A 57671-nucleotide genomic window follows, 5' to 3' on the forward strand; every position below is an offset into this window, starting at 1 on the left:
TGCTCGCGGTTTCCGGAGCTGTGCTGATCTTCCCGCTCTATTGGGTCGTCTGGTACGTACACGACACCTGGCCGTCGACTGGGCGCCCCACCAACGCCCCGCGCCCTGAACCATCCTGAGGGTCATGCCGATTCGAGTCGGCGGATCGGGGTGCACCCTTCAGCAGGGTCAGTCCACGGCCGCGAGATACTCGCTGTAGAACAATCCGAGGCCCGCTGCCGACACAATCGCGGCAAGCAACCAGAACCGGATGATGACGACCGTCTCAGGCCACCCACCGAGCTCGAAATGGTGGTGCATCGGAGCCATCCGGAACACACGTTTCCGCGAGGCCTTGAACACGGCGACCTGGATCAGCACCGATGCCGCCTCGGCGACGAACAACGCACCGAGCGCGACGGCGAGCAGTTCGGTTCTGGTGGTAATGGAAAGCCCGGCCAGTAGTCCGCCCAGCGCGAGCGAACCGGTATCGCCCATAAAGATCTTTGCCGGGGCCGCGTTCCACCAGAGAAATCCCACGCATGCGGCCGCGCCGGCGGCGCAGACCACAGCGAGATCGAGTGGATCGCGTACGGCGTAACAGCCCGCGCCAGGTGCGGTGTCGCACGCGTTGCGGTATTGCCAGAAGGTGATGATGACGTAGCTGCCGAGCGCAAGCCCCATCGAACCGGCTGCGAGGCCATCCAACCCGTCGCTCAGATTGACCGCATTCGACCAGGAAACCACCACTACGCACGTGAACAGCACGAATACGACTGCACCCATCGCGATCGTGGTGTCCCGGCTGAAGGACAGATCGGTGCTGCCGGGCGTCAGTCCACTGCTGCTGCGAAAGCCCAGCGCGAGCACCGCGAAGATCACCGCAGCGGAGATCTGGCCGATGTACTTTCCCGTCGCCTTCAGACCCAAGTTCCGCTGCTTCCGGATCTTGATGTAGTCGTCGAGGAAACCGACGGCGGCCAACGCGGTTGTGAGGGCCAATACTAGGAGCCCCGAAGCGGACGGGCCGTCGGTGCCATATCCGATGCCAATCAGATGCGATCCCAGGTAGCCCGCCCACAGTCCACACAGAATGGCGACACCGCCCATCGTCGGGGTGCCACGCTTGGACTGATGGCTCGCCGGCCCCTCGACTCTGATCTCCTGGCCGAATCCCTGTCGCGAGAACGCCTTGATCAGCAGCGGCGTCAGCAGAATGGACACTGCCAGTGCAATTCCGGCAGCGAAAAGGATCTGCCTCATCTTCCCCCCCAGGTTTGGTGTTCCGCGCGCGCACTCCGAAATCGTTGAGCACGTGCACGTTCAGGTCGACACCTCGTAGGGTCCCCACCCCCACACCATCTTGTCAGCTATCGAGCGGACGGGTCACAGGCGGTCGGCGAAGGTGTCGGCGAAGTGTTGGAGTGCCGCCATTCCGGCGCCGACGATCAGGAAGGTGGACAGAAATGCCCCGAAGGCGGGGCGTGCCCGCGGCCGTAACCACATAGTCACCGCAGCGACCACTGCCACTGCGGCGAGCGGAAGGAGCAGGCACAGCCAGTACATTCCACCCGCAGACGGATGGGGTTCGACATCGCACACATCCAGAAGTGCCCTGACTGCGAGCAAGTAGAGCAGCAGTGGCACGAGCGTGCCCGTCAGGATGCCGATCAGCATCGGTGTCCACACACTCGTGGACCGCGCGGGAGTCATGCCGCGAAGCGTATTCGCACTCACACACGAATCGTCACATCCGGCCGAAATCCGTGTTCGGCACGCACTCCCAGGCGTGGGCACTCGGATCCGCACGACCGTCAGCGCCACGCCACGACGATGATGGAATCCTCGTTCGTGCTCCGCGGACGTTGGGAGGAAATCATGAATGACTACCGCATTGCCGAGGTCGCTTTCACGGACGTCGACATCGTGCTGACGCTCGAGAACGGTGACGTGCTGGCGACACCGATCACCCGGCACATCCGGATCGAGAAGGCGACGCCCGACGAGCGTGCCCGTTGGGAGCTCGCCGACGACGGGTACGGGTTGAACTGGCCGGAACTGTGGCAGCCGCATCCGCAGGGCATGGTGAGCGTCTGGGATATCGTCCAGGACCGCCTGTACGACGAGGCGCTGAACCGGGTGCAGCAGGCGGGGTGGGATGTGGATGCCGTGCCGCCACGCGATCGCGAGCTGGTGGCGTTGTGGCGGTTGGAGGCGGACGTCAACAACGGCGGGTTCCTGCAGTTCTTCGGGAACTGGGGCGAGCGCAACCACCACACTGCGGTCGCGGCGCTCGATGTGATCGGAGCGCATCGGACTGCCGAGATCGTGCGTGCGATGCACGCCGTGATCGAACCGTACGGGCAGACCGACGAGGTCGTCTCGCTCGCCGACCCGCTGGGCCTGCTCTCCGAGGCCGAACGGGAACGACTCGAGGAGCTCGACGAAGCGTTCTGGGACTATCCGAACCCGCTCCCCCGGCTCGTCGTCGAACACTACGGCGACAGCTCCGCGGAGCCGCGGCCCCCAGGTCGGACATGACGCACAATGGTGAACCGTGACGACTGTGGAAGAAGTAGCGCCCAACGTGTTCCGCGCCGTCGGGACGGACGTGAACGTGGTGATCCTGCGGGACAGTGACGCCCTGACGCTGATCGACGGCGGCTATCCCGGTGACGTCGGCGCGGTCGAAGGCGCAATCCGCTCGCTCGGTCGACGACCCGAGGATGTGCAGGGCATGTTGCTCACCCACGCGCACATCGACCACATGGGCGCAATCGTCGCCTTCCATGACCGCTACGAGATTCCTGTGTTCACGGACCCGACCGAAGTCGCCCACGCGCGGCGGGACTACCTCGAACAGGCGACCGGCAGGGACTTCCTCCCGATGCTGCACAGGCACGGCGTGCTGCCGTGGTTACTGCGCATCGCACGCGCCGGGGCCACCCGATCGCTCTCGGTCGGCGACGCCCGGGCCTTCGGATCGAACGGTCCTCTCGATCTGCCCGGCGCACCGGTCCCGGTGCCGACCCACGGCCACACGTCGGGGCACGCGGCGTTTCACCTGCCGCAGCACGGCGTGGTCGTCACCGGCGACGCGCTGGTCACCGCGCACCCGCTGTCGGAAGTTCGAGGCCCGCAACTACTCCCACCGGTCTTCGACCACGGCGGCCAGGACACCGTCGCGGCGCTCGACCACCTCGCCGTACTCGACGCCGAGACGATCATCCCGGGACACGGCCCCGCGGTGTTCATGCCGATCGCCGCGGCCGTCGAGCAGGCGCGTGATCGGTCCCGGTGAGCCCGCCCGCTGTCACCTCACGCGGGCTGTGAGTCGTCGGTGACACACACCGAACTCAGCACATGGCGGTAGGTCGACAGCCCATACGTGTTCGGCGCGTTGATCAGCGGGAACGGCGACGGGATCCAGTCGAACGGGTTGACCGCCGCGCCGGCTCCGCCCGATCCCGCCACCCACGCGGCGGACAGCGCGTCGGTGCCTGCGGTGTAACCGATCTCCATGACCTGCGTGGTCAACGCGTACCCGAAGTACGCGGCCGTGAGCGCGTCACCGACCCGCACCGCGGCGAGAGGCTGGACCTCGGCCAGGTCCTCGCCGGCGAAAGCGTCGTGGACCAGAGCGACGAGCGCCTCCGTCGTCGCACCTCCGACGGTGGGGACCATGCCGAGGGCCGTCGAAAGCAGCGTCTCGATCGTGGAGAAGTCGTCCGGGTTCGCGGGGATCAGCCCCGAGGGCACCATCGTGTTCTCCAGGATCCAGGCCAGCCGCGCCTGCTGGTCCTCGACCTGCCGCACGTTGTCGGGATCGGGGCTTGTCGCGCGCAGGTAAGCGCCGGTCCGCGCCAACACCTCGGCGAGGGTCAGTTCGGTGGCGGGCGGGCAGTCCGCGCCGGCGATCGAGACACCCGCGGCGATCTCCTCGACGAACGCGGGCGCCTCGAATCCGAGGTCGATCTCCCGGTCCGGCCGGCCTGCCGCGTCGATCGCGGCGCTGTCCGCCCACACCAGGCAGCTGCGTTCGAGCTGGCTCTGCGCGGCGTCGTAGATGGCCGCGAACCCCTTCGCCCCCAACTTGAGCGGGAGGCTGATGAGCATCCCCGCGCTGACAGGGCCGAGGCTCACCATCGACGGAATCATCCCGGCGATGATGTTCGCCGGGACCAGCGCCGTCGTGTAGATGAGGAAGTACGCGGTCTCGACGGCCTGCCCGAGGGTGAGATTCTCGGCGCGGATGACGGCCGACTCCTCACCGTTCTTGACGTTCATCAACTGGGTGACGAGATACCGGGTGATCGGGTCGCCGTACTTGTTGATGCCCGCGTCCGGATCCGAGGACTGCGTCGCCGCCGGGTTCGACACCGCGAGAGTACTGATGCCCGTGATGCTCAGGCGCCGGTGCCCCTCCGCGCGGATCTCGTCGTAGTTGTCGAGGAAGGGTTGCGGCAGAATCGGTTTCGACGCCTGCAGCACGGCATCGAAGATGGCCCCCAGGGTCGCGTGGTTCGACCCCACGCAGGTCGTGGCGCCGGCCGCAGCGGAGGTGTCCGGCGCGGCATAGGCGGTCGCCGTTCCGCCGACCAGCGCCGCGGCCAGTGCCACGGCAACCGTGCTCGAGTAGATCCCGCTTCGGCGTCGTGTCCGCCCCATGCCGTGTCCCCAACCCGTCCTCGTGATGATCGCGTCACGAGCGCGACGCCCGTGGGTGCCGTATCGCCGGTCCGGAACGTGCTGTGGCCCGGGCACCGCATCACATCCAAGCCAAATCTGGACGGTCGTTCAACCCCGGGACCACAATCACCGAGAGTGTTAACACAGGGTTCACTTCCGTCGAGATCGTCGGCATGCACCGCCTGTCCGGAGCGGTTCACGGCCGTCCGCGACCGCGAACTTCGGCTCTGCGCGAACGCCGGTATCACTCGCGCCGGGGCGGGCGTTCGATATTCGTATGAGTGAGGATTCCGAACCACTGGACGCGTTCTCCGCGGCCGTGATCCATGTCGCTCAGCGGGTGCTCCCGAGTGTCGTCAGCCTGCGGGTCCAGACCCGGCGGGGCAGCGGGGGCGGCAGCGGATCGGTGCTGACGCCGGACGGTTACATCCTGACCAGCGCCCACGTGGTGGACGGCGCGAGGCACGCGGAAGTCACCTTTTCCGACGGTGGCGAGGTGATGGCCGATGTCACGGGCCGGGATACTCTCTCCGACCTGGCGGTCCTGCGGGCGAGGGGTGCGGTGCCGCCGGCCGTGACCCGCGGAGATGCCGCCCACCTCCAGGTGGGGCAGCTGGTGGTCGCCGTCGGCAGTCCGCTCGGCCTCGCCGGCAGCGTCACCGCCGGCGTCGTCTCGGCGCTGGGGCGGTCGCTGCCCACACGGTCCGGCCGCGTCATCGACGAGGTCATCCAGACCGACGCCGCCCTGAACCCGGGCAACAGTGGCGGCGCTCTCGCCGACAGCGTCGGCCGACTGGTCGGCGTGAACACGGCCGTTGCCGGTGTCGGCGTCGGTCTTGCAGTTCCGATCAACGCGACGACCGAGCGGATCATCGCCTCCCTCATGCGCACCGGACGCGTCCGGCGGGGCTGGCTCGGAATCGCCGGAATGCAGATACCCCTGCCGCCGGAGCTCGCCACCAAGCTGGGCCGCAAGCGTGGCGTCCAGGTCGCCCAGGTCGTGCCCGGAAGTGCCGCCTCCGCGGCTGGACTACGCAAAGGGGACATACTCGTGGCGATCGACGGGCGTCCCGTGGCGACAGCCACCGACATCCAAGCGCGCATGGTCGAGGGGACCATCGGCCGGCGCGTCGAGGTCACCGTGTGGCGCAACGGCGCGCTGGTCGACGCCGTCGCCGTCCCGCGAGAACTCGCCGACGAGCCGTGAAAGCGTCCCTTTCACATCTCACGACGCCTGACGCATCGTCATGCCGCCGAGCGCGATGACATACTCCTGTGCGGTCTCGTCGAAGTGAACGGAGTAGACGGTCGGGTAGTACCCGGTGCGCTGATAGGACGGCGGCTGTTTGATCTCCTCACGCAGGGTCGGGCGCGTATGCAGCCACTCGCGGGTCATCATCGGTTCGATGAACGTGAACTTCCCGTCCCACGATCCGTTGAGGAGCACCTCAGTGAAGTCGAAGGCACCGGGAATCGCATTGTCCGCGTTATCGATCCAGTGCAGACCCATGAACGGCACCACGTTCGCCTCTGCCGGACCGGGCGGTGGCGCATAGCCTCGAGGAACGTACTTCGCCTCCGGAAGCTTGGCCGCCCTCTGCGCGAAGCCCGGTGCCGCGGGGTCGATGTCGTGCTGCACCGCATCCGTGTAGAAGTGCATGTCGAAGTGCGGGTCGCCGAACAGCACCAGTGGTTCGTGCCCGTGCGGGTTCCAGTCGAGCATGACGTGATCGAATCCCGTGTCGGACGCGCCCGCGGGCAGCGCGAGCATCGACATCTGCGTCGTCGCGTCCGGACCGTCGGGCAGTCCGTCGAGCGCGGTCGCCGAGATCCGGATGCCGACCTCGGTAGGCTGACCGGCGTCATCACGCACGACGTAGGTTCGGGACGTTCCGTTCCCCAACGTGCTCGCCTCGCCCAGCTGGGTTCCCGCCTCGACGTCGGCGGTCGCTCCGGTGGTCCCGTGGGAGTGTGCCGGTGCACTGCTGCAGCCGACCACGGTGAGGGCGGTGCACGCGGCTACCACGCCGGCGGCGGTCCGAATTGTGTTCACTGTGAGTCCTTTCGATAGGTATGTTGTCCGCGTCGCGACGGGCCCGATCTCACATCAGGGTGCGCACGACCTGTCCGACGTGCAGGACCCCGCGCGGGTCGTGCTCGTTCGCCAACGCACTCAGCCAGTGACGCGTGTCCTCGTCGTAGCAACGGGCGATTCGCTCGGGGTCGGCGGTGGCGGCGAAATTCGGTAGGGTGCCTCCGGTGGCCCATGGCGCCACGGCCTGTTCGACGGCGTGAGCGTGCTCGACGACCGCCTCGGCGAGGGGCGGAGCCCCCACGCCCACTACCGTCAGCGCGAACGCGGCGTCCCGATGACAGAAGGCGCTGCGATGCCGCGGCTCGCGCGCCAGCGCACCACCGAGCAGCCGAAGTTCGATCATCGTCTGCGGCGATCCGGATCCCGGTCCGGCGACTGCGAGCAGGGCCTCGACGGCCTCGTGTGACAGCGCATGGGTGAGGGCGCTGAACTCGTGAGTCGGCATCGGGTCGACTGGATCGGAGTGGATTGCCGGCAACGCCGCGTACGGCATCGGGCCGACGACGTCGATCAGCGGCGTCGCTACCGCGCGCAGCCGCGCGATCACGTCCTCTGCCTCGGGACCGTCTGCGACACTGGCGAATCGGACGGAGACAGTGAGCTTGCCTGCGAGCGGAGGCGGGATCTGCGGCAGTGGAGGAAGCCGCAGGAACGCGATCGACGTCGAGCTGTGCTCGGGCAGGTCGCGGCACCAGTCGAGCCAGGCGTGCGCAACCACCGCAGCGTCGGCACCGTCGAAATAGAGAGCACCACCGAAGATCTGGGAGATCGGCAGCAGATCGATCTCGACCGCCGTGACGATCCCCAGCGTCGCCTTGCCGCCGCGTAGGCCCCAGAACAGCTCGGCGTGCTCGTCCGGTGTGACACGCAACTGTTCACCGTCGCCGGTGACGATGTCGAACGCCCGCACGTGGTCGGAGGACAGACCGTGGGTCCGTACCAGCGGTCCGATGCCCGCACCGGTGAGGAAGCCCGCAACTCCGACGGTGGCGGAGGACCCGGTCAGCGGCGCCAGGCCGTGGGGCGTCGCCGCGTCGAGAACGTCCTGCCAGATCGCCCCGGCGCCGACGCGGGCGGTGCGGGCGCCGGGATCGACGATGCACTCGTCCAGCTGCCCGGTGTGCACCAGCAGCACGTCACCGGACACGGCCACCGCGCCGTGCCCGGTGCGCTGTACGGCGATCCGGAGACCGTGCTGCCCGGCGAACCGAACCGTGGCCGCGACGTCATCGGCGCTCCCCGCCACGACGACCGCGCGCGGGGTGACCGGGATCGCCCGGTTCCACGGCATCGCCAGCTCGTATCCAGGTTCGCCGGGAAGAGCAACCGATCCACCTAGCGTTGTCCGTAGCGACGCGATCGTCTCGTCGCTCACCGGGGTCTGGAGGTCCATCGAAACTTCCTTTCGTCGTCCACTGTCGGGGCGTGAAAAGAAGGGTGACCGGATCGTCTTGGCTGGTTCTTGTGCGTTGCGCGAGCGCGGATCCAAGGTTTTGCCAAGTCCCCGCGACCGAGCGCACCGCGATGACGGCCGGTCAGGCGAGCAGCGACCGCGCCTGTGCCGCCACCGCGTGCATTCCGCAGCGGTGTGCCTCGTCCGCGATGGTGGACAGTTCGCGAGTGCGCCCCGGTGCGTCAGGACCGAGTTGCGCACGAAGCAGCCTGCACCGCAGCAGCGTCGGCACGCCTGATGTGCGGTGCGCGATCTGCTCCGCCTGCTCCAGCAGGGCCGACGCCTGATCGGTCTGCCCCAGCATCGCGTGCAGGCGCGCCGACGCCTCGGCCACCGCGCCGATGACCCCCACCTGCCCGACGGTCGCGATCCGGTCCGCAAAGGGCGCAAGGTGCCCGAGGAACAGTTCGGCGTACTCGACCAGCGACAGGTCGGCGACGACATGGGCGAGCAGTGTCTGATGTCCGAGCGTGGTCCACACGTCCGGGCCGGGATCCTCGGCCCAGCGCGCAAGTCCATCGACCGCGGCCTGACGGTCTCCCCTGGCGGCAGCGATCGCGATGCTCCAGGCTCTCGGCTCGACGAAGCCGGGCGTCGTGTCGACCAGCTCACCCTGCGCCCATTTCAGGCTGTTCAGGGCAAGATCGTCGCTGCCCGCGGTGTACAACTCGGTCTGCAGGTGAATCTGCCGGGCCGTGTCGTATTGCTGTGCGGTCCGCTCGAAGTCGCCGCGCCACTCCGCGAGCGTGCCCTCCATCCACCTGAGCTGGACCCGAACCACGGGTAGGCGCAAGAGGTCGCAGCCGATGATTCCCTGCCGCACGTGTGCGGCAGCGGCCTCGGTGTTCGCGAGATTCATCTGCGCCATGCTCGCGACCGTGTGCGCGATGACGTCGTCGACCCGGGACTGCTGGTGTGGCAGTTCGAGGAGTTCGGTCAACAGGTCGACCGATTCCCGGCCGTGCCGCGCCACCCCGGAGAAGAGGAGTATCCGACCCAGCAGGGCATCGGCGATCACGTCCGGGTCGCCCTGGGCGCGAGCCAGTTCGAGGGCGCGGCGGCTCATGCCGTCGGGCACCGTGGAATCGGGGTGGTAGCAGCTGCCGACGGCGAGCGCGGACAAGACCCGGGCGTGCGCGATGGGATCGGACGCGACGAAGGGCTCCAGCGCCGTGAGCCGTTCGAGCAGCGGCCCGGGATCCCGGCCGTACGACACCCACGGCCATCCCCCGGCGGCACGCAGCAGGGCGGCCGCCAGTCGCCCCGCGCCCGCGGTGCGGCCTTCGCGCACCGCGTCGAGCAGGCCGGCGCCCACGACGTCGAGAACGGTCTGGCCGCGACCGGCCCGGGCGAGCGCTTCCACCCTGGCCACCAGCAGGTCGTCACGGTCGTCCGGCGATCGTTCGGACGCCGGCAGCTGATCGAAGATCTGCACCGCGATCTCCCACCAGTGCGCGGCGGTCTCCGAACTCCACCGGTCCGTCGCCTGCCGGGCCGCGGCGGTGCACGCGTCGAGCACCTCCCGTGGATCCACCAACGGCAGTGCGGCGCACAAATGTTGGGCCCGCCGACTAGGCCGGTCCGTGTCGGTGGAGTCCTTCAGGATCTCGGCGACCCGAGCATGAACGCGCTGACGCCGCAGCGCGGGCATGGCCTCGAGAACCGCGTGCCGCAGGAGACCGTGCGCGAATAGGTACCCTCGCGCGTCGGGCGCGGTCACGATGATCCGTTCATCCGCCGCCTCGTCGAGATAGTCGGCGAGGGTGTCCAGGTCGAGGCGGGACGCCGCGGAGAGCAGGTCGATCTCGATGGCGTCGCCGAGCACGGCGGCAACGCGAAGCACCTGCAACACGGCGGGTTCCACGGCCGCGAGCCGTCGGTCCAGCACCGACCGGACGGCAACCGGGATCCCGTCGCCGAGGCGCTCGTCGCGCGGCAACCGGGCGTACTCGGAGACGAACAGCGGGTTGCCCCCGGTCCGGTCGGTCAGGATCCGCGCCTCGTCCGGGCCGATTCGCTCTCCGGCCACATGGCAGGCCAGTTCCTCGACGTCGGCCGGGGACAGCGGCGAAACCGCGATCTGCCGGTTACCCTCCCCGCGCAGCACCGCATCGACAAGGGTTCCGACGGCCGCGCCGATGCCGGTGTCGCGCACGGTCAACACGAACCAGACCGGGCTGTCGCGCAGTGCCCCGACCAGATACGCCAGGCACCGCAGCGACGTCGGGTCGGCCCACTGGATGTCGTCGACGACGACGGTCAGCGCGGGGGTGTCCGCGGCCGCCGCCTCGACCACCTCCAGCACCCGGTCGTACACGGCGAACCGGGCCTCGTCGGGATCGACGCCGGTCGGCGGGACCAGCACGATGTCCGCGTCACCGCCGAGTTCGCGCACCATCCGCCGGATCGGGCACCAGGCCGGGGCGCCGTCGTCCTCCGGGCACCGCGCCCACACCGCCGTCCCACCGGCCGCGACGGTCCGTGCGGCGCATTCCTCGGCCACCCGGGTCTTGCCGATCCCGGCGGGGCCGGTGAGCGCCAGCCACCGTGTGGACCCGACGAGGACGTCGTCGAGCATCCGCTCGATCATGCGAGTTTCGCCGCGGCGACCGACGAACACGCGACCTGTTTCCACCTTGCCGACCGCGTCACCCGCCGCGGGTGCGTCGGCGTTCACGGACTGGGACACGGGAAGCGGAACCTGCTCCGCCCCGGTCCATCCCGGTGTGCGGGGCCAGGCCGCGAGACCCGGATCGTGGCGCAGGATTGCGCTCTGGAGTGCGCGCAACTCGGTCCCGGGCTCGAGCCCCAACTCGGCGTCGAGCCGATCGACGTGCGACCGGAACCACTCCAGCGCCTCCGACGACCTGCCGGCCCGGTGCAGGGCGAGCATCCGGAGCCAGCAGGTGCGGTCTCGATACGGGAATTCGCTGCACAGCTGGGCCGCCTCGACGAGCGCGGGCTGGACCCGACCCAGCGCAAGCAGGGCGGTGATCCGAGTCTCCCGGCATTCGATCCGTACCTCGTCGAAACCGGTGGCCTCCATCTGAACCCACGGTTCTTCGGCCGAGTCCTCGAGCAACGGCCCCCGGACCAACGCGAGCGCGCGGTCGGCCGTCTTCAACGCCGGTTCCCACGACCCGTCCTCCGCAAGACGCCGCGCGTCCTCGGCGTCGTCGAGGAAAGTCACCAGGTCGACCTCGTCGGCCGAGACGTCGAGGACGTAACCCGGTGGTTGCCGCACGATCGGCGAAGCGGCTCGGGTCTCGACACGGAGCACCCGGCGCAGGTTCGAGATGTAGGCCTGGATGCTGGCCATGGCACTCGCAGGCGCCTCGTCGCCCCAGAGGGCGTCGACGAGGCGGGCGGTGGACACCACCCGCCCCCGACCGAGCAGCAGAACCGCCAGGACCGCGCGTTGCTTGCGCGGCCCCAGATCGACGATCTCGTCACCGGAGTCGGTGCGGGCCACCTCGAGAGGTCCGAGCACCCGATAGATCATGCGTAAACTCCTCGTACCCACCGACTTCGGACTGCCCGAGTGTAGGTACCGAGAGTCGTCGATGTGCGAGAAATCGCTCATCGAAGTGCCGACACGACCTCGGCACCGTCAGCTCCGCGGCGCGCGGAACGTCGCGCGGGCAGTGTTGCCGCGCATACCAGCGCTCCCAGTGCCGCGATGAGCGCGGCGACCATCAGCGCGGCGTGCAGACCCGAGACGAACTCCTCCGGCGATCCCCCCGGCAGCATCGATTGCGCGGGCAGGAGGACGCCGAGACCGGCCACCCCCACCGCGATCCCGGTTTGACGGAACGCGTCGTTGATGCCGGCGGCCAACCCGACGTGGTCGGCAGTGCTCTCCCCGAGCACGAGCCCGCTCATGACCGGATTGAACACTCCGGCGCCCACCAGGGCCACGACGAAGCCGGGCAGGATGGCGTACTTCGAGCTGGACACGTCCACGACGGTCATCATCACCAGACCCGCGGCCACCAACATCAGTGAAGCGGTCAGCGTGACCGACACCGGGATTCGACCGTCAAGCTTCGCCGTCGCGCCGGCGACGACGAACATGGCGACCGTCGCGGGCAGATACACCAACCCCGCCTCGACCGGAGACAGGTGCAGGATGTTCTGCAGGTAGATCGTGGTGTACACGAACACCGCGAACAGCGACGCCGAGATCGCGAAGGCCGCGACCTGGGCACCCGCGAACGCCCGGTTCGTCAGCAACTGCGGCGGCAGCATCGGTTCGCGTGCCCGCAGTTCGTATCCGACGAATCCGATCAACGCGACGGCACCGAGGACGAGGGCGACAACCGTCGCCGGCGAGGTCCATCCGACCTCGTTGCCGCGCAACAGCCCGAAGACGACCGCGCCCAATCCGACACAGACGAGGATCTGTCCGATCACGTCGGCACCGCGCGGGTTCGGATCCCGCGATTCCGGCACCCATCTGACGGTGACGGCCAGGGTGAGCAATCCGATCGGGACGTTGATCAGGAAGATGGCCCGCCAATGGACCAGTTCGGTCAGCAGTCCGCCCACCAGCGGACCGATCGCGAACGCCCCGCCGATCGTGGCGCCGTACGCGGCCAGCGCCGTCGCGCGTGCGGGTCCCTTCTCGAACACGTCCGCGAGGAGCGCGAGTGAGCAGGCGAACAAGACGGCGGCGCCGACCCCCTGCGCGGCACGTGCGAGGTCGAGCACCCAGATGTTCGGCGCCACCGTGCAGACCAGCGAGGCGAGGGTGAACAGCACGATGCCGACTTCGAACACGTAGCGGCGCCCACGTCGGTCCGCCAACGATCCGGCACTGAGGACCACGGTCGCCAACGCCAGCGTGTAGGCGTCGACGACCCACTGCAGCCCGCTCACCCCGGTGTCGAGGTCGACGGCGATGGAGGGCAGGGCGGTATTGACCACGGCGATGTCGAGCATCAGCATCGCGGTGGTCACACAGACCACGATCAGGGTGGCGCGTCGCGTTGCGGCGCTTCTCGGAATTGTCTCGACCGGCATCGGTTGTCCTCGGTATCTCGTGGGGACGACGCGAGGGCTCTCGCGTCGTCCCCACCGTGTGCCAGCACGCTTGGCTCGCACCGGGCGAAATCCTTGGAGGCGCGGCGGCGGCGAGGGACTGGTCGACGGGCCGGCGAGAACGGGGCCGCCATAACATCTCAGCGCATGAGCTTCGACATCGTCGCCTTCGACCCCGCCGCCACGACCGACAGCGGCTTCCTCGACTGGTTCGGCGTGCAGGTCGAATGGGCCGAGGATCACGACTTCTGCGACGTCGCCGTGACCACACCCGAGCTGCGCGCGTTCTACACCGCGCTCGCCGAGGTCTTCCCACCGCTCAACGGCCCCGGCGCTCCTAGCGACGAGGAGCTCACCGCCGACCCCAGCCTCGAGGGACGTCTGACCGACTACAGCATCGGTGGGGCGATCATCTACGCAGGCTTCGGCTGGTCACAGGCAGAGCGCGCCACGGAACTGTTCTGCGCACTCGCGGCCGAACACAGGGTCGCGGTGGCGCTGGTCAGTCACGACTCGTCGATTCCCCCGATCATCCGCCCGTAGACACTTCCCGCTCCAGTCTCATACCGCTGAGACGACGAACGAGGTCAAGGTGGCCGCAAACTCGACCTCGGGCTTACCGTCCACCAGCTCGGGGAACCGGGCGAGCAGGTCGGCCACGTACGGTGCGGCGAAATGTGCGTCGCAGGCGCCCTGGTTCACGTACTGCTCGGCCACGACGAAATTCCCGTTCTCACGTCGGCCGATCGCGTACGCGACCACTCCTGCTTCGGCGCGGGTGCATTCCGCCACGTCCAGGAGTGCGGCAGCGAGGTCGTCAGCGCGGCCCGGCCGGGGGCGCAGGATTGCGGTGACCATGGTCATGGTGTCGCCTTTCATTGGGGATTGTCGGTGCCCAATCCTCGCGGCGAACGGTGGACGACTCATAGTAGAAATGCGACAGGCCCAAACCCAGGGTCGCAGCGGGGTTTCGCCCGGTGAACCGCCGGAACTCCCGGATGAAGTGGTTCTGGTCGTAGAACCCGGCGTCGAGAGCGGTTGCCAGGTAGCGCGATTCGTCGCCGAGCAACAGCGTCCGCGTGGCGTGCTGAATGCGGGTCAGCCGCTGGAACTCCTTGGGGCCCACCCCGACGGCAGCAGGAAAGCGACGCTGCAACAGTCGCACACTCAGCCCGGTTTCCGCGGCGAGGCGGTCGATTCGCACGGCTCCGCGCCGCCGGTAGACGACGTCGGCCGCGGCAAGGACCCGGCTCTCGACCGTGCTCTCGAGCCGGCGGCGACCAGCGAGGACGCGCAGGGCGCCGTCCAGGGCGCCGACGCGTGCACGCCACGTGGAGGCCGAGCAGACCGCGTCCGCCAGCCGCGAACCCTCGTGCTGCCACAGGTCTTCGGCGGACACCACCGTGTCCGTTACACCGTCGACGCCCTCTCCCAGTAGGCGCCGCAGCGCCCCCGCGCGGAACCGCACCACGAGGAAGGCCCCTCCGTCCGAGGAGGGTGTGAGCGACCAGCGGTTGCGTCGCAGGCAGACCAGGTGGGCCGCGGGCAGCCGGGCCGGCACCGCGTCCGCAACGCGGACGGAGACATGGCCACGCACGTGGATCCACAACTCGGCGCCGGTACCCGGCCAGATGTCGGGCAGCGCCGCCCCGGGTCCGGGCGTGCACCACCAGTAGCGCTCGACGTACGCACCGAGCGCGTTGCTCGGCCGCGCATGGCCGATGACGATCGGACCGGCACCGCTGACGAGCGACATGGAACCCAGCGTAGGCACTCGCCCCCGCTACCGATGGGCCTAGAAGGGCTGGCCCAGCATCGCCGCGATCAGCTGCAGCGGCATCGTGACGAATGCCGCCCCGACGAACAGCGCGGATCGCAGCGGATCACCGGCCAGGTACCCCTCGCGGATCCACCCCAAGGCATCTACTGCAGAACCCATGTGTCGCCCCTCCCATTCGTTTTCGTTTCGTCGAACCTGTCGTTCGCGGACACCGTCCCGTTACCGAACGAGCACCACAGTTGCACGAACTCCGGTGCGGACCGAGGCGCGGCCGCGACGAGAAAGACGAGGGCGTAGCCGACGACGAGGGCCAGGAGGCGCTCCTACTCGAACTCGCCCCGACCGGTCCGATGATCCAGGCGCAGCTCAGCGACGCGCTCGGCTGCGAGCCGCCCAACGTCACGCTCATGACCCGCAAACTCGAAGCCTCCGGTCACATCCGCCGCACGCCCGCGGCCACCAGAAGCCCCCGCCACCCGCAGGGTCGTCCAGACGGCGAGTAGGACGACGCCGCCCGAAGACATGAGACCGCGCGTCTCGGCTCAGCGCGGCGCCAGGTTACGTAGGGCGAGGGCCAGAATCCGTGACATGTCTTCGGCGTCACGGCCCTTCGAAGTCTCACATGATCGGTCCCCGACCAGATGATTGGACAAGGCCAGTCCGTGCAGAAGTACCCAGAGCAGTGGGCCAATGTCCCCGACATCACCGGCGATGAGAGTGTGGCTCCGCTGCGCCTCCACGACGAGTTCGTTGAAGTAGCTGTTGAAGTCGACGGCGGCGTCGACGAGCACTCGGCTCGGGTTGATCGTGTAGTCGCCACCGAACTCGAGCCGGTAGTGATTCGGGTGTTCCCAGGCGACGCGCACATAGGCGAGGCAGGCACGGAACAGCGGGGTGGAGGGTTCCGTGGTGTCCGCGGCAGCACGCTGCATCTCCGACTTCAGGAATGCCAGGTTCTCGGCCGCTACGGTGCTGAGCAGATCATCCTTGTCGCGGAAGTGACGGTACGGCGCCGTCCGCGACACGTCGGCCGCGGCGCCGACCGCCCGCAGAGTGACGTGGGCCGGTCCGCCCCGCGCCAAAAGATCACTGGCCGCGGCTATCAGGGCGCGGCGCGTGTCCCGGGTTCTCTCCTGCACATCCCGAGAATAGAAGGACGTTGACGCTGTCAACAAGCGCATGTAAGTTGACGCTGTCAACCTGACGGCAGACTTCGAACGTACTCGTCCGACACGGGGGCTCAATGACATCGACATCGCGGGCGAATCCCGCCGACCTACTCCGCACGAATATCGGCGCGTGGAATTCGCTACGCGCCGAACGTGATTCGCGGATACTCGACCTCGCCGACACCGATCTGCGAGGAGCCGATCTGGCCGGCGCAAACCTGGCGGGCGTCGACCTCACCGGCGCCGACCTGTCGGGAGCCGACCTGACCGGCGCCACCCTCGCAGGAGCGGATCTGACCTCCGCCGTGTTCGTCGGCGCCGACCTGACGAGGGCCGATCTCACCGGCGCCGTCGCTCACGACGCCGATTTCACCAGCGCGTATCTCATCCGGGCCGACCTGCGGGACGCCGACCTGACGATGAGCTACCTGACGTCGACCTTCCTCGGGCACGCGGACCTCGCCGGAGCGGACCTCTCCGGCGCGTACATGACCGGCGCTTACCTCGGTGATGCCAACCTGACCGGCGCCACCCTGGTCGGTACCTATTTGGGCAAGGCCAACCTGACCGGCGCGAACATGGCCGCTACCGTCCTGGACGGCGCCGATCTCACCGACGTCACCATGCCGGACGGCACAGTGCCCGACTGATCGGACACCGAGCGACGTTGGAGCGCAAGCAGGTTGACCACCGAACCACCCGCCCGCTCGGGCACGCGCACGGCGGCCGACGGCACTCGAAGGGGGTCTGGGAACGAAACGCAACTCACACGAACAACACCCGTCGCCTACCTCGAACACCACGATTCGTATGTGGTGGTGGGTTCCGCATTCAGGGCACACCCCGACCCCGATTGGATGCGGACCTTGCAACCGCCGAGACCGTCCGGATTCGGATCGACGATCACGAATGGAAGGTGTCGGCAAGGATCGCGCAACGCGAAGCGAAGTCCGGCCGCACCTTTCCCGTCTGCCTCCGGCGCGACCGGAGCGGATCGGCAGGTGAGAGTTCCGCTGACCAACCTGCGCGTTGCCCACGCCGGCGCTGGATTCCGGGCTCGCCCTCTCGGATGTCGCCCCACACAACTCTGCCGAGACGCTGAGGGTGGACGGAGCGCCGACCTTCGACGGCTACGCCCGTCGTTCTCGTGTGAGGTTCACGACGCCCTGGATGAGGATGCCGATCCCCATGAGTGCCACGATCCAGGTCATCACGGTCCCCACCACACCGAGATCCACCATGGTTGCGGCCACTATCGCGACCAGCGCCGTGGCGATACCGAGAGGAATCAGGATGCGTGCGGGTGGAGTCTGAGGCTCATCAGGGCTGTTCACCGGGGCAGTGTTCCACAGGCAGCCGGCCCGGTGTCGGCGACGCGCCCAATGGGCCGGCGAGCCGAGTTCCGGCAGCTGCCTACCAGTTACACATACGTGGCGTGGGTGGTCCCTCTTCAGCGCGCATCGGGCACCCCACGAGCGTCGAATCCGCGGATCCGAACTTCGTCTCAGCGACCGAGAAGACGGCCGAAGAATCCGACCCTGCCCGACACGAGCGGCGCCCACTCGAGGTTCCATAGCTCCTCGAGCGTGATCCCGGCGAGGCGGCAGACGAACTCCAGGTGCGCGTCCTCCGGGTCGTCCTCGGTCTCGAACACGGCCTCGGCATCGATTGGGGCGCCGAAGTCTTCGGCGAGCTCCCGCTCGGCGAGCACTCGGAGGCGGGGGTTGTTCCCGAACGACTGGATCACGTAGACGTCGCTCGTGCCACCGAGGGTGACGAGCACCGTGCCCGCGGGCGGTTCCGAAAGCTGCGGACGCTGCTGGAGATCGAGACCGGGATCCACGAGCAGGACGTGCGCGCCGACCTGCGCGGCCGACGGTCCGGCCGCGGTGCTGCCGCTCGCCTCGCCGAAGTCGATGGTCGATTCGGCGTCGGCCCCCAAGGCCGAGAGATCGGTATTCGGCACGAAGCCCAGCGTGAAGTTCATCGACATTCCGACAGGGTAGCGACCGGGGACCACGGTTCCTCAGATCGAGTGGCTTCCGTACGCCGCCGGGTTGGCGCGCGCTACTCGCCGTCTGCCTGACCGTCCGCGTACTGCCCGACCACGCGGTTACGCCACCGGCGGAAGTCGTCGAAGTTGCCCGCGAGCGCCTGCCGCAGGTCGGAGGCGCTGTTCACCCAGCCCACGTCCTCCGGATCCGGCACGTCTTCCGGGGCATGGTTGGCGCCGGGGACGAGATAGGTCGGGTTGCCCTGCGGATTGGCGATGAGGAACCCACCCGCGACACACAGCTCGTAGATGAACGTCGTCTCCTCGTCCGACAGCGAGGCGTGATCGATCCCACCGCTCACCGGCGCCTCCTGATCGAGCGGGTCGAGGTGTAGGTCGGTCCAATGACCGTCGAACGCGAGGGCCTGCCCGTCCGCATCGACGAGAAGCGAACCCTGGCCGTCGCTGTCCGCCGCGCGCAGGCCCCGCGACTCCAGAAAGACAGCGACGGCATCACGATCCGCGTCGCGCTGCTCGTCTCCCTGGACGCGCACGAAGATCAGCGAGAATCCCATGCCCGGAATACTGTGCCTACTCGCGTCCCCGCGCAAGGAAGACGCCGTCGGCCGCCGAGCTCGACCGAGGCTACGCGGACAATGTCGGCGGTCGCCGATTGCCCTCCGCGAGGACCGCCTCGGCGCCGAAGTCCCCCATCGCCAGATGGCCGGTACTCTCGGCGACCATCGAGCTCCTGCGAATGGGCGGGCAACGGATTCGACACAGCGCCGGTGGCGCGCTTCCTCCCCTCAGGAGCATGTGGAATCTTGCTCGAGGTCGTGAGTGCCACATAGCCTCTCGGGATGGTGCACAGTGCCGCGAAGGATGTAGACGGTTACATGACCGAGGTGCCCGATGAGCGTAGAGCTGCACTGGCCGAGGTGCGGCAGCTGTGCCGCCAGGAGCTCACGGGCTTCACCGAGATCATGGCCTACGGCATGCCTGCCTATGAGCGGGACGGTGTCGCGGAGATCGCCTTCGCCAGCCAGAAGCAGTACATCTCCTTCTATTTGATGCGCCCTGATGTGCGTGACGCGTTCGCCGAACGGCTGGCGGGACACAACATGGGCAAGGGGTGTCTGCGGTTCCGCGGGCCTCAGGGCATCGACTTCGATCTGCTACGTGATCTGTTGCGAGCAACTGCGGCACGGCCCGGGGCGGCCTGCTGATGCGTGTCGGACCGCAACCGGAGTCGACGATCTGCCTGCGTTGAACGATGGCGACGGGCGACGCCGCGGGGCGTGGAGCTCGTCGCCGTGCGGGATGCCAACCGATTACGCGGCCAGACTGGGCCCGTGCACAAGAAACAATAGGATGCGACACGGCCCGGATCCGCCGGGCGAGGCGAAGGGCGAAACGCATGGGAGCATGGGCAAGCGCGCCGTGGCACAACGATGCGGCGGCCGACTGGTTCGGAGACGTCTTCGCGGGTATCGACATCGATGCGCGCATCGGCGAGGCCTTCGAACACGACGACGATTACGATCGGGTGCGCGCCGCGTGCTACCTGCTCGCTGTGCTCGGGCACAGCATGGTGTGGCCCGGCGATCTCGAGCGCCTCGACGGTCACCTCGAACGGGGGGTCGAGCTGCTCACCGAGATGATCGAGCCGGAGTCGGAGTTCCGTGAGCTCTGGGAAGACGACGCCGAGGTCATCGAGTCCGTTCGCGCGGAGATCGCGGAACTCGAGGCCCGCCTCGATGGCGAGGGCGACGAAGACGAAGACGAAGACGACTAGCAGCCTGGGTGGAGAATCGCTGCGTGCGGACCCGACGGAACTCGACCAGGCGCTCCGCCTTCGCCGAGCCGACGGAAGCGCCGGGTTCGAGTTGTGGACTACCGCCGATGACTACCCGTACCTCGCACTGAGCGCGTGCGTCGACCGCCGGTACGTGCACTCGGTCGAGCTCTAGTCGGAGCCTGTTGATGCGTGGTCGCCGGGGCGGGCTACGACGCGATGCGTTCCGGGCCGCGCACCTGGTACCCGGCTGCCTCGAACTCACCCTCGACGGTCGGCCGCATCCCCGGTGCAGCAGTCGAGTTGATGAGGGCGACCCAGTCGCCGTCGTCGTCCACGACGAGGCTGCCGTCCTCGCGAGCCGCGAACACATCCACGAGAACACCGAGGGGTGCCACCATGACCGCACCGTACTCGTGGGCCACACCGTCGCCCCCGAGGATCGGCGGATCGAGCCGGTACAAGCCCGTATCCGACGCCGTATCGACCGCGACAGCGGTCGAGGTCAGCATTGCGATGCCCATGACGGCCTCCTGAGGCGTGTGGACGAGGCGCGTTCCCCGTCCTGAATGCATCCAACACTACGGCCGAATCGAACGAAAGTTACAGTAGTAGAACGTGTTACAACTCGCGGACGGTGGACTGTATCGGCCATCGGCGCCGGGCAGACGCGCCGAGATCCCGGGTCCAAGGCCGACGTGTGCCGCTGCTCGCGAACCGATTCGTGTTCGCGCGCAGCGACATCTGCCGACAACGGGACAGGCGGTCAGGCGGTCGCGGCCACTCGCAGCGACGGACGCCGATCGATCACTCTCTTCGCCTTCGGAACGGCGCGCTCCAGCGTTTCCGGATCCAGGATCTCGACCGTGAAGTTGATGTTCGTGTCGTTCTCGAGCCGCGCGCGGACGGCGGCCGCAAGATCCTTCTTGAATGCCGGCACGTCGTGCGGCTCGATCGTCGGGTCGTATTCGACCTGCACGTGCACCGAATCCATCGTTCCCTCACGGTCCGCGATGATCACGAACTCCACGCCCGTGCCCGGCACGGAGAGCAACGACCGCTGGACTTGGCTCGGATACACGTTGGCGCCGCGGACGATCAGCATGTCGTCGAGCCGAGGACCTCGTCGAGGCTGTCGGCAGGGCCGCACGCACCGGCGGGTGCGGGCCGGTCCGCCGACTGCGCCGAGAACTCGTCCGGGAGGCGGAGCTGATGTTCGCGCGAAGGCTGCGGGACCGACCTCTCGACGAGGCGTGCACGGCGGTGTTCACCGGGGCGCGCGAATTCGACGACGTGGTAGCCGAATTGGCGCGATCCTGAACCGGGTGGCTCGGCGGGACGGACGGCGCGCGTGACGCGTCAACGGGGCGCCAGCCGGGCGCATGCTCGGCGCAGCATCGACTGCACGACCACCGGATGGACGACGCTGACTGGTGCGAAATAAACGCGCCCGCGCCAGCCCTTCAGCCGCACGACCGTCGTCACGCGGACGAGTCGGGCGTCGGTGTCGACCCCGACGCCGGCGCGGAAGTCGAGGTGCCGGTCGTCGACGGAGATCAATGCCTCACCGTCCTGCACACGCGAGACGGCGAAGACGTCGCGGCCGCCGCGTGGGACACCGATCAGCGGAACCAGCAACTGCCGCAACGCAAACGCGAGCCGGATCCATGCCGGGCTCGAGCCGACGGCGAACACCGTTTCGGCCCACACCCGGGGATCGTCGGTGGCGCCCGGTGGCATGGGCGCCGCGACGACATCGACGAAGTCCGGGCGGGGAACGTCCTCGAGGGCGAGGGACCAGAAGGCGGGACGCGGCATGCCGTCATCCTCTCCCCTTCGCCGAGCCTCGTTCAACACAAAGTGGTCTTGATCTCTACGAGTGCCGGCGCGATACGGCGCCGCCCTCGACAGGGCGTGGCGTCGTCGCCCAGGATGGGCGCCAGGTCGTCGCCGGGAGCGGTGTCAGCGTTCCGAAGTGGTCGATGATCGCGCGCAGTGCGGGGTGTGGATCGGTACTGGGGAAGATGAGCGAGAGGGGGTACGCGAGCGTCGGATTCACGATCGGTATGCGGCGCAGGTCGTAGGTGGCCGGCCAGATGTACCGATCGCGCGCGGCGACGAGGGTCGCCACGTCGGCCGAGTCCGCGAGGGTGTCGAGAAGCACTTCGTTTCCGAAGTTCGGGCCTGCGGCGTCGACGCGGAGGTTGAACTCGGTCGCGAGCTGATCGTAGAACTCTGCCCATTCGCTGCGGGGCGCGATACCCGGCACCCAGATCCGATGCCCGCGCAACTGCGGTGGCGTCAGCGTTCGGGCGGACGCGAGCGGATGTCGGGGACCGACCAGGAATTCCAGCGGGGAATCGAACGCGTGGATCATCTGCACGTCGCGCGGCAGCGTTGCCGGGTCTGTCACCGTGCGGAACGAGGCGTCGATCTCGCCTGCTTCGACCGCGGCGACCACCGCGCGCGGGTCGTCGACCTTGAGTGTCACCACGTCCAGCGCGATCTCGGGGTGCGCCCGCCAATAGTCGTGGAGGACCACGGCCTGCGCGGACCGCAAGCCGAGGACGTCGATCCGCAGAGCCCGCGAGCCCGGCCTGACCGCATCGACGGCGCGGTCGACACCCCGGACGATGCTGCGGGCGTGAGGGAGGAACGCCTGGCCGTCGAGCGTCAGCTCGACCCCGCGGGCGGTACGGACGAACAGACGGACCTCGAGCTCGCGCTCCAGGGCGGCGATCCGCTTGGAGACTGCCTGTTGCGTCACACCCAGCTCGTTGGCCGCGTGCTGCAGTTGCCCGAGCTCGGCCGCCCGGACGAAGGAACGCACTGCCTCGGTATCCATCGGCACAGCCTATGCGTGCACAACTGATCGTTGTGGCACGCCGGGACCGCGTTGTTTGATCCGGTCTCGGTTCCGCTGTTGTGATTCACCGACCCGACCATCGGTTGTAGCGAAGGAGCCCTATGCGCGTGCAGTTGGGACGCAGCTTCGGCCGGCTGTGGTGGTCGTACGCCGTGAGCACATACGGCACGTGGATCGCCTTCGGAGCCTTCCCGCTCGTCGCGGTGCAAGTGCTTCACTCACCGACATTTGCCGTCTCGCTTCTCGAGGCGGCCGGGCTGATCGTCGCTGCGCTCGTTGCGTTCCCGCTCGGGCCGTGGGTGGAGCACCGGGCCAAACGACCGGTAATGATCGCGATGGATCTGACCCGGTTCCTCGCGATGGCCAGTGTTCCGATCGCGTACCTCCTCGGTGTGCTGACCTACGGGCAACTTCTGGTCGTCTCGGTCGTCTCCGGAACCTCGAGCATCGTCTTCGCCGCCGCCTCCGGCGCCTACCTCAAACACCTCGTCCGCAGCGATCACCTCCTGGTCGCGAACGGCAGATTCGAAGGCACCAGTTGGGTGGCCACCGCGGCAGGGCCACCGTTGGGCGGCGCACTCATCGGGCTGCTCGGCCCGGCCATCACTGTCATGGTGGACGCCCTCAGCTTTCTTCTGTCCGCACTCGCGATCCTCCGTATCCGTGGAGGCGATGTGGCAACACCCCGCAACGCGGCGACCAGGTCGCGCGCCGACGACCTTCTGGCCGGCTGGCGAATCATCCTCCACGACCGCGTCCTGCGGCGTCTGTTCCTCAATACCGTGACGGTCAGCGGTCTGATCATGGCGACCGGTCCGCTGCTGGCCGTTCTGCTGATAGACCGGTACCACTACCCCGCCTGGCAATAGGGGCTCGCCTTCGGCATCCCGGCGCTCGGCGGCTTCGTGGGCTCCCGCCTCTCCCCGCGCCTCGTCGCTCGCTACGGTCGCCACCGCGTCATGATCGTCTCCGGCTGGCTGCGCTCGGTCTTCCCGCTCGGTCTCGCCTTCACCCGACCCGGCATCGCCGGGCTCGTGACCGTGATCGTCGTCGAGGGCCTGCTGATCACCTGCATGGGCATCTTCAACCCCATCAACGCGACCGAACGCCTGCAGCGCAGTCCCACCGCTCATGCGGCCCGAGTTCTCAGCACATGGAGCGTCGGCAGCAAACTCCTGCAGGCCGCCCTGATGGTGGCCTGGGGCATCCTCGCCACCCTCACCGACCCGCTCGCCGCGATCACCACCTCCGGCGTTCTCCTGCTCGCTACCCCGCTGCTGCTGCCCCGGCTCAGAACCACACCCCGATCTCGGCGAGCCTCGCCCGCAGCCGCTCGAGGTGACCGCCCGGCCAGTACACCTGGCCGCAGTCGTTGCAGCGACTGAACCGACGCTGTTCGCGCAGCACACCTCCGGGGACCCTGCCCCGCGCGACCGCGGGTGTCGCCGGGCCGATGCGACCGTTGCAGCGGGCGCACCGCGTGAGTGGCGCGATGCGCCCCTGCAGGCGGTACCGGTCCAGAACCTCCCGCAACTGGAGTCGCGAATCGGTCTCGTGCAGGAAGCCTCCGTGGACGAGCGCCGCCCGCTCGAGCAGTCCGACGTCGCGCGTGAGCAGGATGCGATTCTCGTTGCGCGACAACCCGAGCAGCTCGTCGTCCGAACGATCGTTCGCGTACGAGCTGTCGAATCCGAGCAGCCGGAGATAGCGGGCGAGGCGGCCCAGGTGGACATCGAGGACGAAGCGCGGTTCCGGCAGCGGCGGGCGCAGCGGCGTGACGTCACCGAGCCCGAGCCCGTGGAACGTCGGGTACACCGCGACCCGTTCCCCGCCGGACACGTGGTGGTCGAACCCGACCGGGTCCCCATCGACGAGGATCAGATCGACCTCGGTGTGTGGCACCCCGAGGGATTCGATCCGATCCTTGACCGACGGTGTGCCCTCGAAGTCGTGGACAAAGGTGCGCTTGCGTTGCGGAGGCGACAGAAAGTCGTTCAGCTCCTCGTAGAAGCGGAACTCGCACCGATGTGCAGTCATCTCCAGGTCACCACCGAACGCCGGCCGATCCGGTCCGATCGTCCACCTACCGGCAGCAGGTCAATTCCGACTCCCCGAACCGTATGGGCGCGTGATGATCTCCAGGTTGTGTCCCGCCGGGTCGTGGAAGTAGACGCCGCGCCCGCCGTCGTTCCGGTTGATCTCGCCCGGCCGTGTCTTGTGCGGATCGGCCCAATGGTCCATGCCTCGTTCGAGGATGCGACCGTAGATGCCGTCGAAGTCCTCCTCGCCGACCAGGAAGGCGTAGTGCTGCGGCAGCACGTCGATCGGTGGATCGGCGAAGTCCAGCGTCACGCCGTTGTCGAGTTGGACGGCCAGGAACGGACCCGCCGCCACGGCGTCGGGCAGGGCGAACAGTGAGGTGAAGAACGACGCGGAAACCTGCTTGTCCCGCGAGAACACGATGGTGTGGTTGAACGAAACGGTCATCGAAGACCCCTTGCGCTTCGACGCCTCCATGCCTGACGCAGTCCGCCACCGGCACGCGACGCTGCGCACCATGTAAGCACCGATCGCGGTTGCGCCGCAAGCTCATCGGTCCCCGCCGTCGAGGTACCGCCCGACGATCGGCCCGATCACGGCGAGTGCCTCCGGTGTCGTCAGCCGGTTGTGCGAGTAGTCCACGGGATGGGTGTGAACCGTGCCCGCGATGTAACCGTCCCACGGGGTCCGCGAATCCGCAGTCCCGCCGTCCGCGGCGACGTACACGAGGTCGCCGTCGAAGGTCTCGGGACGGTAGTCCTGCCCGAGGCTGATCGTGTGCAGGTAGTCGTCGTAGATCCGGCGCAGGTCGTCCGCCGTCAATCTGGCGTAGGCGCCGCCGCCCTCGCGGAGTAGTTGCGCCGCGCGTTCGGGGGTGAGATCACCGTCGGCGCCCCCGTCCGGATCGATTCCCGCGAACTCGGCGAACAACATCCCGAGGCTCGGCGTGCGCGACCCCTCGGGGATCGACTCGGTGGTCTGGGTGTCCAGCATGACCAGCGTCCCGACATCCTCGCCGAGGGCCCGCAATCGCACCGCCATCGCGTGCGCGATGGCACCGCCCACCGAGTACCCGAGGAGGTGATACGGGCCGTGCGGCTGCACCCGTCGGACCAAGTCGACATAGTGCCCCGCGAGTTCCACCATCGACGGTGCCGACTCCTCACCGACGGTCACGCCGGACGACTGGATTCCGTAGACGGGGCGCCCGTCGGTGATGTACGGGATCAGACCGGTGTAGCACCAGGTCAACCCGATCGCCGGGTGCACGCAGATCAGTGGCTCCGCGCCGTCCCCCGAGCGCATCCGCACCAACTCGTCCATCGACGGACCGCCGCCGTCGAGCCGTGCGGCGATCGCGGCGGGCGTCGGATCGCTGACGACCCACTGCATCGGCAGCGCCCGGCCCAGCCGCGACTGCACCTCGGCGACTACACGCACCGCGCTGAGCGAGTTGCCGCCGAGCTCGAAGAAGCTGTCGTCGACTCCGACACGTTCCGCCCCGAGGACCTCGGCGAACACGTCCACCAGCACCTGCTCCGACTCGGTCCCGGGCGGCCGGTAGGCGCCGGTCGTGAACATGGGGTCCGGCAGCGCCTCACGGTCGACTTTGCCGTTGGAGGTCATCGGCACGGTGTCGAGGATCGTGATCGCGGACGGCACCATGTAGGCCGGTAGCGATGTGGCCGCGAACTTCTTGAGCGCGGCCGAGTCGAGGTCGCTGTCGGGTCCGAGGCGGACGTACGACACCAGCACCGTCTCGCCGTTGGGGGCCTGGCGCCCCAGCGACACGGCGAACTCGACGTCGGGATGCACGGCCAGGGCGGCGTCCACGTCGCCGATCTCGATGCGTAGGCCGCGGATCTTGATCTGGAAGTCGGTGCGGCCGATGTACTGCAGTCCGGACCCGCGGGCGCGGCGCACCAGATCACCGGTCCGGTACATGCGTGATCCCGGTGGCCCGAAGGGGTTGGCCACGAACCGTTCCGAGGTCAGTGTCGGCTGCGCGCGATAACCACGGGCCAGGCAGGGCCCGAAGAGGTACAGCTCGCCCTCGCTGCCGTCGGGCACCGGACGCAACCAGCAGTCGAGCACGACGGCACCCACCCCGGAGCGGGCGACCGGCCCACCCATCGTGATCGGTTCGCCGGACGCTAGCGCGCCGCTGGTGGTCACGCAGACGGTGCACTCGGTGGGCCCGTACGCGTTGAGCAGCATCGTGCGGTGCGCCCACTCGTCCACCAGTTCCGCCCCGAACAGCTCACCACCGATCTCGGCGACCTCGATGTCGGGCAGCGCGCGCGGGTCGAGGGTTCCGCACACCGCGGGAGTGACGAGCACGTGGGTGACCCGCTCCTCTCGCGCGAACTGTTCGAGTTCGGCGCCCGCGTACACGTCGGGCGGTGCGATCACCAGGGTCGCGCCAGCCCCGAACGCGAGGACCATTTCGAGCACCGACACGTCGAAGCTCGGCGAACACACATGCAGGATCCGGGATTTCGGCGTCACGCGCTGGTGCTCGATCTGCGCGGTCGTCATCGCCGGCAGGCCGGTGTGAGTGACCACGACGCCCTTGGGGGCACCGGTCGACCCGGAGGTGTAGATCAGGTAGGCCGGGTCGGTCGCCCGGATCGGGTATGTGCGTTCGTCGTCCCGGATCGGCCGCGACGGGTAGCGGTTGACGTCGATCCCGTCGAGCGCCAGCCAGTCGAGGACCCGCGGTAGACCGTGAATCCCGGTCGCCGTCAGCCCGACCGCGGCGGCGCAGTCGGCCAGCATGTACGCGATGCGTCCGGGGGGCAGCTTGGGGTTGATGGGTACGGGAGCGGCGCCGCTCTTCACGACCGCCCAGGTAGCGACGACGGAGTCCGCCGAACGCGGTACCGCGACGGGCACGAAGTCCTCGGGACCCACCCCCCGCTCGATGAGAGCGCGCGCGAGACGAGTGGACCGCTCGTCGAGTTCGCGGTAGGTGGTGTCGGTGCCGCGCCATCGCAACGCGGTCGCATCCGGGTCGATCGCCGCGCCCGTCTCGAGGATCTCGGCCCACGTTCGTGCCGGGCCCGGATCCGACGTCGCGATCTCGACCAGGTCGGTGCGGCCCCGCTCGCCCGCCACGTCGATCAGTCCGATCGGGGTCTGCGGGCGATGCGCAATGTTCTCGACGATCCGGCCCAGGCGCTGGGCGATGTCGGCGACGGCGGTCGGGTCCACGGCCTCGGGCGAGTAGCGCAAGACCAGATGCAGGCACGTGTCCTCGAACGCCTTGAGCGACAGCGGGTAGTGCGTGGAGTCGTGCCCGGTCAGCGCCGTGGCACGCAGGCCGGTGTGCTCGCTCAGGCGGGTCAGAGCGTGCATGTCCATCGGATACGACTCGAAGACCATCGCCGTGTCGAACAGCCCACCGAAACCGGCAGCCTGCTGAATCGCGGTCAGCCCCAGATACTCGTGCTGCATCAGTGCGGCGCGCTCGGACTGCAGCCGGTGCACCAGGTCTCGGATGGGCTCGCGTGGATCGAGACGCACCCGAACCGGAACGGTGTTGATGAAGAGGCCCACCATCGACTCCATCCCGCGGACCGCGGGGGTGCGCCCTGAGATCGTGGCGCCGAACACCACATCGGTGCCCGCCGTCATCTGGCCCAACAGGATTCCCCACGCCGCCTGCAGCACGGTGTTGACGGTCACGCCGGCGTTCTCGGCGGTGCGCCCGAGCGCGTCGGCGGTGGCATCGCCCAGCGGCACGGGTTCGCTCTCGGTAGCCGACAGCTGCCGCCCGGCGGCATGCGCCGCGACCAGGGTGGGCCCCGGCAACCCGGAGAGCGCCGCCGCCCACGCGCGTTCGGCGGCGCCGGTGTCCCGCGACGTGAGCCACTCGAGGTAGTCGCGGTACGGCGCCGGGGCGCGGGCGAGGGCCCGGCCGCCCGTGAGGTACAGGTCGAACAGATCAGCCACGAGCAGCGGCATCGACCACCCATCGAGGACGATGTGGTGGTTCGTGATGACCAGCCGGCTGCGGCCGCCGCCGAGATCGAGGAGCAGGAAGCGGATCAGCGGGGTCTCCCGCATGTCGAAGTGGATCTCGCGGTCACGCGCGATCAGTTCCTCCGCCTCGTCGTCGGTCGCGGTAAGGGTCGACCAGTCGACGGGGACGTGTCCGAGGGCCAGCTGGACGATCGTTCCGTCGTCCCGGTGGTCGAAGACGGTCCGCAGGCTCTCGTGCCGGTCCATCAGCGCCTGTGCGGCGGCCGCCAGACGCGCCTCGTCCACACCGCCCGCGAGGTCGACGACCAACTGCACGTGGTAGGCGTCGACGTCCTGCTGCGCGAGCAGGGCATGGAACAGCAGACCCTGCTGGAGGGGCGTGAGCGGCCACACGTCGACAACGCCCGGATGCGCTGTCTCCCAACGCTCGATCTCGGGCTGCGTGGCCGTCACCAGATCCAGGTCGGACGGGGTGAGACCGCCGCTGCCCGGGGCGGTGACGTGGTCGGCGAGGGCCTGCACCGCGCCCAGCCACAACGCGGCGAACTCGTCGGCCGCGTCGGCGTCGAGGATGCCGGCCACGTACCGGATCGCCGCGCACAGCCTCGGTCCGTCCGGCCGGTCCTCCACATACGCGTCGATCGCGAGCGGGCACGGCACCGGTCCCTCGCTCCCGCGTTCGGCGACCGCGTCGGGTCCGCCGGACCCCACCGCCCAACCCGCGGTCCGGTCACCCGACAACCGCCCGAGGTAGTTGACCGCGATCTGCGGGTCCTCGAGAGCGGCGAGCGTGGCGGCGGTGTCGGGGTTGAGGTGACGCAGCAAGCCGTACCCGATGCCGTGCTGTGGTACCGCCCGCCACTGCTCCTTGACCGCCTCGAGTGCCGCACCAGCCCCCGGACCGGCGGCGTACGCGTCGTCGACGTCGACACCGGACAGGTCGACGCGGACCGGATACGCGGTGGTGAACCAGCCGACGGTGCGGGACAGGTCGGCCCCGGGCAGGACCTGTTCCTCGCGGCCGTGCCCCTCGACGGACACCACGATGCTCGAACGCCCCGGCCCGCCCCAGCGATCCCAGCGGACCGCCGTCATCGCCGTCGCGCACAGCACCACGTCGGCGGGGCTCGCCCGGAACGCGGCGGGGAGCCGCGCCAGCAGTCCCCGGGTGAGGTCGACCGGGATGTGCACGGCCACCTGCTCGGCGGTGGTGTCGACGCAGGGATCGAACCGCCGCGCACCGAGCACCGGGTCCGCACGCCCCAAAGTGTCCGTCCACCAGGGCAGTTCGGCGACCAACTCCGGGTCCTCGGCGGCCGCGCGAAGCCCGTGCGCCCACGTCCGCATCGAGGTGCCGACCGGCGGGAGGTCCGGCGCCTCTCCCGCACTCACGCCCTCGCACACGGACACGAGGTCGGCGAGCAGGATCCGCCACGACACGCCGTCGACCGCGAGGTGATGGATCGCGACGGCGAGCCGCCCGGCTCGCTCCGGACCGGCGTCACACCACGCCACCTGGACCATCACCCCGGCCGCGGGATCGAGCCGACTCACGGACGCCGCGCGCTCCCACGCCGCCACCGCGTCGAGGTCGGCCTCGTCGTACACGCGGGAACAGTCGACGCGGCGCACGCGCGCGGCCGCATCGACGGTGCCCGGCTCGCGCACCGTCAGGTGCATGCCGGAACCGGATCCGACCCGGACGGACCGCAGCATGTCGTGCCGGTCGAGCACCGCCTGGAGGGCGGCGACCAGCTGGGCAGCGGACATCCCCGCGGGCACCGTCACCGTGACCGACTGCGAGAAGTGATCCCATGTCCCGGGGCGACCGGCGAGCCAGCGGACGATCGGGGTCGGTTCGACGGGGCCGATTCCGCCACCGTCGATCTCGTCGAGCACGGGCGCGCGGCCGTGCTCCCCCGCCACGACTGCGGCCAGTCGTTCGACGGTTGGGTGCTCGAACACGTCCTGCGGTACGAACACGATTCCGGCATCCCGTGCCTGAGACACCAACTGGATCACCATGATCGAGTCTCCGCCGAGGGCGAAGAACGATTCGTCCGCCGCGACCGCCGGCACCCCGAGGATCCCCGCGAACAGAACGGCGAGTTGTTCCTCGACCGCGCCGGCCGGCCTCCGGCCGCGGCCCGCGAACGCCGCGAAATCCGGTTCCGGAAGCGCCTTGCGGTCCACCTTGCCGTTCGCGGTCACGGGCAGTTCGTCGAGGATCACGACGGCCGCGGGCACCATGTACGACGGCAGCATCCGGTCGACACCGTCGCGGACGTCGAGCGGGTCGAGGCTGCGTTCGTCGGTCGGCACCACGTACCCGATCAGCCGGTCGTCCGCGCCGCGGTCACCGCGCTGCGACACCACGACGGCCTGCTCGACGCCGTCGTACCGCAGCAGTGCGGATTCGATCTCGCCGAGTTCGACCCGGAATCCACGAACCTGGACCTGGAAATCGCTGCGCCCCAGGAATTCCAGGCCGCCGTCGGCGCCGCGACGACCGATGTCCCCGGTGCGGTACATCCGCCGGCCGGTCCCGCCGACCTCCGCCACGAACCGGGACGCCGTGAGCCCCGGGCGATCGAGGTACCCCCGCGCGACCTCCGCGCCGGACAGGTAGATGTCGCCGACCACGCCGACCGGGACGGGGTGCAGGCGAGTGTCGAGTACGTGCAGACGCACGCCCGGCAACGGTCGACCGATCCCACCGGCGAACGTGTCCGCGAGGGTGTCGACGGAGAGGGCTGCGGAGCTGTCGATGACGGTGGCCTCGGTGACGCCGTACATCTCGAAGACCGGCGCCGGCGAGGGTTGGTCGTACCAGCGGGACACCTGTTCGAGCGCGAGTTCCTCCCCACCGACGAACACGTACCGCAACGGGAGGTCCGTCGTGTGGGCGGACCCGACCAGCTGGTAGAACGACGCGGGGGTCTGGTTGACGACCGTGACGGCCTCGCGGTGCAGGAGCTCGACGAAGTCGTCGGGAGAGCGGGCGACCTCCGGATCCACGATCACCGTCGCGGCGCCGTCCGACAGTGGCCCCCACACCTCCCACACCGAGACGTCGAACGCGAAGGAATGGAACATCGTCCAGGTGTCGGTGGGGCGGAGATCGAACACGGTGTGCGCGTTCACCAAGAGCGAGACGACGCTGCGGTGCGAGACCTGCACGCCCTTCGGTCGCCCGGTGGAGCCCGAGGTGTAGATGACGTACGCGGTGTTGTCCGGGCGCAGCAGCTCGGCCCGGTCCGTGTCCGTGGGCGGCACCGGGGACGCCTCGTCCAGCTCGCGCCGGAACCCCGGATCGTCCATGAGAACGACCGGTGCGGCCGGTCCGCCGAGCACGGCGACGGCGTCGGCGGCGGTCGTGAGCACGCAGACCGGCGCGGCCTCGCCGAGCACCACCGCAATGCGCTCGGCCGGCCAACCGAGGTCGACAGGGAGATAGGCGCCGCCGGCGAGGGCCACGCCGACGATCCCGACGATCATGTCGACGGACCGCGGGAGTGCCAGCGCCACCACGCAATCCGGGCCCGCGCCGCGGACACCGAGCACCCGCGCGAGCCGGCTTGCGCGGTCGGCCAGTTCCCCGTACGTCAGCCGAGTCGTCCCGTGGACGACGGCAACCTCGTCGCGATGCGCGTCGACCGCGCGGCCGAACACGTCCGCGAGTGTCGTCTCGGGCACCGCGGTCCCGTCCGCGTCGCCCGACTCGAGTGCCGCGCGCTCGGCATCGGTGAGCATTCCGATGTCCCCCACCGGGCCGTCAGGGTCCGTGGCGGCGGCAATCAGGATCCGGCGTAGCCGCTCGGCGAAGCCGGCGACCGTCGCCTCGTCCCACAGGTCGGTGGCGTAGGTGAGATCGAAGCGCATTCCGCCGGGACCGCCTTCAGCCGCGAAGGACTCCGACACGCTCAGCTGCAGGTCGAACTTCGAGACGGCGAGGTCGTAGTCGAGCGGCTCCACCTCGAGCCCGGGCAGCTGCAGGTAACCGGACATGTCGGTGCGGTACTCGACGAGCACCTGGAACAACGGCGCGTACGCCGTCGATCGGGCGGGCCCGAGTTCGTCGACCAGCCGCTCGAACGGCAGGTCGGTGCGGGCGAACGCCGCGAGGTCCGCCTCGCGGACCGTCGTCAGCAGGTCCCCGAACCCCGCGCCCGGATCCACCGGGGTCCGCAGCACCAGGGTGCCGACGAACATGCCGACCACGTCGTCGAGGCCGGCCTCGCCGCGACCCGACACCGGTGTCCCGATCACGATGTCACCCGAACTCGACAGCCTCGCGACCAGCACCGCGAGCGCGGTGTGCGCCAGCATGAACATCGTCGCGTTGCCGTGGCGGGCCACGTCGGCGAGCCGCGCATGGGTGGCCGCGTCGACGTCGAATCCCACGGCGGCACCGCGGAAGGACTGCCGGGGCGGCCGCGGCCGATCGGTCGGCAGCGGGATGACATCGGGAATGCCGGCGAGCGTGTCGCGCCAGTAGTCCAACTGCTTGCGGTACAGCGATTCCGGATCGTCGGGGTCACCGAGCAGCTCGCGCTGCCACAGCGCGAAGTCGACGTACTGCACCTCCGGGACCGCCCACTCCGGTGCGCGGCCCCGACGCCGGGATTCGTACGCGCGCATGACATCCCGGGCGAGAGTGCGCATCGAGAAACCGTCGGCGGCGATGTGGTGGGCGACGACGGCCAGGACGTGCTCGGTGCCCGACAACCGCAAGAGCTGCGCCCGCAACGGCACCTCACGGCTCACGTCGAATCCCGTCTCGGCCAGCCGCAACAGGTGGCCCGGCAGCTCCGCGGCGACCACCGACAGCGACTCGGCGCGCGGAATGTCCTCGGCGTCGACGATCAGCTGAGTGGGAGTGCCCTCGGCCACCGGGTACATCGTGCGCAACGCCTCGTGCCGGGCGACGACGTCGCCCACTGCGGCGATCAGCGCCCGGTCATCGAGGTCGCCGCGCAGGCGCACCGCCATGACGATGTTGTAGGCGGGCGACGACGTGTCGAGTTGATTGATCGACCACATCCTCAGCTGCGCGGACGACAGCGGCAGCACGTCGGGCCTGTCGTACGCCCGCAGCACCGGGCGGTGCGCAGCGCCGGGGCCGCGCTGCAGCACCCGCGCGGCCAGGCCGCGGACGGTGGGGGCCTCGAAGATCGCCCGCACGTCCAGGTCGGTGTCGAGCGCCGCGTCGAGCCGCCGCGTGACCCGCGTGGCCATCAACGAGTTGCCCCCGAGGTCGAAGAAGCTGTCGTCCGGCCCGATCCGATCGATGCCCAGCACCGCACGCAGGTGCTCGGCGACGATGCCCTCGATCGGCGAGAAGGCGATCACGTCCGTCACGTCGCCGCCGGTCGGGAAGTCCGGTGCCGGCAGGGCCTTCTGATCGAGCTTGCCCGACGGCGTCAGCGGTACCTCGCCGATGGGCACGATCAACGCGGGCACCATGTGCGCCGGCAGGCGCTCGGCGAGGTGGCGGAGCAGTTCGCCTGGCTCGACGGCCGGATCGTCGCCCGGACGGACGTACGAGACGAGCACGGTCTCCCCCGACGGCGCGGTCCGGCCGAGGGTGGCCGCGAACTCCACCCCCGGATGGTCCGCGAGTGCCGCATCGATCTCGCCCAGCTCGATCCGGAATCCGCGCACCTTCACCTGGAAGTCGCTGCGGCCCAGGTACTCGAGCGTGAGGTCGTCGCGCCAGCGCACGATGTCCCCGGTCCGGTAGAGCCGATCGCCGGGCAGTGTGCCCTCGTCCTCGCCCGTCGGCTCGTCGGTCGCGGCAACGAACGGACTCGCGACGAACCGTTCGGCGGTCAGCCCCGGGCGACGGTGGTACCCACGCGCGATGGCCGGCCCGCCGAGGTACAGCTCACCGGGCATCCCGATCGGTACCGGCTGCAGGCGCGCGTCCAGGACGAGTTCCACGAACCCGAGGGTGGGTCCGCCGATCGTGATCGGGTCGTCGGGCAGGAGCGGTCCGGCGATGTTCGACATGATCGTGCCCTCGGTGGGCCCGTACGCGTTGAACACGCTGCGGCCGGTGGCCCACCGCCCCACCAGGTCCGGCGGACACGGTTCGCCCGCCACCGCGAGCGAACGCAGCTCGTCGAGGCCGTCGGGCCGCATCGAGTCCAGGACGCTGGGCGTGAAGAAGGCGTGGGTCTCGCGCTGGTCGGCGAGCGAGCGCGTCAGGTCCTCGCCGCCGTACACGTCGGGCGGGGCGATCAGGAGGTGCGCGCCGGACCCGAACGCCATGAGTAGTTCGAACACCGACGCGTCGAAGCTCGGCGAGGCGAACTGCGACACCCGTGCCTCCGAGGTGACCGTGAGGTTCTCCCGCTCCGCGGCAACGAGATTCGCCAGCCCTCGGTGGGTGAGGACGACACCCTTCGGCAGGCCCGTCGACCCCGACGTGTAGATCAGGTAGGCGGGGTTGTCGATCCGCAGCGGCGCCGTGCGGTCCGCGTCGACGATCGGAGCGGCGCTCGCGGATTCGGGGCGGTACCCGTCCGCGTCGAGCTCGCGCCAGGACACGCGGTCGGACAACCCGTCGCGCCAACGCCGCACCGTCAGCCCGACGCGAGCGCCCGAATCGGTGAGCATGTGGTCGATCCGCGCCCGCGGATATGTCGGGTCCACGGGCACGAACGCCGCCCCGGTCTTGGCGACCGCCCAGACGGCCTCCACGAAGTCGAGCGAGCGGGTCAGCCCCAGCGCGACGACACCCTCGGGGCCCACCCCGTCGTCGATCAGCAGCCGCGCCAGCCGCGTGGAACGGGCGTCGAGTTCCCGGTACGTGAGGGTCGTCGCGCCGCACGTTACCGCCGGCGCGTCGGGGTCGATCCGGGCCGCGTCCGCCAGGATGCCGGGCAGGGTGCGGTGGCGCCGTCCGGGCCGGCCGTGCACCGGGGCGAGCCGGGTGTAGTCGGCGTCCGACAGCAGCCGCAACCGGGCCAGCGTCCGGTCCGGATCGGACGCGATGGCGAGGAGCACGCGCTCGAGACGGTCGGCGACGGCGTCGATCTCGCGCCGGTCGAACAGCGCGGGCGCGTAGTCGATCCGGATCTCCAGCCCGCCGGCAACGGAGGCGGCGAGCGCGAACGGATAGTGCGTCGCGTCGTGGACCGCCACGTCGACGACCCGCATGCCGGCGATGTCGGTGTCCGAAGTGAGGCCGCCGCGATCGACCGGATACGACTCGAAGACCGTGATGGTGTCGAACAGCGCCGCGGCGCCCGTCGCGCGTTCGATGTCGGCGAGGCCGACATGTTCGTGGTCGAGCAGGGCCGCCTGGTCGGCGTGACAGCGGTCCAGCAGCTCCCCGAGGGTCTCGGCCGGGTGCAGGGTGACCCGGATCGGGACGGTGTTGATGAACAGCCCGACCATGTCCTCGATTCCGTCGATCTGCGGCGGCCGCCCCGACACGATCGCACCGAACACGACGTCGTCGCGTCTGGTCCACGCCCCCAACACGATTGCCCACGCCACCCGCACGATGGTGCTCATCGTGACGCCGCGCTCGCGCGCGACAGCGTCGAGCCTGGCCGTATCGGCCTCGGTCAGCAGCAGCCGGTCGGCGCGCGGCACGGTCGGCAGCGGACGTCCGCGCCCCGGCGGTCCGAGCAGGGTCGGCTCGTCGACCCCGGCGAGCGCCTCCACCCAGCGTTCGGTCGACGCAGCCCGGTCGATCGTGCCGAGCCAGGCCAGGTAGTTCGCGAAGGACGGGGACACCGGAACGTCGTGCGGGTCCGCGGCCGCGTAGAGCGCGAGCAGTTCGCGGACCAGCAGCGGAACCGACCAACCGTCCAGGAGGATGTGATGGTAGGTGAGCACGAGACGGTACGCGTCGTCCCCGGTTCGGATCAGCAGGGCCCGCAGCAGGGGCGGCGTCGCCATGTCGAAGCGGCGCGCACGATCCCGCCCCAGCACGCGATCCACCTCGGCCGGATCACCCACATCGGCCACCGCCCAGGGAAGTTCGACATGGCGCGGAACCAACTGCAACGGATAACCGTCCGGTCCGGTGGTGAACGCGACCCGCAGGCTCTCGTGCCGATCCAGCATCGCCTGCACCGAACGCCGCACGTGGTCGCCGTCGACACGGCCACGCACGTCGAGGACGAGCTGGACCAGGTAGGGGTCGTCCGCGTCGCCGGTCAGCTCCGTCTGGAACAACAGTCCCGCCTGCAGCGGCGAGACCGGCCACACGTCGGACAGTCCCGGGCAGGCGTCCTCGAGCTGTTCGACGGTGTCCTGGTCCAGCCGTACCAGCGGCAGATCCGACGGCGTCAGACCGCCCGCGCCCGGCCGCGCGGCCGCGGTCGCGAGCGCCCGGCACGCCGACCGCCACAGGGCCGCGAGGTCCTCGACGTCCCGCGCGTCGAGCACACCGGTCGGATACGCGAACGTCGCCCGCAGCGTCGACCCCGTCTCGGTGTCGACGGTGATCAGATTGATGTCCAGAACGGCGGCGACGGGCAGCGCCGGGTCGACTGTTGCGCCCAAGTCGCCGAGTTCATCGACCGGCAGCCAGTCCCCCCGGTTGCCGTCCGGGGCCACCGTCGTCCGGCCGAGGTAGTTGATGCTGATCTGCGGCGCGGGCCGACGATCAGCACGTTCGATCGCGTCGGCATTCCCGAGGTACCGCAGTGCGCCGTACCCGATTCCGTGGTCGGGCGCCTCCCGCAACTGCTCCTTGACGCGTTTGAGTGCCTCTTCCGCTGCTGGGCCGCCGGCGAACGCGGCGTCCAGGTCGACGCCGGTCAGGTCGAGCCGGACAGGGTGGGTGGTGGTGAACCAGCCGACCGTGCGCGACAGGTCGGCGCCGGGGATCACCTGCTCCTCGCGACCGTGGCCCTCGAGCATGCACAGACACGAGGAGGAGGAGGAGGAGGAGGAAGGGACCCCGCGGCGCTTACGCCACCTCGCCACCGCCATCGCCAGCCCGGTGACGACCGCGTCGTCGACGCCTCCGTGCACCGTCTCCGGCACGCTGGTCGACATCGCCTCGCTGACGCTGTCGGGAAGGTCGACGACCACGGTCGCGACCGTGCCGGCCAGATCGACGGCCGGATCGAGCGCGCGTCGACCGAGGGGTGGGTCGGTGTCGGCGAGAACCCCACGCCAATAACGCAATTCGGCGGATCGTTCCGGTACGTCGCGACCGGCCCACTCGGTGAGCGCGTGCGCCCACGTCCGCATCGACGTGCCCACCGCAGGCAGGAGCGGCGCGCGCCCCGCCTGCAACTGACGGTACGCCGCCGCCAGGTCCGGCAGCAGGATCCGCCACGACACCCCGTCGACCACCACGTGGTGGACCACCAACAGCAGTCGGCCCGGGCGGCCCGGGCCGAGGTCGCACCACACGGCCTGCAACATTCGCCCCGACTCGGGGTCGAGGCGGCCCACTGCGTCGTCCCGGGCCGCGGCCAGCGCCGCCCCGAGACCGGCCTCGCCGCTCGGCTCGATCCGGTGGAGCACGTCGGTCGCCACGACGCAGCCCGGCGGCGGTACGTCGAATCCACCACTGTCCGAGAGGAAACGCGCCCGAAGCATGTCGTGGTGGTCGAGAACGGCCTGCACGGCACCGCTGAGGTGAGCCGCCTCGACTCCCTCCGGCAACGCGACGCAGACCGATTGAGCCAGGCGCGACCACGGCCCACCGCGTTCGACGAGCCACCGCACGATCGGTGTCGGCGCGACCGTCCCGACGCCGCCGCCGGGTAGTTCCACGAGTTCCTCGCCCGGTTCCTCGACGGCGGTGGCCACCGCCGCCAGGCCGGCCACCGACAGGCGCTCGAACACGTCGTGCGGCGTGAGCGACAACCCCGCCTCCCGAGCCCGGGACACCAGTTGGATCGCCATGATCGAGTCACCGCCGAGGGCGAAGAACGAGTCCTCCGCCGTCACCGCCGGGGCGCCGAGCACCTGCGTGAACAGGGCCGCGAGCGCCTCCTCCACCGGGCCCGACGGCGCGCGCCCGGGCCCCGTCGACGCGCCGAACTCGGGCTCCGGCAACGCCTTGCGGTCCACCTTGCCGTTGACGGTGAGCGGCAGATGGTCGAGCACCATCACCGCCGCCGGCATCATGTACGGCGCGAGGACGCCGCCGACGTGCTCGCGCACCGATTGCGGATCGAGGACCACCGCGGGTTCCGGCACCACGTACGCGACCAACCGCACCGGCTCGCCCTCCGGTCGGTGGGGCACCACCACCGCGTGCGCGACTCCGGGGCACTGGGCCAGGGCCCATTCGATCTCACCGGGTTCCACTCGGAATCCGCGCACCTGGACCTGGAAGTCGCTGCGACCGAGGAACACCAGGCGCCCGTCCGCGTCCCACCGGGCGAGGTCCCCCGACCGGTACAGCCGACCACCGTCAGTTGCGAACGGATCGGCGACGAATCGCGCCGCCGTCAGCCCGGCGCGGCGGCCGTAACCGCGGGCGACCTGCGTGCCGCCCGCGTAGATCTCGCCCACCACGCCGACCGGTACGGGGCGGAGCCCGCGGTCCAGGAGATGCAACCGCACCCCGGGCAGCCCGCGGCCGACGAGGTTGCCCGGGGCCTCGGCCGAGGCGAGGTCCATCGTGAGTGCGGTGAGAAAGACGGTCGTCTCGGTGATGCCGTAGACGCTCACGAGCGACGATCCGTCGTCGCGGTGTCGTTGGAGCCACGGCACCATCCGACGCTGGTCGTAGTCGTCACCACCGACGAACACCCGCCGCAGGTCCGTCAGCGGGCGCTCGCCCGCCTGCTCGGCGTCCGCGAGTTGCAGAAAGGCCGCTGGGGTCTGGTTGAGCACGCTCACGTGCTCGCGTCGCAGCAGCGCGACGACCGCGTCGGGCGCGCGGGCCGTGGCGCGGTCGACCACGACGACGGTGCCGCCGGACGTGAGCGCACCCCAGATCTCCCACACCGAGAAGTCGAACGCGAACGAGTGGAACACGGTCCAGACGTCGTCGGCGGCCGTCTCGAACGCCGCGTGTGCGTTCATCAGCAGCGCCGCCGCGCTGCGGTGACTCACCTGCACGCCCTTCGGCCGTCCGGTCGATCCGGACGTGTAGATGGTGTACGCGAGGTGGTCCGGCCGCAGTGGACGGCACCGCTCGGCGTCCCCGAGCGGTGCCGGCGACAGAGTGTCGAGGACATCGCGGGTGGCTTGGTCGTCGAGCACGACGACCGGGGCGCCGTGACCGTCGAGTTCGGCCGCGAACGCCGAGGTGGTCACCAGGCAGGAAACCCGGGCGTCGGCGAGGACGTAGTCGCGCCGCGGCGCGGGCGTGCCGGCCTCGACGGGCACGTAGCCGCCGCCCGCGGTGAGGACCGCCAGCAGCGCGACAATCAAATCGTCCGACCGGTCGACGACCACCCCGACCGCGGTCTCCGGCCCAACCCCCGACGTAATCAGGTGCCGGGCAAGACTATTCGCGCGTTCCGCCAACTCGGCGTACGTGAGCCTGCGGCCGTCCGCGACGACGGCGACCCGCTCCGGGGTGAGAATCGCCCGGCGCGCGACGAGGTCCGGCAGCACGTCCTCGACCGAGGTCCCCGGGACGTTCCACGATGCGAGCTGGGCGGCCAGTTCGACGTCGTCGACGATCGGCAGCTCCCCGACGGGCGTGTCCGGATCAGCGGTCAGCAGCCCGTTCAGCAGGCGCGTGAACCGCTCGTAGTGGGTGTGCAGCGTGTCGTCGTCGTAGAGCTGCGGATTGGCCTTGAAGTCGAGCCGGATCGTCCCCGCGGGGCCGTAGCGATAGACGTTGACGAGCAGATCCTCGATCGGTCCCGAGGAGAGCACCTCGAGGTCGGTCCGCGTCGCACCGAAACGCAGCTTCTCGGGGAACATCATCAGGTTCAGCAGCGGCCCGGCGAATCCTCGGCCGCCGCCGCGGTCGCCGCGGTCCCGCCGCAGCTCCTCATGCCGATACCGCTGGTGGCGCAGCGCGCCGGACAGCGCGTGCGTCACGTCCGCCACCAGCTCCGACACGCTCGTCCGAACGCCGACCGTGACCCGAAGTGGCACGACGTTCGCGAGTGTTCCGCCCGAGTGTCGCAGGACCGCCGTCGTGCGCGACGAGACCGGCAGGCTCAGGACGATGTCGTCGCTGCCGGTGTGGCGGGCGGTGTAGGCGGCGATCGACGCCGCGACCAGCGCGGCGACACTCGCCCCGTACCGTTCCTGAGCGGCCTCGAGGGCCGCCGCGGTGCGGGGTTCGATCCCGCCCCCCACGTCACGGCTCAGAGCCCGCGCAGGCGCCGAGCGTTCGGCCAGACTGCACCGCTGCGGCATGCCGGCGGCGAGCTCGTTCCAGTAGTCGCGATCGGCCTCCCATCGCGTGGATCCGACGTACGCGGCCTCCGCGGCGTGCACGGACGCGAGATCGTGGGCCCGGCTGGGCGGTGGCTCGCGCCCCTCCATCGCGGCGTTGTAGAGCTCCGCCATGCGGTAGAGGATCGACGCGGCCCCGACGCCGTCGAGCGCGATGTGGTGGGTACGCGAGTACCAGAAGTATCGATCGTCGGCGACTCGGAGCATCGCCGACACTGCGAGGCGGTCACGCAGCAGGTCCAGCGGTGCCTCCACATCGCGGCGCATCCATTCCCGCGCCGCCGCCTGCGGATCCGGCTCGTCACGCAGGTCGATCAGCCGGGTACCCGTATCGAGGCTGGGGTCGATGACCTGGTGCGGCCGCGAATCCACCATAACCAGACGAATCAGACCCGAACCGAACTCGCGGGCCGCTCGAGATGCGACCCGCGAGAGCATTTCGATATCGAGCTGGTTCCCGTCGTCGCGGATGTCGAGGTACTGCGCCACCGACATCGGCACGCTCGGATCGAGCTGTTGGGCGAGCCACTGCCCCATTTGCGCGGGTGTGAGCGGCATTGGCTCCGAGCAGCCGGCCGCGGGGCCGGTCGACTCGGGCAGGCTCTCACCGGCGTCCGTCGTGGCGGGCGCCCCTTCGACTCGAAATGGCAGCTCCATGAGCGTCGATCGCGGCCTGCGCGGACCTTACGGTCCGATGCTCGGGCATCAGCCCGACGCCGTCGCCTCAGTCGGGACTGGGTGAGCCGATCCTCCTCGTCCGAACGCCGGGGGCGTTCGACGAGGCGGGAATTGCGTCGATGTTCGTCATTGCCCCAACGATACGACGGACCGTCATGCCCGAGCGAGTGACGATTTCGTGTAGGTCTCGGGCGCGTGCAGGATCAATCGTGACCGGTCGGTGAGTCGCTCACCATTGCGGACCGGCGACAGCCAGGAAGATCACACCGGCCACGACGCCCAAAGCGCCGCTGAGAATGCCGAACAGTGCCTCGAGCGATTTCGGTTCACTGTCCTCGACCACCCCGGACCGGGATGCGACGACGCCGGCGCCGATCGCGCCGATACCGAGGAAGATCCCCAGACCGAACGTCCAGAAGGTGATCACGGACAACGCGCCGAGGGCGATCGACGTGTCACTGCCCTCAGCGCGAAGCCATCGAAGCACCGGCGCGACGGGCGAGGACTTTTCTTCGGCTTGTTCGAAATCCGGAGTCGGGGAATCGGCTACGAGAGACATCGTGGTGCTTTCTGAAACAGGGCAGGTGGAGCGGGAGCGCGGGGTCACCGAACGAGATGGAGTGGATCGAAAGAACTCGCCGACCAGGAGACGGCGTTATCGCAAGCGGCAGAAGTGCTCTCGAATTCAGCGCCCCGATCCGGCGACGCTCGGCGCGAGCGCGTCGGCATCTACGTCGACGAAAGGCTCGAAGCGCGGCACAGCAATACATCTCCTGAACAACAACTCCGGCGCCCGCGGCCCCCCGAACGGACAGCGGATCGAGCGTGCACCCCAAACTAGCACCGGGCGCGAGGGAGTGCCAACCGATGGGTTCGAATTTCGGTGTGGGAGTTGACACACCGATCCGATCGGAGCGCAGCCGCGCCGGAGAATCGGCCGGTCAGTGACCGCCGCGACGAAAAAGCTTGTTACCCAACCACACAACCGGGTCGTATCGACTGTCGGCGACCCGTTCCTTCATCGGGATGAGCGCGTTGTCGGTGATGTGGATGTCCTCCGGGCACACATCGGTGCAGCACTTGGTGATGTTGCACAGGCCGAGACCGAACGCGTCCTGCGCGGAGTCGCGCCGGTCGGCCGTGTCCAGCGGATGCATCTCCAACTCCGCGATCCGCATCAGGTAGCGCGGCCCGGCGAACGCCTCCTTGTTCTCCTCGTGGTCGCGGACCACGTGGCACGTGTTCTGGCAGAGGAAACACTCGATGCACTTGCGGAACTCCTGCGAGCGCTCCACGTCCACCTGTTTCATCCGGTACTCGCCCGGCGCCAGCCCGGGAGGCGGCGTGAAGGACGGGATCTCGCGCGCCTTCGCGTAGTTGAACGACACATCGGTCACGAGGTCACGGATGACCGGGAAGGTCCGCATGGGTGTCACCGTGACGGTCTCGTCCTCGGCGAACGTCGACATCCGAGTCATGCACATCAACCGGGGACGACCGTTGACCTCGGCCGAGCACGAACCGCACTTGCCGGCCTTGCAGTTCCAGCGCACCGCCAGATCCGCCGACTGCGTGGCCTGGATTCGGTGGATGATGTCGAGCACCACCTCACCCTCGTTGACCTCGACGGTGTAGTCCCGTAGGGCGCCGCCGGACGCGTCGCCGCGCCACACCTTGAACTTCGCGTCGTAGCCCATGTCAGGTCGTCCTTCCCGGATGCTCCGCGATCTCGGCATCCGTGTAGTACTTCCCCAGTTCGTCGATGTCGAACAGCGCCAACAGGTCCGCACGCATCGGCGGCTGCTGTTCGCGGGTGACGATGACGTCGGGCACCGCCGCGGGATCACCCAGCGCCGGATCCCCGGACACCGTGCTGCACACCAACAGCGTCGACCGCCACTGCGCGTCCATGCTCGGGTAGTCGTCCCGGGTGTGTCCGCCGCGGCTCTCGGTGCGCATCAGCGCCGCCCGTGCGACACACTCACTGACAAGCACCATGTTCCGCAGATCGAGCGCGAGATGCCACCCGGGATTGAACTGTCGGTGCCCCTCGACCGTCACACCGGGCAACCGCGACTTGACGTCGTCGAGTCGCGCGATGGCCCGTTCGATCTCCTCCTCGGTCCGGATGATGCCGACGAGGTCGTTCATCGTCTGCTGCAACTCGGTGTGGAGCGTGTACGGGTTCTCGCCCGCGCCCGACGCCGGCGGATCGAACGGCGCGACGGAGACCCTGGCGGCCACCGCGACGTCGGCCGCCGCGACCACCGGGCGCGTCGCGAGCGACTGCACGTAGTCGGCCGCACCCAGCCCCGCCCGCCGACCGAACACCAGCAGGTCGGACAGCGAGTTGCCGCCCAGCCGGTTCGACCCGTGCATGCCGCCCGAGCATTCTCCGGCAGCGAAAAGCCCTGGTACCGTGGATGATGCAGTGTCCGGATCCACCTCGATCCCACCCATCACGTAGTGACAGGTGGGACCCACCTCCATCTGTTCCTTGGTGATGTCGACGTCGGCGAGTTCCTTGAACTGGTGATGCATCGACGGCAGCCGTCGCACGATCTCGTCGGCCGGCATGCGGGAGGCGATGTCGAGGTAGACACCGCCGTGCGGGGTGGACCGGCCCGCCTTCACCTCGGAGTTGATGGCGCGGGCCACCTCGTCGCGCGGCAACAGATCCGGAGTGCGTCGATTGTTGTCCGCGTCCTTGTACCAGCGGTCGGCCTCCTCCTCGGTCTCCGCGTACTGACCTTTGAAGACCGCGGGTATGTAGGAGAACATGAAGCGCTCACCGTCGGAGTTCTTGAGAACGCCGCCGTCGCCCCGCACACCCTCCGTGACGAGGATGCCCTTCACGCTCGGTGGCCACACCATGCCCGTCGGGTGGAACTGAACGAACTCCATGTTGATCAGGTTGGCTCCAGCGCGCAGGGCGAGTGCGTGGCCGTCACCGGTGTACTCCCACGAGTTCGACGTCACCTTGAACGACTTGCCGATACCGCCGGTCGCCATCACGACGGCGGGCGCCTCGAACAGCACGAACCGGCCCGACTCGCGCCAGTAGCCGAAGGCGCCCGCGATCCGGTCGCCGTCCTTGAGCAGTTCGGTGACGGTGCACTCGGCGAACACCTTCACGCGCGCCTCGTAGTCGCCGGTCTCGGCGAAGTCCTCCTGCTGCAGCGAGACGATCTTCTGCTGCATGGTGCGGATCAGCTCGAGCCCGGTGCGGTCGCCGACGTGCGCGAGCCGCGGGTAGGTGTGCCCACCGAAGTTGCGCTGGCTGATCCGGCCGTCCTCGGTGCGGTCGAACAACGCGCCGTACGTCTCGAGCTCCCAGACACGGTCGGGCGCCTCGCGCGCGTGCAGCTCGGCCATCCGCCAGTTGTTGAGGAACTTGCCGCCTCGCATGGTGTCCCGAAAGTGGACCTGCCAGTTGTCCTTCGAGTTCGCGTTGCCCATCGCGGCCGCGCAACCGCCCTCGGCCATGACGGTGTGCGCCTTGCCGAACAGCGACTTGCAGACCACGGCCACCGACAGCCCACGCTCGCGCGCCTCGATGACCGCCCGCAGCCCGGCACCACCGGCGCCGATGACCACCACGTCGTAGCTGTGCCGTTCGACCTCGGCCATGCACACTCCCCTGTCTGTCCGTCGGTGGAGCCGGAAGGGCACTCAGTTGATCAGTCGCAGGTCCGAGATCGTGCCGCTCGCGACCAGCATGATGTAGAAGTCGGTGACGATGAGCGTCCCCAGCGTCGTCCAGGCCAGCTGCATGTGCCGGGTGTTGAGCCGGCTCACCCATGTCCACAGCCGGTACCGGACCGGGTGCGCGGAGAAGTGTTTGAGTCGACCACCCGTGACGTGCCGGCACGAGTGGCACGACAGCGTGTACGCCCACAGCAGGATGACGTTGCCGGTGATGATCAGGCTGCCGACGCCCAGTCCGAAACTCCCGTTCGGCCCCTCGTACGCCCGGACCGCGTCGTAGGTGTTCACCAACGACACGACGAGTGCCACGTAGAAGAAGTAGCGGTGCGAGTTCTGGATGATCAGCGGCAGCCGCGTCTCCCCGGTGTACTTCGTGTGCGGTTCGGCCACGGCGCATGCCGGCGGAGCCAACCAGATCGAGCGGTAGTAGGCCCGGCGATAGTAGTAGCAGGTGAGCCGGAAGCCGAGCAGGAACGGCAGCACGAGGAAGCCGAGCGGGATCCACATCGGCAGCTCGCCGACCCAGGTCCCGAAGTGGCTCGCCCCCGGCACGCACGACGCGCTGATGCACGGCGAATAGAACGGTGTGAGGTAGTGGTAGTCGTCCACCCAGTACGCGGTCCGCACGAACGAGCGGACCGTCGCGTAGACGACGAAAACCGCCAACCCGGCCGTGGTGAGCAGCGGGGCCAGCCACCACCGGTCGGTCCGCAGCGTGCGCGCGGCGATCTCCGCCCGAGCCGGCGGCGGGGTGCCGATCTCGGTCACGCGCGGCGTCCTCACGGGGACTCGTGCGGGTTGCCGCCGAGCCCCTCGTCGTCCGCTCCCTGCCACAGCGAGCGGTCGTATGGGGTGTCGGGCACCTGAACCCGCTCGGATGTGGCGCTGGCCGTCGGCCGCGGGGGCGACTCGTCCAGGTCATGGGCGTCGATGTCGAGACGGTCGACGTCGTTGGCCAGCCGGCGCACCGCCGAGGCGTCGCCGTAGACGTTGCGCAGCGACCCGACGCACTGGCGCAGATGGCCGATCGTCCGCTGCAACTCCATCACTTCGGTGGTGGTCATCGGTACCTCCGAGAAGCACTGGTCGATTCCTCGGCCCGATCGGAGCGGTAGAGGGCTGTCGGTCCGCCGCCCGATCTGCCTACACGATGTGATGGCACTCACAGTACGTCACCCGCCGCCGCGTCGCCGCTGATTGCCGCGACGCGGAGTCTCGGCTCATCCGGCCAGCCGGCCGCCCCGACCGAAACGATGCCGACTGTGGGACGATGCCGGTCGTGTCTGCGATCACCGACTACTTCACGGCCCCCTCGGACGAGGTCGCCGCCACCGCCCTCGATGGCCTGCTCGACCTCGCCCCGGACGTCGACACGGGAGTCCCCGGCCTGCGGATCCAGGCCGCCGCGAGCGGCACCCCGGTGCTGGAGGCAAAGGGGATCGACCCCACCGTCGCCCTCGGCAGGCTCGAAGCGGTGCTCACCGGTCGGACCTACGACGAGATCGCCGCCGGCCCACGGCGAGGGTCTCTGGTCGCGGCCGGCGAGGACGGCGACATCCTGATCCTGACCGTCGCCGACGAACTGCGCGATGCGCTCGCGGGCTCGGATGTGGCAGCGGTTGCCGCCGCCGCCCGCACCTGGGTGTTCGACGAGGCGTCCGAACCGTCCGAGACCTCCGCGCCGTTCCTCACGGCGCTGGCCGAACTGGCCACCGGGGCGGTTGCCCGCGGCGACCGGATCTACTGCCGCATCATCATCTGAGGACGAGGCACACGCCGCCGAAGACCCTGCGTCGCGTCGGTTCAGCCGACCAATGTCGCCAGCCATTCGGGCTCGAACCATCCCGCGGCGGTGGCAGCGAACTCCGCCGCTCCCGCGCCGGCCACCCCCGTAGGAACACGCCCGATCAAGGCGACACCAGTGACCGCGGGCAGATCGTCCATGTTGCACCGGGCCGCGAGATCGGGCTGCTCCGGCCAGGAGCCGACGACGAACCCGCTGCACTTCACCCCGGCCGAGGCGAGCGCCTCCGCGGTGAGCGCGCAGTGATTGAGCGTGCCGAGACCGGCGGCGGCCACCACGACGACGGGGGCGTCGAGCTCGGCGGCGACGTCGCGCACGGTGAAGCCGTCCGCGCCGAGCCGGACCAGCAGTCCACCGGCACCCTCGACCAGCGTCACGTCGTGGCGGGCGTCGAGGTCGCGTGCGGCCGCCACCACCGCAGCGCGGGTCAACAGCGGCATCCCGCTGCGCCGGGCGGCGGTGTCGGGAGCGAGCGGCTCGGGATAGCGGGCCAGTTCGACGGTGGAGGTCACACCGCTCAGCCGCCTGACCTCGGCCAGATCACCAGGCTCGTCCACCGCGACACCTGTCTGCGCCGGCTTGCACACCGCGACCGACCGGCCCGCGGCACGCAGGGCCGCCGCGAGCGCCGCGGTGACGACGGTCTTGCCGACGTCGGTGGATGTGCCCGACACGACGACGATGCTCATGCCGACACTCCTGCGAGGCGTTCCGAAAGCACCTCGGTCAGAACGGATTCGATTCGCGACATCTCGTCGACGTCGATCGTGGCGCGCGCCGTCAGCCGGAGCCGGGACGTGCCCTCCGGTACCGACGGCGGCCGGAAGCAGCCCACGTGCAGCCCGCGCTCCCGGCAGGCGGTGGCCGCCGCGAACGCGACGTCGGGGTCACCCAGCACCACCGACACGACGGCGGACTCGGGCTCGGCACCGCCGGCGATCCGGGCCAGTTCCCGCGCCCGATCCAACACGGCCTCCGCCCGTTGCGGTTCCCGGATCAGCACCGACAGGGCCGCCCGCGCGGCGCCGACCGCTGCCGGCGCGAGACCGGTGTCGAAGATGAACGTGCGCGCCGCGTCCACGAGATGGGCGCGCACCTTCGCCGACGCCAACACCACGCCACCCTGGCTGGCCAGCGACTTCGACAAGGTCGCCGTCACCACGACGTCCGGCTCGCCGGCCAGACCCACCTCCTCGACGAGTCCGCGGCCACCGTGGCCGCGGACGCCGATGCCGTGCGCCTCGTCGACGAGGAGCACGGCGCCGTGCTCGCGGCACACCCGGTGCATGGCGACGAGCGGGGCCAGGTCGCCGTCCGCACTGAACACCGAGTCGGTGAGCACCAGCGCGCGTTCCTCGGTGCGCTCGGCGAGGGTGCGGCGGAGAAAGTCGACGTCGGCATGCGGCGCGACGACGACCCGTGCCCGCGACAGCCGACAGGCGTCGACCAGCGACGCGTGCGCACCGGCGTCGGAGACGATCAGCGAGCCCTTGCCCGAAAGTGCGGTGACAGCACCGAGATTGGCGGCGTACCCGGTCGCGAACACGAGGCCGGCTTCGGCGCCGACGAAGTCGGCGAGCTCGCGTTCGAGCAGTTCGTGGTCGGACGTCGTCCCGGTGACCAGGCGCGAGCCGGTGGACCCGCCGCCCCAACGACGAACCGCGTCGACGGCGCCCGCGACCACCTCCGGGTGCCGCACCAGACCCAGGTAGTCGTTGGAGGCGAGATCGATCATCGGGTCGGAGGCGTCCCGGGGCCGCAGCTCACGCCGCAGACCGGCCGCCCGCCGTGCGGTCTCGACGTCGTCCAACCAACCCAGCGCATCGCATTCGGTAGCCACCCGCAGCACGATACAAGCCCACTTGAACGGTGTTCAAGTGGGCTTGTATCGGGTCACCGACTCTGGCTGCGCGCGGCCGCCACCATGCCGGCGGCGATCCGGTCGACCTCCTCGGCGGTGCACACGTACGGCGGCATCGCGTAGATCAGGTTCCGGAACGGGCGCAGCCACACGCCCGCACCGACGGCCGCGTCGGTCACGGTCTGCATGTCGACGGGCCGGTCGAGTTCGATCACCCCGATGCCGCCGAGGACGCGGACATCCGCGACGCCCGGCACGTCCCGTGCCGGAGCCAGACCGTGTGCGAGCCCCTCGTTCAGCGCCGCGACCTCGGCCCGCCAGTCCCGCGAGAGCAGCAACTCCACCGCCGCGACCCCCACCGCGCACGCCATCGGGTTCCCCATGAACGTCGGGCCGTGCATGATGCCGCCGGCCTCGCCCGCGCTGATGGTCTCCGCGACCGATGTCGTGCACAGCGTCGCAGCGAGCGTGAGGTACCCGCCGGTGAGCGCCTTGCCGACGCACATCACGTCCGGGGCCAGCCCGGCGTGATCGGCCGCGAACAGCTCGCCAGTGCGCCCGAACCCGGTCGCGATCTCGTCGAACACCAGCAGCAGTTCGTGCTCGTCGCACATCCGACGCAGTTCCCGCAGGTAATCGGGGTGGTGGAAGCGCATCCCGCCGGCACCCTGGACGACCGGTTCGACGATGATCGCAGCCAGCTCGTCGCGGTGCCGGGCGACGAGGCGCTCGAACTCGGCGACGTAGGCCGGGTCGAAGTCCCGCGGCGGCGCGGGCGCGAACACCTGCCGCGCGAGAACGTCGGTCCACAGCGAGTGCATTCCGCCGTCGGGGTCACACACGCTCATCGGCGCGAACGTGTCGCCGTGGTAGCCGCCGCGCCACGTCAGCAGCCGGTGCTTCTCGGGCCGGCCATTGCTCCGCCAGAACTGCAGGCACATCTTGACGGCCACCTCGACCGATACCGACCCGGAGTCCGCGAGGAACACCTTGTCCAACCCGTCGGGTGTGATCTCGACCAGCAGTTCCGCGAGCCGAGCCGCGGGGGCGTGCGTGAGCCCGCCGAACATCACGTGGCTCATCCTGCCCAGCTGGTCGGTGACGGCGGCGTCGAGCACCGGGTTGCGGTATCCGTGCACGGCCGACCACCACGAGCTCATCCCGTCGACCAGCTCGGTACCGTCGGCGAGCGTCAGCCGGGCACCCTGGGCGGACTCGACGACGAGCGGAGTGGTGGAGGCCGGAAACGCGCCATACGGATGCCACAGGTGGGTGGTGTCGATCTGGACGATCCGATCGGAAGACATGCTCAGGGGGTTCACGCCGCCCGACTGTAGGCGTCCCGACACGCGGACCGGTCGGCAGGTAACGCCGAGGACACGGACAGGTAACGTGGAGGTGCCGCTGCCGACTTCCGGCGCACCGTGCATTCGACCCCCGACCCGAGAGGATTGCGTGTCAGCCCGTGCCATGGACCGCTCCACCGGTCACCAGCAGGGCTCCGCAGCCCCCGTCCGCACTGCCCACCGCCACGATCTCGACGGGCTCCGCGGCCTCGCGATCGGACTGGTCGTCGTCTATCACGTGTGGTTCGGCCGGGTCTCCGGCGGTGTCGACATCTTCCTGGTGCTGTCGGGCTACTTCTTCATCGGATCCCTCCTGCGGACCGCGGAGTCACCGGCGCTCCTGGACCCGGTCCCGGTCGTGCGCCGCGTCACCCGGCGCCTCATGCCCGCACTCGTCGTCGTCCTCGCCGCGGTCGCGGTGTTCACGGTCGCGTACCACCCCGCCACGTCGTGGTTCGATACCGCGAAGCAGACCACGGCGTCGCTGCTGTTCCTGCAGAACTGGCACCTGGCCGACAGTGCGAGCGACTACCTGGCCGCGGACCCTTCCGTCAGTCCGCTGCAACATCTTTGGTCCATCTCGGTACAGGGCCAGTTCTATCTGGCGGCGCTCGTCGTGGTGTTCGGGTCGGCCTGGCTGCTACGCGCCCGCGGCAACTCGGTCCGGGGGCCGCTCACCGTCCTGCTTTCGATCCTCGCCGTCGCGTCGCTCACCTACGCGGCCACGAGTGACCTGCCGCAGACGTGGCTGTACTACGACACCAATGCGCGCATGTGGGAACTCCTTGCCGGTGGCGTGCTCGCGTGTATCGCCCCGCGGCTGCGGGTGCCGCGCTCCGTGCGGATCACACTGTCGATCGCGGGACTGGCGATCGTCTTCGGCTGCGGCATGCTCCTGGACGGCCGCTCACAGTTCCCGGGTCCGTGGGCCCTCGTTCCGGTCGGCGCCGCCCTCGCACTGATCGTCGCCGGCAGCGCCGGGGCGGACCGCACGGACGGCAATCCGTTCACCCGTGCGCTCGCGTCCCGCCCGCTGCTCCGCCTCGGAGTGATCGCGTACGCCCTGTACCTGTGGCACTGGCCGGTCCTGATCGTCTACCTCGTGGTGAGCGGCCGCACGGACGCCGGGCTCACGGGCGGCCTCGGCGTCATCGCGCTGTCATTGGCGCTCGCCGAACTGACCACCCGACTGATCGAGACCCCGATCCGGCGCCCTTCCGGCACCGGACGCACCCGCACGGCGCTCGTCGCGGTCGCCTCCACGCTTGCAGTGCTGCTGGCCGCGGGATCGGTGACGTGGGCCGAATTCATCGACCGCCGCACCGAACAGTGGGCACAACACACCGACCTCGACCCGCTGACCCATCCGGGCGCCGCGGCACTCGTCGCGGGCGCGGACGCGCCCCACGCGCGCGAGGTGCCGTCCCGGTTCGTCGCGCACGCCGACCTTCCCGCCACGACGCTCGAGGACTGCATCTCGCAGCCGGGTCAGCTCGATCCACTGACCTGTACGTACGGAGACGCCGACGCCGAGCGCGCCATCGCGTTGATCGGCGGTTCGCACGCCGAGCACTGGCTTCCCGCGCTCGACGTGCTCGGCCGCGAGCACCGTTTCCGGGTGGAAACGTTCGTGAAAGTGGGCTGCCCCGCGGTGCTCCCGCCGACCCCCGACTCCGAAGTGGGCGAATGCGAGGAGTGGACGTTCGGCGTCGTCGACGCCATGACCGAGTCCCCGCCCGACTTCGTGTTCAGCACCTCCACCCGCCCGGTGCCCGACGGGCGCGGCGACTACACCCCCGACACGTACACAGCACTGTGGCAGGAACTCGCCGACCGGGATCTGCCGGTGATCGGACTGCGTGACACCCCGTGGCTCGCGAGCGACGGGGTCCAGTACCGCGCCGCCGACTGCCTGGCCCACCGCGGCGGCTCTGCCGACTCCTGCGGGATCGACCGCGCCGACGTCCTGGCCCCGATCGACCCGGCACAGGCGGCGACGGTCGACCTCCCGACCGTCCAGCTGCTCGACCTCTCCGATGCCGTGTGCCGAACGGACCGGTGCCGGGTCATCGAGGGCAACGTCCTGGTCTACCGCGACTCGAACCACCTGACCGCGACCTACGTTCGGACCCTCGCCCCGGAACTCGACCGCCTCCTCGGACCGGCGACCGGCTGGTGGTGAGACCGCCCGGCCGCCACGGCGCGGTCGGCCGAATCGTCAGGCGCGCCGGTCCCGTTCGCGAGCGACGGCCACGGCGATCGCCCGCTCGAAGGTGCTGACGAGCACCGCGCGGCGCTCGACCTTGTGGCCGTCACTCGGTTCGAGATGGTCGATGTAGTCGTCCCACACACGCAGATACCGGTCGCGCCAGTCCGTCAGCACCGCGACCGACGGAAAGGTCGCACCGACTCGTCCGGGTTCGACGATCTCGACCAGGATCTCCAGCCAAGCGGGAACCATCTCCCCGCCCCACTCGTCCGGCTCCAGGGCCGAATCGTCGGATCCGTCCTCGTAGTGCTCCGCGATGTCCCCGATGATCCGGTCGGTCAGCTCGCCCAGCCCGTCCGCCACCGTGTCGCTATCGAAGTTCCCCGAACCCCAGACACCCATGCCACCATCCCCATCCGACCACGAGCCATGCCGGCCGCAGCCTATCGGGACCAGGCGGCTCGATCGAGGTGACCCTCCCGCGATAGCCTGAATCGTCGGAGAACGACGACAACTTTCTGGAGATGGGGGCTTCGATGGCGGATCCGTTCGGGCACATCACGAGTCGTGACGGACAGATCATCGAGCTCGAGGAATTCGTCAGGACGATCGACCATCCCGGCGATGCCTACGAGAGGGTGGAAGAGATGCTCGGGATGATCTGGCATCTCGCCAACCGGATCGCTCAGGCCACCGGTGAAGACCCCACCACGATCATCGAGGGCGCACGGAAACAGTTCCAGGACGACTGCGACTGAGCGTCACCTACACCGACTGGTTCACCAGGAGTTCCACTTGCGGACGACCCTGTCACGCCGCGTCGTTCGAATCTCGCCGGACAGATGACGGATCGTCGTCGCATGCGCACTCGTGTGGATCCGATCCGGGTCGATCTGTTCGGCACAGGCCGCGACGTCGACGCGGTGGTGGCGGACATCTTCGCTCTCGAGGGAAGCGAAGTTCTCACCGTGGTCGACCGCAGTTCACAGGTCGACGAGGTGATCGCGGATGCCCTTCGAACCCGATGGCAGGTAGAGCATCCCGGAGACAGCCCGGCGCATCAGACGGTGCACACGGTCACGTTCGACGTCGACAACATGCATCTCGACCGCATGGCCGAACTCATCGCCGACATGCTGGCCCGGGATTGTGTCGACGACGCGGGCGCGGTTGTCGCGGATCGAGTGGCGTGGACGGTCACGACGCAACGCATGGCGTAGACGGGCTGGCCGGCGCGGGAGTCCGCGCCCCCGGAGGTCCGTCACGTATCGTATTCGCCGCTGTCCCAAGGAGAATAGAAGGCCATGTAGTCGCCCGGTTCCACCGTGACCGTCCAGTGCCAGTCGTCGTCGTCTGGATAGTCGGGGTCCGGTCCCTGCAGTATCAGTCCGAATTCCCGGCCGTGCGCGGTGATCGAGAACGGGGATATCGCGATGTTCCCAAAGGTGACGGGCTGGATCGCATTCAGGAGTTGCTCGAGTGCTTCCGCCTGGGCGGGAGACTGCATCACGTTTCCCGGGAGCGCCACCGTGTCGGGCCGGGCGCCGAGAGCGACTATCGTCGCGTCGACGAGTGCACCGTCCGCGTCGAACAGGTATCGCGCCACGAACTCACCGCTGGTGTGGTCGTATGTCACCGAGCTGAACGGGGTTGTGATGAAGAACTGCCTACCGTCGGCGGTCCTTCCCACGAACCTCGCGTGGTAGTCGTCGTGGGCGATCACGAAGCGCGTGGGCGCGAGTTCACCTTCGGAATCCCGCAGACCTGCGTCGAGACTGTTGGCCACGGGAGGTGAGCATACTTGCAACTGAACGTGATCCTCGGCGGCGCAGACGCTTTCCGAACAGCGACACCCGAACGGGAGTCGGGAGCGATGGCTGTTCCATGGCTCGACCTGCATACCGATGCGAATGGACGGTGGTTCCCGAGTCGCCATATCTGGAATTTGCTGAGCGGGACGACAGCCGCCACTGGCAGGGCTACGTGTACTTCCACCAGCAGGACACCGACGGTCTCGTCGAGAACGGCGAGACCTACATCGGTTACGGCGCATTCCCGCCCGAGAACTTCGACGCGGCCGACGTGACGCGCCTGCTCGACGACGTGGTGTTTCCCGACTTCCGGCGGCACGGCATCGAGCCGGAATGGAATCGCGACCTGGGCACGCGGGTGCTACTCGAGAACGCCGACTGGTACGCCCCGATCGAGGAGTAATCGGCGTGTCGGAGGCCGGCGGCATAATCCGTGCCGTGGACCTGAGAGCCGAACTGCTGCCCCCGCCAGTGAGCAAGCAGCGACTGGACGAACTGTGTCGCGAGATCGTGCGGATCGCCGAACTGGTGCTCAACGGATCCGAGAGAGCGCGCCAGGAAATTTCGGCTTTCAACACGCGGACGGGGCACGACTACGCGGCACTCGACTTCGCCGAGTACAACGGCAGCCGTACCTTGGCCGAGTTCGCGTTGGAGGCGGCCCGGCCGATGCGGCCCCGCATCGTCGACATCTCCACGGACGAACTCGTCGAGATCGTCCGCAGACTCCTGGCCGGTGACCCGGAGAGCGACTACTACCTGCGACTGCCGGAAAGCACCGTGTCGCATCCGCGGGTCAGCGACGTGATCTTCTACCCGCCGGCCGAACTGCGGGACGCCTCAGCTGAGCGCATCGTCGATGAGATTCTCGAATATCGCCCCATTGCCCTGTGACCGGCGACGAGGTTTGCAATTCCGAGTATTCCCCGACTTCCGTACCGTGCAGAATCGAGAACTCCGACTCGCCGTCGCCGGACCGGGGCCGATTCTTCAGCGAATCGGCCCCGCTCCCGTTTCCTGCGCAAACATACTCAGTGCGCCACCGGGCACTTCCCCGTGTAGTCGACCTGAAGTTCCTTGATCCCGTTGATCCAACCGGACCGCAGCCGGCGCGGGTCGCCGAGCTTGGTGATGTCGGGCATGTGGTCGGCAATCGCGTTGAACATCAACTCGATCTCCATGCGGGCGAGGTTTGCACCGATGCAGTAGTGCGCGCCGGTTCCACCAAAGCTGAGGTGATCGTTGTCGGCGCGGGTGATATCGAACGTCGTCGGGTTGTCGAACACGTCCTCGTCGAAGTTCGCGGACGAGTAGAACATCACGACCCGGTCGCCCTTGCGGATCTTCTGCCCACCGAGTTCGGTGTCCACCAACGCCGTTCGCTGGAATCCGACAACCGGTGTCGCCCAGCGGATGATCTCGTCGACCGCGGTGGCCGGGCGTTCCCGCCGGAACAGCTCCCACTGGTCGGGGTTGTCCATGAACGCCATGATCCCGTGGGTGATCGCGTTGCGGGTGGTCTCGTTGCCGGCGACCGCGAGCAGCAGCACGAAGAACCCGAATTCCTCGGACGCCAGCGCGTCGCCGTCGATGTCGGCCTCGACGAGTGTCGTGACGATGTCCTTCGCCGGACACTTGCGCCGCTCCTCGGCCATCGCGTACGAGTACGCCAGGATCTCGGCGGACGCCGTCGCGGACTCCTCCGCGAACTCGGGGTCGTCGTAGCCCATCATCTGGTTCGACCAGTCGAAGATCTTGTGGCGGTCCTCCTGGGGCACGCCGATCAACTCCGCGATGGCCTGCAGCGGCAACTCGCATGCCACCTGTTCGACGAAGTCACCGGCGCCGGCGGCGACCGCCTCCTGCACGATCTTCTCCGCTCGGTCCTTCAGCGCCGGCCGCAGGCTCTGCACCGCGCGCGGCGTGAATCCGCGGGCGATGATCTTGCGGAGCTTGGTGTGCTCGGGCGCGTCCTTGTTGATGAGCAGGTGCCGCATCAGTTCCACCGTCTCGCGCGGCATGTCGTCGGAGAAGCGCGCGATCGCGGTGTTCTCCCACGTCGAGAACACCTCGCTGTTGCGGGAGACCTCTTTGACGTCCTCGTATCGGGTCACCGCCCAGTAACCCTCGTCCGGGAAGCCGCCCCGTGTCGGTGGCTGCGCCACCCACCACACGGGAGCCGTCCGGCGCAGCGCGGCGAACTCTGCGATCGGCAACCGCTGCTCGTACACGTCGGGATCGGTGAAGTCGAATCCGTCGGGGACACCGGGAACTGTAGTCACGCCATGCTCCTTCGTTCGGGGACATCGCCGACGCATGGAGGTCGACACCGAAATCGTCACACGACCGGAGGCGGCGGCGCTTGGCCGATTCGGCCAGTTCCACGCCGCGCTTTTGTGCAAGTCGCACAGGGCGGTCGGCGGTGTCCGTTCGCGACGAGTGGCCGGCGGCCGCGCCGACCCGAGCATCCCTGTGGATATTCCGCCCCGGTCAGGTGCGGATCCTCCACGGGATCTCACCCGGCTCCGTTCCGTCGAATGCGGCGGCAGCGTCTTTGCGCCCCAGCTCGATCGACGCCGCCATGAACTCTGGGTCGAAGAACAGGTAGCTCAGAAGGTCCCCGCGGCGGCTTCCGTCCCCGCCGAGCACGCGGCCGAGTAGTCGCATGCTGGGATCACGAGCCAGCCGCAGCGCGCCTCCGAGAGCGCTGCGGCGGCGGCCGAATACCTCGTTCGCCAGCAGGCCCAGAGTTCCTCGATCCTCCGGACCGACGGCCAGGAAAGGCACCACGGTTTTGCCGTCCAACTCGTATGGCGAACACCGTTCCTGCGCTGCGGCGACAAGGACGTTGACCTTGGCGAGGGTGCGCACGTCCTCGACCATCCGGTCCACCAACGCCGCGTCCATGAGGCGGACGAGGGTGTCGTCGACGTCGGGTGGTTCCTCGGGCCTGGTATGCGCGATGTCGGATGCACGGTCGATCGCCGGATGGGTCGCCACGATGACCACGGCGTCCGCGTCCA

50 protein-coding genes (2 of these 50 cut by a window edge) are annotated in these 57671 nt (G+C 69.1%); 17 read left to right on the forward strand and 33 right to left on the reverse strand.

Features of this window, described 5'->3' with window-relative positions; translation table 11 throughout:
- Nucleotides 1-119: the 3' portion of a hypothetical protein gene (locus ABTV10_RS14120; RefSeq protein WP_499027850.1), read on the forward strand. 103 nt of this gene lie to the left of the window's left edge; only the last 119 of its 222 coding nucleotides appear in the window; its start codon lies off the left edge, out of view; its stop codon occupies nucleotides 117-119.
- Nucleotides 120-168: 49 nt separating this feature from the next.
- Here ABTV10_RS14120 and mraY read toward each other — a convergent pair whose 3' ends face one another.
- Nucleotides 169-1242 (reverse strand): phospho-N-acetylmuramoyl-pentapeptide-transferase, encoded by a 1074-nt coding sequence (mraY, locus tag ABTV10_RS14125; RefSeq protein WP_499027851.1) that lies wholly within the window; start codon nucleotides 1240-1242, stop codon nucleotides 169-171.
- Between the two features lie 123 nt (nucleotides 1243-1365).
- A complete protein-coding gene (locus ABTV10_RS14130; protein WP_499027853.1) occupies nucleotides 1366-1656 on the reverse strand; it encodes a hypothetical protein in 291 nt (96 codons plus the stop codon).
- 201 nt (nucleotides 1657-1857) lie between these two features.
- On the opposite strand from ABTV10_RS14130, the gene ABTV10_RS14135 reads away from it, so the two are divergent.
- Nucleotides 1858-2520: a DMP19 family protein gene (locus tag ABTV10_RS14135; protein WP_499027855.1), complete on the forward strand. Its 663-nt coding sequence runs from the start codon at nucleotides 1858-1860 to the stop codon at nucleotides 2518-2520.
- Between the two features lie 16 nt (nucleotides 2521-2536).
- Entirely contained in the window at nucleotides 2537-3280 is a 744-nt protein-coding gene (locus ABTV10_RS14140) for an MBL fold metallo-hydrolase (RefSeq protein WP_499027858.1), read from the forward strand.
- A gap of 17 nt (nucleotides 3281-3297) precedes the next feature.
- Here ABTV10_RS14140 and ABTV10_RS14145 read toward each other — a convergent pair whose 3' ends face one another.
- A complete protein-coding gene (locus ABTV10_RS14145) occupies nucleotides 3298-4647 on the reverse strand; it encodes a hypothetical protein (RefSeq protein ID WP_499027860.1) in 1350 nt (449 codons plus the stop codon).
- A gap of 298 nt (nucleotides 4648-4945) precedes the next feature.
- On the opposite strand from ABTV10_RS14145, the gene ABTV10_RS14150 reads away from it, so the two are divergent.
- A complete protein-coding gene (locus ABTV10_RS14150) occupies nucleotides 4946-5875 on the forward strand; it encodes a S1C family serine protease (RefSeq protein ID WP_499027861.1) in 930 nt (309 codons plus the stop codon).
- 18 nt (nucleotides 5876-5893) lie between these two features.
- On the opposite strand, the gene ABTV10_RS14155 is transcribed toward ABTV10_RS14150, so the two are convergent.
- From ABTV10_RS14155 to ABTV10_RS14170, 4 genes are all read right to left on the reverse strand, one after another.
- Nucleotides 5894-6721, reverse strand: a complete 828-nt coding sequence (locus ABTV10_RS14155) for a DUF5602 domain-containing protein (protein WP_499027863.1) — start codon at nucleotides 6719-6721, stop codon at nucleotides 5894-5896.
- Between the two features lie 49 nt (nucleotides 6722-6770).
- Nucleotides 6771-8156, reverse strand: a complete 1386-nt coding sequence (locus ABTV10_RS14160; RefSeq protein WP_499027865.1) for an FAD-binding oxidoreductase — start codon at nucleotides 8154-8156, stop codon at nucleotides 6771-6773.
- 142 nt (nucleotides 8157-8298) lie between these two features.
- Entirely contained in the window at nucleotides 8299-11718 is a 3420-nt protein-coding gene (locus tag ABTV10_RS14165; protein ID WP_499027867.1) for an ATP-binding protein, read from the reverse strand.
- 77 nt (nucleotides 11719-11795) lie between these two features.
- Nucleotides 11796-13238, reverse strand: coding sequence for a DHA2 family efflux MFS transporter permease subunit (locus ABTV10_RS14170; RefSeq protein ID WP_499027869.1), 1443 nt, complete (start codon nucleotides 13236-13238; stop codon nucleotides 11796-11798).
- 165 nt (nucleotides 13239-13403) lie between these two features.
- Here ABTV10_RS14170 and ABTV10_RS14175 point away from each other — a divergent pair, with 165 nt between their 5' ends.
- Nucleotides 13404-13799, forward strand: a complete 396-nt coding sequence (locus tag ABTV10_RS14175) for a hypothetical protein (protein WP_499027871.1) — start codon at nucleotides 13404-13406, stop codon at nucleotides 13797-13799.
- Nucleotides 13800-13817: 18 nt separating this feature from the next.
- Here ABTV10_RS14175 and ABTV10_RS14180 read toward each other — a convergent pair whose 3' ends face one another.
- From ABTV10_RS14180 to ABTV10_RS14190, 3 genes are read right to left on the reverse strand one after another with little or no spacing between them, the layout of a single operon-like run.
- Nucleotides 13818-14120, reverse strand: a complete 303-nt coding sequence (locus ABTV10_RS14180; protein WP_499027873.1) for a putative quinol monooxygenase — start codon at nucleotides 14118-14120, stop codon at nucleotides 13818-13820.
- Nucleotides 14074-15012: a helix-turn-helix transcriptional regulator gene (locus ABTV10_RS14185; protein ID WP_499027874.1), complete on the reverse strand. Its 939-nt coding sequence runs from the start codon at nucleotides 15010-15012 to the stop codon at nucleotides 14074-14076. The genes ABTV10_RS14180 and ABTV10_RS14185 overlap by 47 nt, the downstream gene beginning before the upstream one ends.
- 39 nt (nucleotides 15013-15051) lie before the next feature.
- Complete coding sequence (locus ABTV10_RS14190; protein ID WP_433604690.1) at nucleotides 15052-15195, reverse strand: hypothetical protein; 144 nt, start codon at nucleotides 15193-15195, stop codon at nucleotides 15052-15054.
- A gap of 80 nt (nucleotides 15196-15275) precedes the next feature.
- Here ABTV10_RS14190 and ABTV10_RS14195 point away from each other — a divergent pair, with 80 nt between their 5' ends.
- Nucleotides 15276-15539: a MarR family transcriptional regulator gene (locus ABTV10_RS14195; RefSeq protein WP_499027876.1), complete on the forward strand. Its 264-nt coding sequence runs from the start codon at nucleotides 15276-15278 to the stop codon at nucleotides 15537-15539.
- A gap of 39 nt (nucleotides 15540-15578) precedes the next feature.
- Here the strand turns inward: ABTV10_RS14195 and ABTV10_RS14200 are convergent, their stop codons facing one another.
- Complete coding sequence (locus ABTV10_RS14200; RefSeq protein ID WP_499027878.1) at nucleotides 15579-16175, reverse strand: TetR/AcrR family transcriptional regulator; 597 nt, start codon at nucleotides 16173-16175, stop codon at nucleotides 15579-15581.
- A 104-nt stretch (nucleotides 16176-16279) separates the two neighbouring features.
- Here ABTV10_RS14200 and ABTV10_RS14205 point away from each other — a divergent pair, with 104 nt between their 5' ends.
- Nucleotides 16280-16855: a pentapeptide repeat-containing protein gene (locus ABTV10_RS14205; RefSeq protein ID WP_499027879.1), complete on the forward strand. Its 576-nt coding sequence runs from the start codon at nucleotides 16280-16282 to the stop codon at nucleotides 16853-16855.
- Between the two features lie 480 nt (nucleotides 16856-17335).
- Here the strand turns inward: ABTV10_RS14205 and ABTV10_RS14210 are convergent, their stop codons facing one another.
- The 3 genes from ABTV10_RS14210 to ABTV10_RS14220 all read right to left on the reverse strand — a co-directional run bounded on the left by ABTV10_RS14210 (nucleotide 17336) and on the right by ABTV10_RS14220 (nucleotide 18773).
- A complete protein-coding gene (locus ABTV10_RS14210) occupies nucleotides 17336-17539 on the reverse strand; it encodes a hypothetical protein (protein WP_499027881.1) in 204 nt (67 codons plus the stop codon).
- Nucleotides 17540-17709: 170 nt separating this feature from the next.
- A complete protein-coding gene (locus tag ABTV10_RS14215) occupies nucleotides 17710-18198 on the reverse strand; it encodes a hypothetical protein (RefSeq protein ID WP_499027882.1) in 489 nt (162 codons plus the stop codon).
- A 74-nt stretch (nucleotides 18199-18272) separates the two neighbouring features.
- Complete coding sequence (locus ABTV10_RS14220) at nucleotides 18273-18773, reverse strand: hypothetical protein (RefSeq protein WP_499027884.1); 501 nt, start codon at nucleotides 18771-18773, stop codon at nucleotides 18273-18275.
- 321 nt (nucleotides 18774-19094) lie between these two features.
- Between ABTV10_RS14220 and ABTV10_RS14225 the strand changes: the two genes are divergently transcribed.
- Both ABTV10_RS14225 and ABTV10_RS14230 read left to right on the forward strand, forming a co-directional pair.
- Nucleotides 19095-19424 carry a DUF1801 domain-containing protein gene (locus tag ABTV10_RS14225; RefSeq protein ID WP_499027886.1) on the forward strand — a complete coding sequence of 110 codons (330 nt, stop codon included), beginning with the start codon at nucleotides 19095-19097 and terminating at the stop codon, nucleotides 19422-19424.
- 191 nt (nucleotides 19425-19615) lie between these two features.
- Nucleotides 19616-19993, forward strand: coding sequence for a hypothetical protein (locus ABTV10_RS14230; RefSeq protein ID WP_499027888.1), 378 nt, complete (start codon nucleotides 19616-19618; stop codon nucleotides 19991-19993).
- Nucleotides 19994-20202: 209 nt separating this feature from the next.
- Here the strand turns inward: ABTV10_RS14230 and ABTV10_RS14235 are convergent, their stop codons facing one another.
- The 4 genes from ABTV10_RS14235 to ABTV10_RS14250 all read right to left on the reverse strand — a co-directional run bounded on the left by ABTV10_RS14235 (nucleotide 20203) and on the right by ABTV10_RS14250 (nucleotide 22838).
- The gene (locus ABTV10_RS14235) at nucleotides 20203-20517 is read right to left on the reverse strand and encodes a hypothetical protein (RefSeq protein ID WP_499027890.1); all 315 of its coding nucleotides are present in this window, start codon (nucleotides 20515-20517) and stop codon (nucleotides 20203-20205) included.
- Nucleotides 20518-20759: 242 nt separating this feature from the next.
- Entirely contained in the window at nucleotides 20760-21098 is a 339-nt protein-coding gene (locus ABTV10_RS14240; RefSeq protein WP_499027892.1) for a hypothetical protein, read from the reverse strand.
- 254 nt (nucleotides 21099-21352) lie between these two features.
- The gene (locus ABTV10_RS14245; RefSeq protein ID WP_499027895.1) at nucleotides 21353-21811 is read right to left on the reverse strand and encodes a DUF2867 domain-containing protein; all 459 of its coding nucleotides are present in this window, start codon (nucleotides 21809-21811) and stop codon (nucleotides 21353-21355) included.
- 55 nt (nucleotides 21812-21866) lie between these two features.
- Nucleotides 21867-22838, reverse strand: coding sequence for a LysR family transcriptional regulator (locus ABTV10_RS14250; RefSeq protein WP_499027897.1), 972 nt, complete (start codon nucleotides 22836-22838; stop codon nucleotides 21867-21869).
- 122 nt (nucleotides 22839-22960) lie between these two features.
- Here ABTV10_RS14250 and ABTV10_RS14255 point away from each other — a divergent pair, with 122 nt between their 5' ends.
- Nucleotides 22961-23728 (forward strand): MFS transporter, encoded by a 768-nt coding sequence (locus tag ABTV10_RS14255; RefSeq protein ID WP_499027899.1) that lies wholly within the window; start codon nucleotides 22961-22963, stop codon nucleotides 23726-23728.
- Between the two features lie 36 nt (nucleotides 23729-23764).
- Nucleotides 23765-24244 carry a hypothetical protein gene (locus ABTV10_RS14260; protein ID WP_499027901.1) on the forward strand — a complete coding sequence of 160 codons (480 nt, stop codon included), beginning with the start codon at nucleotides 23765-23767 and terminating at the stop codon, nucleotides 24242-24244.
- Here the strand turns inward: ABTV10_RS14260 and ABTV10_RS14265 are convergent.
- From ABTV10_RS14265 to ABTV10_RS14300, 8 genes are all read right to left on the reverse strand, one after another.
- Entirely contained in the window at nucleotides 24150-24896 is a 747-nt protein-coding gene (locus ABTV10_RS14265) for a Mut7-C RNAse domain-containing protein (protein ID WP_499027904.1), read from the reverse strand. The two genes, ABTV10_RS14260 and ABTV10_RS14265, sit on opposite strands and share 95 nt — an antisense overlap.
- Before the next feature lie 60 nt (nucleotides 24897-24956).
- Nucleotides 24957-25346 (reverse strand): VOC family protein, encoded by a 390-nt coding sequence (locus tag ABTV10_RS14270; protein WP_499027908.1) that lies wholly within the window; start codon nucleotides 25344-25346, stop codon nucleotides 24957-24959.
- Between the two features lie 102 nt (nucleotides 25347-25448).
- Nucleotides 25449-41888, reverse strand: a complete 16440-nt coding sequence (locus ABTV10_RS14275; RefSeq protein ID WP_499027910.1) for an amino acid adenylation domain-containing protein — start codon at nucleotides 41886-41888, stop codon at nucleotides 25449-25451.
- 250 nt (nucleotides 41889-42138) lie between these two features.
- Nucleotides 42139-42516: a hypothetical protein gene (locus ABTV10_RS14280; RefSeq protein WP_499027913.1), complete on the reverse strand. Its 378-nt coding sequence runs from the start codon at nucleotides 42514-42516 to the stop codon at nucleotides 42139-42141.
- A 334-nt stretch (nucleotides 42517-42850) separates the two neighbouring features.
- Nucleotides 42851-43606, reverse strand: a complete 756-nt coding sequence (locus tag ABTV10_RS14285) for a succinate dehydrogenase/fumarate reductase iron-sulfur subunit (RefSeq protein WP_499027915.1) — start codon at nucleotides 43604-43606, stop codon at nucleotides 42851-42853.
- A gap of 1 nt (nucleotide 43607) precedes the next feature.
- Nucleotides 43608-45539 carry a fumarate reductase/succinate dehydrogenase flavoprotein subunit gene (locus ABTV10_RS14290; protein WP_499027917.1) on the reverse strand — a complete coding sequence of 644 codons (1932 nt, stop codon included), beginning with the start codon at nucleotides 45537-45539 and terminating at the stop codon, nucleotides 43608-43610.
- Nucleotides 45540-45581: 42 nt separating this feature from the next.
- Nucleotides 45582-46385, reverse strand: coding sequence for a succinate dehydrogenase subunit SdhC (gene sdhC, locus ABTV10_RS14295; protein ID WP_499027919.1), 804 nt, complete (start codon nucleotides 46383-46385; stop codon nucleotides 45582-45584).
- An 11-nt stretch (nucleotides 46386-46396) separates the two neighbouring features.
- The gene (locus ABTV10_RS14300) at nucleotides 46397-46681 is read right to left on the reverse strand and encodes an Rv0250c family protein (protein ID WP_499027920.1); all 285 of its coding nucleotides are present in this window, start codon (nucleotides 46679-46681) and stop codon (nucleotides 46397-46399) included.
- A gap of 206 nt (nucleotides 46682-46887) precedes the next feature.
- Between ABTV10_RS14300 and ABTV10_RS14305 the strand changes: the two genes are divergently transcribed.
- Entirely contained in the window at nucleotides 46888-47379 is a 492-nt protein-coding gene (locus ABTV10_RS14305) for a hypothetical protein (RefSeq protein WP_499027923.1), read from the forward strand.
- A gap of 41 nt (nucleotides 47380-47420) precedes the next feature.
- Here the strand turns inward: ABTV10_RS14305 and bioD are convergent, their stop codons facing one another.
- The 3 genes from bioD to ABTV10_RS14320 are packed head-to-tail and all read right to left on the reverse strand — an operon-like array spanning nucleotide 47421 to nucleotide 50604.
- Nucleotides 47421-48110, reverse strand: a complete 690-nt coding sequence (gene bioD / locus ABTV10_RS14310) for a dethiobiotin synthase (RefSeq protein ID WP_499027925.1) — start codon at nucleotides 48108-48110, stop codon at nucleotides 47421-47423.
- Nucleotides 48107-49261, reverse strand: coding sequence for an 8-amino-7-oxononanoate synthase (locus ABTV10_RS14315; protein WP_499027927.1), 1155 nt, complete (start codon nucleotides 49259-49261; stop codon nucleotides 48107-48109). Before ABTV10_RS14315 ends, bioD begins: the two co-directional genes overlap by 4 nt.
- Before the next feature lie 53 nt (nucleotides 49262-49314).
- The gene (locus ABTV10_RS14320; RefSeq protein ID WP_499027930.1) at nucleotides 49315-50604 is read right to left on the reverse strand and encodes an adenosylmethionine--8-amino-7-oxononanoate transaminase; all 1290 of its coding nucleotides are present in this window, start codon (nucleotides 50602-50604) and stop codon (nucleotides 49315-49317) included.
- A 133-nt stretch (nucleotides 50605-50737) separates the two neighbouring features.
- On the opposite strand from ABTV10_RS14320, the gene ABTV10_RS14325 reads away from it, so the two are divergent.
- The gene (locus tag ABTV10_RS14325; RefSeq protein ID WP_499027932.1) at nucleotides 50738-52810 is read left to right on the forward strand and encodes an acyltransferase family protein; all 2073 of its coding nucleotides are present in this window, start codon (nucleotides 50738-50740) and stop codon (nucleotides 52808-52810) included.
- A 36-nt stretch (nucleotides 52811-52846) separates the two neighbouring features.
- On the opposite strand, the gene ABTV10_RS14330 is transcribed toward ABTV10_RS14325, so the two are convergent.
- The gene (locus ABTV10_RS14330) at nucleotides 52847-53239 is read right to left on the reverse strand and encodes a hypothetical protein (protein WP_499027934.1); all 393 of its coding nucleotides are present in this window, start codon (nucleotides 53237-53239) and stop codon (nucleotides 52847-52849) included.
- 122 nt (nucleotides 53240-53361) lie between these two features.
- Between ABTV10_RS14330 and ABTV10_RS14335 the strand changes: the two genes are divergently transcribed.
- Both ABTV10_RS14335 and ABTV10_RS14340 read left to right on the forward strand, forming a co-directional pair.
- Complete coding sequence (locus tag ABTV10_RS14335; RefSeq protein ID WP_499027936.1) at nucleotides 53362-53595, forward strand: hypothetical protein; 234 nt, start codon at nucleotides 53362-53364, stop codon at nucleotides 53593-53595.
- A 102-nt stretch (nucleotides 53596-53697) separates the two neighbouring features.
- Nucleotides 53698-54057, forward strand: coding sequence for a hypothetical protein (locus tag ABTV10_RS14340; RefSeq protein ID WP_499027938.1), 360 nt, complete (start codon nucleotides 53698-53700; stop codon nucleotides 54055-54057).
- Between the two features lie 41 nt (nucleotides 54058-54098).
- Here the strand turns inward: ABTV10_RS14340 and ABTV10_RS14345 are convergent, their stop codons facing one another.
- A complete protein-coding gene (locus tag ABTV10_RS14345) occupies nucleotides 54099-54560 on the reverse strand; it encodes a hypothetical protein (RefSeq protein WP_499027941.1) in 462 nt (153 codons plus the stop codon).
- 161 nt (nucleotides 54561-54721) lie between these two features.
- On the opposite strand from ABTV10_RS14345, the gene ABTV10_RS14350 reads away from it, so the two are divergent.
- Both ABTV10_RS14350 and ABTV10_RS14355 read left to right on the forward strand, forming a co-directional pair.
- Nucleotides 54722-55051: a DUF6891 domain-containing protein gene (locus ABTV10_RS14350; RefSeq protein ID WP_499027942.1), complete on the forward strand. Its 330-nt coding sequence runs from the start codon at nucleotides 54722-54724 to the stop codon at nucleotides 55049-55051.
- A 35-nt stretch (nucleotides 55052-55086) separates the two neighbouring features.
- Nucleotides 55087-55542, forward strand: coding sequence for a bacteriocin immunity protein (locus ABTV10_RS14355; protein WP_499027944.1), 456 nt, complete (start codon nucleotides 55087-55089; stop codon nucleotides 55540-55542).
- Nucleotides 55543-55679: 137 nt separating this feature from the next.
- Here ABTV10_RS14355 and ABTV10_RS14360 read toward each other — a convergent pair whose 3' ends face one another.
- Nucleotides 55680-56930, reverse strand: a complete 1251-nt coding sequence (locus ABTV10_RS14360) for a cytochrome P450 (protein WP_499027946.1) — start codon at nucleotides 56928-56930, stop codon at nucleotides 55680-55682.
- A gap of 208 nt (nucleotides 56931-57138) precedes the next feature.
- Nucleotides 57139-57671, reverse strand: partial view of a patatin-like phospholipase family protein gene (locus ABTV10_RS14365; protein WP_499027948.1) — the end only. The gene runs 733 nt beyond the window's last position; 533 of the gene's 1266 nt are visible here — the last part of the coding sequence; the start codon falls outside the window, past its right edge; it ends in the stop codon at nucleotides 57139-57141.

The sequence above is a fragment of the Paraburkholderia sp. RHO2 genome (assembly GCF_050955445.1).
Classification (GTDB): domain Bacteria; phylum Actinomycetota; class Actinomycetes; order Mycobacteriales; family Mycobacteriaceae; genus Prescottella; species Prescottella agglutinans_A.

Excerpts from the sequence above, each read along its gene's own strand:
- mraY (WP_499027851.1), bottom strand. The coding sequence starts at position 1,242 with ATGAGGCAGATCCTTTTCGCTGCCGGAATTGCACTGGCAGTGTCCATT.
- ABTV10_RS14130 (WP_499027853.1), bottom strand. The coding sequence starts at position 1,656 with ATGCTGATCGGCATCCTGACGGGCACGCTCGTGCCACTGCTGCTCTAC.
- ABTV10_RS14135 (WP_499027855.1), top strand. The coding sequence starts at position 1,858 with ATGAATGACTACCGCATTGCCGAGGTCGCTTTCACGGACGTCGACATC.
- ABTV10_RS14145 (WP_499027860.1), bottom strand. The coding sequence starts at position 4,647 with ATGGGGCGGACACGACGCCGAAGCGGGATCTACTCGAGCACGGTTGCC.
- ABTV10_RS14150 (WP_499027861.1), top strand. The coding sequence starts at position 4,946 with ATGAGTGAGGATTCCGAACCACTGGACGCGTTCTCCGCGGCCGTGATC.
- ABTV10_RS14160 (WP_499027865.1), bottom strand. The coding sequence starts at position 8,156 with ATGGACCTCCAGACCCCGGTGAGCGACGAGACGATCGCGTCGCTACGG.
- ABTV10_RS14165 (WP_499027867.1), bottom strand. The coding sequence starts at position 11,718 with ATGATCTATCGGGTGCTCGGACCTCTCGAGGTGGCCCGCACCGACTCC.
- ABTV10_RS14170 (WP_499027869.1), bottom strand. The coding sequence starts at position 13,238 with ATGCCGGTCGAGACAATTCCGAGAAGCGCCGCAACGCGACGCGCCACC.
- ABTV10_RS14175 (WP_499027871.1), top strand. The coding sequence starts at position 13,404 with ATGAGCTTCGACATCGTCGCCTTCGACCCCGCCGCCACGACCGACAGC.
- ABTV10_RS14180 (WP_499027873.1), bottom strand. The coding sequence starts at position 14,120 with ATGACCATGGTCACCGCAATCCTGCGCCCCCGGCCGGGCCGCGCTGAC.
- ABTV10_RS14185 (WP_499027874.1), bottom strand. The coding sequence starts at position 15,012 with ATGTCGCTCGTCAGCGGTGCCGGTCCGATCGTCATCGGCCATGCGCGG.
- ABTV10_RS14190 (WP_433604690.1), bottom strand. The coding sequence starts at position 15,195 with ATGGGTTCTGCAGTAGATGCCTTGGGGTGGATCCGCGAGGGGTACCTG.
- ABTV10_RS14205 (WP_499027879.1), top strand. The coding sequence starts at position 16,280 with ATGACATCGACATCGCGGGCGAATCCCGCCGACCTACTCCGCACGAAT.
- ABTV10_RS14215 (WP_499027882.1), bottom strand. The coding sequence starts at position 18,198 with ATGTCGATGAACTTCACGCTGGGCTTCGTGCCGAATACCGATCTCTCG.
- ABTV10_RS14220 (WP_499027884.1), bottom strand. The coding sequence starts at position 18,773 with ATGGGATTCTCGCTGATCTTCGTGCGCGTCCAGGGAGACGAGCAGCGC.
- ABTV10_RS14225 (WP_499027886.1), top strand. The coding sequence starts at position 19,095 with ATGACCGAGGTGCCCGATGAGCGTAGAGCTGCACTGGCCGAGGTGCGG.
- ABTV10_RS14230 (WP_499027888.1), top strand. The coding sequence starts at position 19,616 with ATGGGAGCATGGGCAAGCGCGCCGTGGCACAACGATGCGGCGGCCGAC.
- ABTV10_RS14235 (WP_499027890.1), bottom strand. The coding sequence starts at position 20,517 with ATGGGCATCGCAATGCTGACCTCGACCGCTGTCGCGGTCGATACGGCG.
- ABTV10_RS14240 (WP_499027892.1), bottom strand. The coding sequence starts at position 21,098 with ATGCTGATCGTCCGCGGCGCCAACGTGTATCCGAGCCAAGTCCAGCGG.
- ABTV10_RS14245 (WP_499027895.1), bottom strand. The coding sequence starts at position 21,811 with ATGCCGCGTCCCGCCTTCTGGTCCCTCGCCCTCGAGGACGTTCCCCGC.
- ABTV10_RS14250 (WP_499027897.1), bottom strand. The coding sequence starts at position 22,838 with ATGGATACCGAGGCAGTGCGTTCCTTCGTCCGGGCGGCCGAGCTCGGG.
- ABTV10_RS14255 (WP_499027899.1), top strand. The coding sequence starts at position 22,961 with ATGCGCGTGCAGTTGGGACGCAGCTTCGGCCGGCTGTGGTGGTCGTAC.
- ABTV10_RS14265 (WP_499027904.1), bottom strand. The coding sequence starts at position 24,896 with ATGACTGCACATCGGTGCGAGTTCCGCTTCTACGAGGAGCTGAACGAC.
- ABTV10_RS14270 (WP_499027908.1), bottom strand. The coding sequence starts at position 25,346 with ATGACCGTTTCGTTCAACCACACCATCGTGTTCTCGCGGGACAAGCAG.
- ABTV10_RS14275 (WP_499027910.1), bottom strand. The coding sequence starts at position 41,888 with ATGGAGCTGCCATTTCGAGTCGAAGGGGCGCCCGCCACGACGGACGCC.
- ABTV10_RS14285 (WP_499027915.1), bottom strand. The coding sequence starts at position 43,606 with ATGGGCTACGACGCGAAGTTCAAGGTGTGGCGCGGCGACGCGTCCGGC.
- ABTV10_RS14290 (WP_499027917.1), bottom strand. The coding sequence starts at position 45,539 with ATGGCCGAGGTCGAACGGCACAGCTACGACGTGGTGGTCATCGGCGCC.
- ABTV10_RS14300 (WP_499027920.1), bottom strand. The coding sequence starts at position 46,681 with ATGACCACCACCGAAGTGATGGAGTTGCAGCGGACGATCGGCCATCTG.
- ABTV10_RS14305 (WP_499027923.1), top strand. The coding sequence starts at position 46,888 with ATGCCGGTCGTGTCTGCGATCACCGACTACTTCACGGCCCCCTCGGAC.
- bioD (WP_499027925.1), bottom strand. The coding sequence starts at position 48,110 with ATGAGCATCGTCGTCGTGTCGGGCACATCCACCGACGTCGGCAAGACC.
- ABTV10_RS14330 (WP_499027934.1), bottom strand. The coding sequence starts at position 53,239 with ATGGGTGTCTGGGGTTCGGGGAACTTCGATAGCGACACGGTGGCGGAC.
- ABTV10_RS14335 (WP_499027936.1), top strand. The coding sequence starts at position 53,362 with ATGGGGGCTTCGATGGCGGATCCGTTCGGGCACATCACGAGTCGTGAC.
- ABTV10_RS14340 (WP_499027938.1), top strand. The coding sequence starts at position 53,698 with ATGCGCACTCGTGTGGATCCGATCCGGGTCGATCTGTTCGGCACAGGC.
- ABTV10_RS14350 (WP_499027942.1), top strand. The coding sequence starts at position 54,722 with ATGGCTCGACCTGCATACCGATGCGAATGGACGGTGGTTCCCGAGTCG.